The 49,442-nt window shown below is 67.4% G+C and carries 29 protein-coding genes (1 of these 29 cut by a window edge); 13 read left to right on the plus strand and 16 right to left on the minus strand.

Annotated elements, in window-relative coordinates; translation table 11 throughout:
- The 3 genes from AC1RPL_RS21385 to AC1RPL_RS21395 form a co-directional block, all read left to right on the plus strand.
- Nucleotides 1-676: the 3' portion of a hypothetical protein gene (locus AC1RPL_RS21385; RefSeq protein WP_493072352.1), read on the plus strand. 176 nt of this gene lie to the left of the window's left edge; only the last 676 of its 852 coding nucleotides appear in the window; its start codon lies off the left edge, out of view; the stop codon is at nt 674-676.
- A 15-nt stretch (nt 677-691) separates the two neighbouring features.
- Nucleotides 692-1,552, plus strand: coding sequence for a bestrophin-like domain (locus AC1RPL_RS21390; protein WP_493072353.1), 861 nt, complete (start codon nt 692-694; stop codon nt 1,550-1,552).
- Between the two features lie 80 nt (nt 1,553-1,632).
- The gene (locus tag AC1RPL_RS21395) at nt 1,633-3,870 is read left to right on the plus strand and encodes a M20/M25/M40 family metallo-hydrolase (protein WP_493072355.1); all 2,238 of its coding nucleotides are present in this window, start codon (nt 1,633-1,635) and stop codon (nt 3,868-3,870) included.
- On the opposite strand, the gene ocd is transcribed toward AC1RPL_RS21395, so the two are convergent.
- Nucleotides 3,833-4,873, minus strand: coding sequence for an ornithine cyclodeaminase (gene ocd / locus AC1RPL_RS21400; RefSeq protein WP_493072356.1), 1,041 nt, complete (start codon nt 4,871-4,873; stop codon nt 3,833-3,835). The two genes, AC1RPL_RS21395 and ocd, sit on opposite strands and share 38 nt — an antisense overlap.
- A 126-nt stretch (nt 4,874-4,999) precedes the next feature.
- On the opposite strand from ocd, the gene AC1RPL_RS21405 reads away from it, so the two are divergent.
- Nucleotides 5,000-5,428, plus strand: a complete 429-nt coding sequence (locus tag AC1RPL_RS21405) for an Lrp/AsnC family transcriptional regulator (protein ID WP_493072358.1) — start codon at nt 5,000-5,002, stop codon at nt 5,426-5,428.
- Between the two features lie 3 nt (nt 5,429-5,431).
- Here the strand turns inward: AC1RPL_RS21405 and AC1RPL_RS21410 are convergent, their stop codons facing one another.
- The 4 genes from AC1RPL_RS21410 to AC1RPL_RS21425 all read right to left on the minus strand — a co-directional run bounded on the left by AC1RPL_RS21410 (nt 5,432) and on the right by AC1RPL_RS21425 (nt 9,850).
- Complete coding sequence (locus AC1RPL_RS21410) at nt 5,432-6,730, minus strand: MFS transporter (RefSeq protein ID WP_493072359.1); 1,299 nt, start codon at nt 6,728-6,730, stop codon at nt 5,432-5,434.
- Nucleotides 6,731-6,835: 105 nt separating this feature from the next.
- The gene (locus tag AC1RPL_RS21415; RefSeq protein WP_493072361.1) at nt 6,836-7,570 is read right to left on the minus strand and encodes an IclR family transcriptional regulator; all 735 of its coding nucleotides are present in this window, start codon (nt 7,568-7,570) and stop codon (nt 6,836-6,838) included.
- A 39-nt stretch (nt 7,571-7,609) separates the two neighbouring features.
- Nucleotides 7,610-8,374: an SDR family NAD(P)-dependent oxidoreductase gene (locus AC1RPL_RS21420; protein WP_493072363.1), complete on the minus strand. Its 765-nt coding sequence runs from the start codon at nt 8,372-8,374 to the stop codon at nt 7,610-7,612.
- Between the two features lie 12 nt (nt 8,375-8,386).
- A complete protein-coding gene (locus AC1RPL_RS21425) occupies nt 8,387-9,850 on the minus strand; it encodes an aldehyde dehydrogenase (RefSeq protein WP_493072365.1) in 1,464 nt (487 codons plus the stop codon).
- A gap of 81 nt (nt 9,851-9,931) precedes the next feature.
- Between AC1RPL_RS21425 and AC1RPL_RS21430 the strand changes: the two genes are divergently transcribed.
- The gene (locus tag AC1RPL_RS21430) at nt 9,932-11,116 is read left to right on the plus strand and encodes a CaiB/BaiF CoA transferase family protein (RefSeq protein WP_493072367.1); all 1,185 of its coding nucleotides are present in this window, start codon (nt 9,932-9,934) and stop codon (nt 11,114-11,116) included.
- On the opposite strand, the gene AC1RPL_RS21435 is transcribed toward AC1RPL_RS21430, so the two are convergent.
- From AC1RPL_RS21435 to AC1RPL_RS21445, 3 genes are read right to left on the minus strand one after another with little or no spacing between them, the layout of a single operon-like run.
- Nucleotides 11,103-12,356, minus strand: a complete 1,254-nt coding sequence (locus tag AC1RPL_RS21435) for a cytosine permease (protein WP_493072369.1) — start codon at nt 12,354-12,356, stop codon at nt 11,103-11,105. The genes AC1RPL_RS21430 and AC1RPL_RS21435 overlap by 14 nt on opposite strands.
- Nucleotides 12,353-13,456: an S-methyl thiohydantoin desulfurase family protein gene (locus tag AC1RPL_RS21440; protein ID WP_493072371.1), complete on the minus strand. Its 1,104-nt coding sequence runs from the start codon at nt 13,454-13,456 to the stop codon at nt 12,353-12,355. The genes AC1RPL_RS21435 and AC1RPL_RS21440 overlap by 4 nt, the downstream gene beginning before the upstream one ends.
- Complete coding sequence (locus AC1RPL_RS21445) at nt 13,446-15,068, minus strand: hydantoinase/oxoprolinase N-terminal domain-containing protein (protein ID WP_493072373.1); 1,623 nt, start codon at nt 15,066-15,068, stop codon at nt 13,446-13,448. The genes AC1RPL_RS21440 and AC1RPL_RS21445 overlap by 11 nt, the downstream gene beginning before the upstream one ends.
- Nucleotides 15,069-15,225: 157 nt before the next feature.
- Here AC1RPL_RS21445 and AC1RPL_RS21450 point away from each other — a divergent pair, with 157 nt between their 5' ends.
- The 5 genes from AC1RPL_RS21450 to AC1RPL_RS21470 all read left to right on the plus strand — a co-directional run bounded on the left by AC1RPL_RS21450 (nt 15,226) and on the right by AC1RPL_RS21470 (nt 24,389).
- Nucleotides 15,226-17,937 (plus strand): helix-turn-helix transcriptional regulator, encoded by a 2,712-nt coding sequence (locus AC1RPL_RS21450; RefSeq protein ID WP_493072375.1) that lies wholly within the window; start codon nt 15,226-15,228, stop codon nt 17,935-17,937.
- Between the two features lie 177 nt (nt 17,938-18,114).
- Nucleotides 18,115-20,232 (plus strand): TonB-dependent siderophore receptor, encoded by a 2,118-nt coding sequence (locus tag AC1RPL_RS21455; protein WP_493072377.1) that lies wholly within the window; start codon nt 18,115-18,117, stop codon nt 20,230-20,232.
- A gap of 68 nt (nt 20,233-20,300) precedes the next feature.
- Complete coding sequence (locus AC1RPL_RS21460; protein WP_493072379.1) at nt 20,301-22,019, plus strand: amidohydrolase; 1,719 nt, start codon at nt 20,301-20,303, stop codon at nt 22,017-22,019.
- Between the two features lie 72 nt (nt 22,020-22,091).
- Nucleotides 22,092-23,756, plus strand: coding sequence for an amidohydrolase (locus tag AC1RPL_RS21465; RefSeq protein WP_493072380.1), 1,665 nt, complete (start codon nt 22,092-22,094; stop codon nt 23,754-23,756).
- A 51-nt stretch (nt 23,757-23,807) separates the two neighbouring features.
- A complete protein-coding gene (locus tag AC1RPL_RS21470; RefSeq protein ID WP_493072382.1) occupies nt 23,808-24,389 on the plus strand; it encodes an FMN-binding negative transcriptional regulator in 582 nt (193 codons plus the stop codon).
- Nucleotides 24,390-24,441: 52 nt separating this feature from the next.
- On the opposite strand, the gene AC1RPL_RS21475 is transcribed toward AC1RPL_RS21470, so the two are convergent.
- A complete protein-coding gene (locus AC1RPL_RS21475) occupies nt 24,442-27,411 on the minus strand; it encodes a TonB-dependent receptor plug domain-containing protein (protein ID WP_493072384.1) in 2,970 nt (989 codons plus the stop codon).
- A 362-nt stretch (nt 27,412-27,773) separates the two neighbouring features.
- On the opposite strand from AC1RPL_RS21475, the gene AC1RPL_RS21480 reads away from it, so the two are divergent.
- On the plus strand, nt 27,774-30,143 hold the full coding sequence (locus AC1RPL_RS21480) for a penicillin acylase family protein (RefSeq protein WP_493072386.1): 2,370 nt from the start codon (nt 27,774-27,776) through the stop codon (nt 30,141-30,143).
- 31 nt (nt 30,144-30,174) lie between these two features.
- Complete coding sequence (locus tag AC1RPL_RS21485) at nt 30,175-31,443, plus strand: F390 synthetase-related protein (protein ID WP_493072387.1); 1,269 nt, start codon at nt 30,175-30,177, stop codon at nt 31,441-31,443.
- On the opposite strand, the gene AC1RPL_RS21490 is transcribed toward AC1RPL_RS21485, so the two are convergent.
- From AC1RPL_RS21490 to AC1RPL_RS21520, 7 genes are read right to left on the minus strand one after another with little or no spacing between them, the layout of a single operon-like run.
- Nucleotides 31,434-32,432, minus strand: coding sequence for a Rieske 2Fe-2S domain-containing protein (locus tag AC1RPL_RS21490; protein WP_493072389.1), 999 nt, complete (start codon nt 32,430-32,432; stop codon nt 31,434-31,436). The two genes, AC1RPL_RS21485 and AC1RPL_RS21490, sit on opposite strands and share 10 nt — an antisense overlap.
- A complete protein-coding gene (locus AC1RPL_RS21495) occupies nt 32,429-33,577 on the minus strand; it encodes a hypothetical protein (protein ID WP_493072391.1) in 1,149 nt (382 codons plus the stop codon). The genes AC1RPL_RS21490 and AC1RPL_RS21495 overlap by 4 nt, the downstream gene beginning before the upstream one ends.
- On the minus strand, nt 33,553-34,686 hold the full coding sequence (locus AC1RPL_RS21500) for an ATP-grasp domain-containing protein (RefSeq protein ID WP_493072393.1): 1,134 nt from the start codon (nt 34,684-34,686) through the stop codon (nt 33,553-33,555). Before AC1RPL_RS21500 ends, AC1RPL_RS21495 begins: the two co-directional genes overlap by 25 nt.
- Nucleotides 34,683-35,519, minus strand: coding sequence for an MBL fold metallo-hydrolase (locus tag AC1RPL_RS21505; RefSeq protein WP_493072395.1), 837 nt, complete (start codon nt 35,517-35,519; stop codon nt 34,683-34,685). Before AC1RPL_RS21505 ends, AC1RPL_RS21500 begins: the two co-directional genes overlap by 4 nt.
- Nucleotides 35,512-36,492, minus strand: coding sequence for an NAD-dependent epimerase/dehydratase family protein (locus AC1RPL_RS21510; protein WP_493072396.1), 981 nt, complete (start codon nt 36,490-36,492; stop codon nt 35,512-35,514). The genes AC1RPL_RS21505 and AC1RPL_RS21510 overlap by 8 nt, the downstream gene beginning before the upstream one ends.
- Entirely contained in the window at nt 36,489-37,490 is a 1,002-nt protein-coding gene (locus tag AC1RPL_RS21515) for a 3-oxoacyl-[acyl-carrier-protein] synthase III C-terminal domain-containing protein (protein ID WP_493072398.1), read from the minus strand. The genes AC1RPL_RS21510 and AC1RPL_RS21515 overlap by 4 nt, the downstream gene beginning before the upstream one ends.
- 20 nt (nt 37,491-37,510) lie before the next feature.
- Nucleotides 37,511-38,113: a TetR/AcrR family transcriptional regulator gene (locus tag AC1RPL_RS21520; RefSeq protein ID WP_493072400.1), complete on the minus strand. Its 603-nt coding sequence runs from the start codon at nt 38,111-38,113 to the stop codon at nt 37,511-37,513.
- Nucleotides 38,114-38,464: 351 nt separating this feature from the next.
- Between AC1RPL_RS21520 and AC1RPL_RS21525 the strand changes: the two genes are divergently transcribed.
- A partial coding sequence (locus tag AC1RPL_RS21525) for a beta strand repeat-containing protein (protein ID WP_493072402.1) occupies nt 38,465-49,442 on the plus strand: 10,978 nt, incomplete at its 3' end.

The raw sequence follows: 49,442 nt of genomic DNA on the forward strand, positions 1-49,442 counted from the left end.
CGCCCATCCCAATATCGCCACCGATATCGACCTGGAATCGGATCTCGACCTGGCGGACCGCAAGGTGGTGCCGGCGGTACAGGCCGGCGTGCGGCTGGGGCGTTTCGTGATTGGCGCCGAATATTACGCGCTGCATCGCTCGGGCAGTCGCTCGATCACCCGCGACATCACTTTCGACGACGTGACCTACCCGGTCGGCGCGACGGTGGGCAGCGAGTTCAATTCGGACATCTACCGGCTGACCATCGGCTATGACATCGTCAAGAAGAAGAACCTGGAACTCGGCCTGGCGCTGGGCGGCCATATCACCAACTTCGAAGTCGCACTGAGCGGGCAGGGGTTGGTTTCCGGCAGCGCGGTGTTCACCACCGAGGCCCGCAAGAAATCGGTGCTCGCGCCGCTGCCGACCGTCGGCGCCAATGGCGCGCTGGGTCTCGCCCCCCGCCTGATGCTCACCGGCCGGGTCGACTGGCTGCAGCTCAAGATCGACGACTATAAGGGCCGGTTGTGGAACGTGCAGGCCGAGCTCAACTACCGTCTGTTCAAGAATGTCGGGATCGGCGTGATGTACCGCTATGTCGATTATCGGCTCGATGCCACCAAGCCGAAATGGACCGGCAGCATGACCTATCGGTTCAACGGGCCGGCGGCGGTGCTGCGCATCGGCTTCAACTGACGCCCGGCGCCTGCGATGAACACGCTGCTGGCCGAATGGCTCTTTCTCTCGCCAGTGTGGGGTATCGGCGTGGTGCTCTTCCTGGGCATGATCCTCGCCGGCGGGCTGGGATATTGGCTGCGGCGCCGGCGCGAGCGGACACACCCGAAGGCGGACAAGGACGACAAGGAACAGGGCGACAGCCAGGAAGGGCTGATCGTCTCGGCGGTGATGGGCCTGCTCGCCCTGCTGGTCGGCTTCACCTTCTCGCTGGCGCTCGACCGGTTCGACAATCGTCGTGCCGCCGTGCTGGAGGAGGCCAATGCGATCGGCACCACCTATCTGCGCACCCAGATGGTCGATGCGCCCTACCGCGTCCAGATCAGCCGGCTGCTAGCGGATTATACCGACAACCGCATCGTGCTTTCGCACGAAAAGGCCGGGAAGCGGGCCGAGGCGCTGATGACCCGCAACGACCAGCTCGTGACGCAGCTCTGGACGGCGACTGTCGCCGCGTGGCCGACGATGAAGGGCCTGGATTTCTCCAGCGCGTATCTCGATTCGATGAACCACATGATCGACATGGACGCGACGCGACGCGCAGCGCGCCGTGCGCATGTGCCGGCCGAGGTGTTCCTGTTGCTGTTCGTCTACCAGTTTGTCGCGGCCGGGGTGCTCGGCTATGTGCTGGTCGGCACGCGGGGGCGGCAAAGCGGTGCCTTCCTGTTCGTGCTGTTCGGATTGTCGCTGCTGCTGGTGATCGACCTCGACAGGCCGGTGGATGGCGGTGTGACCGTGTCCCAGCAACCGATGTTGGACGTGCGCGAGATGATCCGCGCCAATCCCTCCGCTGCATATGATCGCCCACCCGTGCCGGTGCCGCCGATCGGGCCGTGAGTTGATGCGTTTACCCGCCTGCACTCTTGTTGTGCCGTCGATCGGCTGAAATGATCGGGGCACATCGGGGGAGAAGCAGGATGGGGTTTTCGCGTTTAGCCGGCTGGCGATTGCTGGGCCTGTGCCTCGCGCTTCTCCTGATCTGGACGCTACGCCCGATCGGCGTCGATGCTCCTCGGGGAGGCGGGGGCGCATTCGACGCCGAGCGCGCGGTCGCCCGGCTCACAGCCATCCTCGGGGACCAACGGCCGCATCCGGCCGGCACGCCCGCCAATGAGGCAGTGCTCCAGCGGCTGATGCAGCAGGTCCGGGTGCTCGGCTTCACGCCGGAAATCGATGAGCGCTTCCACTGCAACACGGTGCGCGCCGGTGCGGCGATCTGCGCCCGCCCACGCAACCTGCGCTTCTGGGTGACGGCACCCGGGGACGACGCGATCATGCTCGCCGCCCATTACGATTCGGTGCCCGCCGGCCCGGGCGCGGCCGATGACGGCATGGGCGTGGCGGTGGCACTCGAGGTCGCGCACCTGCTCAAGGCGGGCCCGCCCAGGCGGCCGGTGCTGGTGGCGATCACCGATGCCGAGGAAGCCGGGCTGGTCGGCGCCTCCGCCTTCGCCGCCGAAGACCCGCTGGCGAAGCGCGTGGGCGCCGTCGTCAACCTCGAGGCGCGTGGCACCACCGGCCGCGCCAACATGTTCCAGACTAGCACGCCGAATGGCCGCGACGTCGCCGCGCTCGGCGGCGGCGGGCACGTTCCCGCAGCCAACTCGCTGGCGAGCGACCTCTATTCGATCCTGCCCAATGACACCGACCTGACCATGTTGCTGCCGCTCGGCGTAGATGCGGCCAATTTCGCAGTGATCTCGGGGGGCAAGCGCTATCACACGCCGCTCGACAATCTCGCCAATCTCGACCGGCGCACCGTGCAGCACATGGGCGACAGTGCGCTGGCGGCGGTCAAGGGCTTCGCGACCCAGCCGCGCCAGGGCGCCGAGGGGCAGAAGCTGTTCATCGATCTGGACGGCTGGCTGTTCCTGGTGCTCGCCAAGCCGCTGACGCTCGGCCTGATGCTCCTCGGCTTCGGAGCATCGATCCTGGTTTTCGTGCGGGCGCGTTCCGGTGTGTCGATGCGGACTGCGTTCGCGCCTCTGCTGGCGCTGGTCGCGGGCGTTGGGCTGGCGATCGGAGTGACCGCAGTCATCGCCTTGCTCCGATCCGAGGCCGACTATGCGACTGCCTATCCGGCGGCGCTTCGCCTGTTGCAAGGTGCGGCGGGGCTGGCGGGCGCGACACTGGTGCTCCGGCTCTTCAAGGTGCCGAGCGGGCCGCAGCTGGCCGCCGCTGCCTGGGGTTGGTTCGCCGCGATCGTGCTCGGGCTGTTCGCCTTCGTGCCCGGCCTCTCCGTGCTCGCGGTCTGGCCGCTGCTGTTCGTGATCGCCGCTGCGGCAACCAGCTTCGTCCCGCGCCTGCGCGCCGCCATGCCCTGGCTGATGGGGTTGGGCGGGGTGATCTTCGCGCTGCTCGCCCTGCCGGCGGCAGGCGGGTTCGAGGATGGGCTGTTCCCCGAGCACGCCGCGCCGATCGTGCTGCTGCTCGTCTTCCTGCTGCTCTTCCTTGCCGTTTTCCGCGAGCCTGCCCGCTGGCTGGCACCGGCGGCGAACGCCGTGGTGCTCGCCGGCGCCGGCATCGCGGCGCTGGCCGTGCCTGCCTTCAGCGTCACCGAGCCGCGCCATCTGCCGATCGTCTACCGGCAGATCGACGGCAAGCCGAGCTTCTCGATCGCCGATAACGGCCCGCTGCCCCCGGCAATGCGGCAGGTCGCGCACTTTGGCGACACTGCGAGCGCGCCCGGGAACCCCGTCGAATGGGGCAAGTCCTGGCAGGCGCCCGCGCCGGCGATCGCCGAGGATGGCGGCCTGACCATCCTTTCCGACACCACCGATGCCGCGGGCCGCACGATCCGCATCCGCGCGCTCTCGCCGCTGTCCGACCGGCAGGAGTTCTTCGTCCAGAAGGGCGAAGGCGTCCGCTCGATCAGCGTGCAGGGCGCCGCGCAGAAGACCAGCGGCCCGCTGCGCTATATCGGCTGCACCGGCCAGAGCTGCCGCAGCTTCGAGGTCGTGCTGGTGCTCGACCCCAAGGCGCCGGTGCCCGAACTGACCTGGCTGCGCACGCGCTACGGCTTGGGACCGGCGGGGCAGGCGCTAGTGGCGGCACGCCCCGCCACCGCGCAGCCCGTCCATGTCGGCGACCGTCAGGTCCTCCTGCGGACGATCAGCCTCACGCCGCCTGCTGCTGCGCCGGCTGGCGGCCGCTGACCAGCCCGAACAGGTCGCGCGGATCGCTCGGCTCGACGATCAGGTCGAGCCGGCGCAGGTCCTCGCGGCCCGCGATCAGGTCGTGGACATAGGAAAGCGCGGAGAAGTCCTCGATCCCGAAGCCGACCGAGTCGAAGATGGTGATCTCGTCGGCGGTGCTGCGGCCCGGCAGTTCGCCGGTCATCACGCGCCAGATCTCGGTCACCGGGAAGTCAGCCTGCATCTGCTGGATCTCGCCTTCGATGCGGGTCTGCTCGGGATATTCGACGAACACGGAGCCGCGCGACAGGATCGCGGGGGCGAGCTCGGTCTTGCCCGGGCAATCGCCGCCCACTGCGTTGATGTGGATGCCCGCACCGACCATGTTGTCCGAGAGGATCGTCGCCTTCGCCTTGTCGGCCGTGACCGTGGTGACGATGTCCGCGCCGAGCACCGCCTCGGGCGCCGATGCCGCGGCAGTCACCTGGAAGCCGAGCCCGGCCATGTTGGCGCGGAACTTGGCAGTCGCGGCGGGGTCGATGTCCCACACCTGCAGCTTGTCTATGCCCAGCAGTGCGCGGAAACCCAGCGCCTGGAATTCCGACTGGGCGCCCAGGCCGATCAGCGCCATCGTTCGGCTACCGGGCCGCGCGAGATAACGCGCGACCAGCGCCGAGGTAGCGGCGGTGCGCAGTGCGGTGAGCAGGGTCATCTCGCTCAGCAGCACCGGATAGCCGGTATCGACATCCGCCAGCACGCCGAATGCCGCGACGGTCTGCAACCCGAGCTTGGTGTTCTTCGGGTGGCCGTTGACATATTTGAAGCTGAACCGGCTGCGGTCCGCGGCGGGCATCAGCTCGATCACGCCGTCGGGCGAGTGGCTGGCATAGCGCGGCGCCTTGTCGAATTCCTCCCAGCGGCGGAAATCGCTCTCGATCCGCTCGGCGATGCCCTGGATGAACGGCTCGACACCGATCGATGCCACCAGCCTGCAAAGATCCTCCACGCCGACATAGACCGTCATGCTTGCTCACCCTTCCTGTTCGAATTTCAGGGAAGCTAGCTCGGCAACCTGCTAGGAAAAATTGCAGGATTGCGCGGTAGATGGGTAAGTGCTTGGCAAAATGCTGGGCAATGTTAGGCGATTTGCATGATCCTTCTCGACTCGCTCGATCGCCAGCTCATCTCACTGCTCCGCGCCGATGGCCGCGCGCCGATCTCGCGGCTGGCGACTGCGCTAAAAGTATCGCGCGCAACGGTGCAGGCGCGGCTCGACCGGTTGCTGGAATCGGGTGCGATCCTGGGCTTCACGGTGCGCGCGGAAGAGCGCGGGGCAGGCGAGGGCGTCCGCGCGATCACGCTGATCGAAGTCGCTGGCGCCTCGACCAGCGCGGTGATCCGCGCGCTGCGCGGCCTGCCCGAGATCACCGCGCTCCACACCACCAATGGCGCCTGGGACCTGGTCACGGAAGTGCATGCCGCGTCGCTGGTCGATCTCGATCGTATCCTACGCGAGATGCGCACGGTCGAGGGCGTGCTCAACAGCGAGACGAGCATCCTGCTCCGCTCGGTGCAGTAACCTTCAGTCGGCAGGCCGCAGCAGCGCGATCGCCGCGGCCGCGATGATCCCGCCCAGGCCCATCACCAGCGACACGGTTAGCAGTCCATAGCCGCTCGCGAACAACCCGCCCGCGAGCAACGGCCCCAGCGCCGATCCCCCGCGCCCGATGCCGATCACGAACCCGGTGCCGCTCGCGCGCAGCTCGGTAGGGTAGGTGCGGGCGAGCAGCGGGTAGATGCCCACCACACCCGCATTGACGAAGAATGCCGCCACCGCGACGCTCAGCGAGAGGAGGGTCAGGTCGCGGAAGCCCAGCCCGAACACGCCGATCGCCGCCACGCCGATCAGCATCGCCCCGCCGATCAGCGGGCGTATCGGCAGCTTCTGCGTCGCCAGCCCGATCGCGAGCGCGCCGAGCAGGTTGCCGACATTGGCCGCGACCAGCACATGCCCCGCCTGCGACGCGTCGAAGCCCATGTCGACGACGATCTTCGGCACCCATTTCTGGATGTAGTAGAAGAAGGTGATCTGCGCGAAATAGGCGATGGTCAGCAGGATCGTCGTGGCGCGGTAGCCGGGCGAGAACAGCGCGAGGATCGAGGGGTGGGTGCGTTCGGCTTCGGCTGCGGGCAGCGCTTCGATCGGCGCGCGGCGCAGGCGGGCAAGGGTCTTGTTGATCCCGGCCAGCGCGTTCGCGGGGCGGCGGGCCAGCAGCGACTCGATCGATTCCGGCAGCAGGAACCAGGCAAGCGGCAGCGCGACCAGGGTCATCGTCCCGCCGAACAGGAAGACGCTGCGCCAGTCCCCGCTGCCCGCGAGCAGCGAGGATGCGACCAGCCCGCCCAGGATCGCCCCGGTCGAATAGCCGGCAATATTGAGCACGGTGTTCAGCCCCCGGCGGCGGCTGTTCGAGAACTCCGCCACCATCGCGCTGGTCGCCGAGAGCATGCCGCCGATACCGAGCCCGGTGAGCAGCCGGATCGCGGAGAGCATCTCCACGCCGGTCGCGTGCGAGGCGGCGAACATGCCGATGGCCATCACGCACAGGCAGCCCAGGATCGTCGGGCGCCGCCCGATCCGGTCGGCAAGGTTGCCGAGCAGCACCGATCCGGCAGCCATGCCGATCAGCTCCATCGACAGCACGATGCCCAGCGTCGCCTTGTCGACCCCCCATTCCCTGGCGATGCCAGGCGCTGCAAAGCTGATCGCCAGCACGTCGAAGCCGTCGAGCGCGTTCAGCGCGATGCAGGTCGCGACCACCGCGATCTGCGCCAGGCGCATGGGTTCAGCGGCGATCGCCGCGCGGGGATCGTGGGGCATGGCATTCCTCTCGTTCGAAGGCGCACCCGTGCCTGCATGGGCCGGGCATCGTGATTGGTGTGGCGGGATGTATCGTTCCCCTCCCTTGCAGGGAGGGGAGCGGGTTCAGGCGAGCTTCCCGACATGCCGCTGCAGCATCGCGGCCAGTTCCGGCCGCCGCTCGAGGCAGCGCGAGACCGGGCCGACCACCACGATCGACAGTCGCCGGCCACCGACCGGCAGCGGCAGCGCGACGCCCGCCAGGTCCGGCGTGTATTCGGCATTGCTCTGATGCCAGCCGCGCGCCGCCGCCTCGGCCAGATCGGCCTCGATCCGCTCGGGCGACATCGGCGTGGTCGCCGAATAGCTGCTGAAGTCGATCTTGCGGTAGAGCGCCTCGCGCTCCTCCGCCGGCATCTGGGCGAGCAGCGCGCGGCCGGCCGAGCTGGCGTGGATCGGCACCCGGTCGCCCACCTGCGCGAAATAGCGGACCGCGTGGCGCGATTCCTTCACTGCGACGAACATCGCGAAGGTGCCCGCCGGTGCCGAGATCGCGGTGGTCTCGCCGGTTTCCGCCGCCACGTCTGCCAGCAGCCGTTGCACCTGTTGTGGCAGCGGATCGGCCTGCGCCACCTGCTCCGCCAGCTCCAGCCAGCGCGGGCTCGGATAATAGGCGCCGCGGCCCTGGGGCTCGTAGAGATAGCCCAGCGTCGCCAGCGTCCCCAGCAGCTTGAACGTGCTGGAGCGCGGCCAGCCGAGGTCGTCGGCCACTTCCGCCGCACTCGCCGGCCGCCGCCGCTCGGCGAAATATTCCAGGATCTGAAGCGCGTTCGCCGCTTGCCGCACGATCATGATCGACATCGCCCGCTGGAGAGAAAGAGAGTGGGCGATATGCCACGCTCACCGCGCCGTGAAGCCGCCATCTACCGGCAGCGCCACGCCGGTGACGAAGCTCGCCTCGTCCGACGCCAGCCACAGCGCCGCGTCGGCGACCTCGCCCGGCTTCACGAGGCGCCCCATCGGTACCGCGCCCACCACCTTGGCTTCGTTCGCCGCCGCCTCGGCCGGATCGCCGCTGCGCCCAGTGAAGCCGATCTTCATCGGCGTGTCGGCCAGGCCCGGGCAGACGACATTGACGCGGATATTGTCGCCGGCCAGCGCCAGCGCGAGACTCTTGCCGAGGCCGACCACGCCCCATTTCGCCGCCGAGTAGATCGGGCTCATCATCGAGCCGACCAGGCCCGAGATCGACGAGGTGAAGATGATCGATCCGCCGCCGCGTGCCCGCATGTGCGGCGCGACCTGGCCGGCACCCAGGGCAGCCGAGGTGATGTTGAGGTCGATCGCCTTGCGATAGGCGTCCATGTCGAGATTCTCGACCGAGGCGGGGCCGGGCATGCCGGCATGCGCCCAGAGGATATCGGCGCCGCCCAGCGCCTCTACCGCCTGGTCGATGCTGCCCCGCGCGCCTTCGGGCGTGAGCAGGTCCGCTACGATCGGCGTCACCTTGTCCGGTCCGAACTCGGCGACCAGCGCGTTCAGCGCCTCCGCGCTGATGTCGATCGCGGCGACGCGCGCGCCTTCGCGCACGAAGCGGCGGACGCCTTCGCGGCCCATGCCCGATGCGGCGGCGGTGACGATGGCGAGCTTGCCCTGCAAACGCATGACTTCAGTTCCTCAATTGGCGAAGGGGTCGGCGAACTTGCCGGTGGTGGAAATGACGGTGGTCTTGGTCTCGAGATAGGAATCGAGCGCCTCGATCCCGTTCTCGCGGCCCCAGCCGCTGGCCTTCACGCCGCCATAGGGGGTGGACCAGCGGATGTAGCGATAGGTGTTGACCCAGACGATGCCCGCCTCGATCCGGTTGGCGACCCGGTGGGCGCGGCCGACATCGCCGGTCCATAGCCCCGCGGCGAGACCATAGTCGGTGCCATTGGCGATGGCGATCGCCTCTTCCTCGCCCTCGAACGGGATGATCGCGGCGACGGGTCCGAAGATCTCCTCCTGCGCGATCCGCATTTCGGGCGCGACCCCGGCGAAGACGGTCGGCTCGACGAAATAGCCGTTCTGATCCAGTCGAGCGCCGCCGGTCACCAGTTCGGCGCCTTCGCCTTGGCCGATCGCGACATAGGAGAGCGTCTTGTCGAGCTGCTGCTGGTGCGCCTGCGGGCCCATATGCGTGGCCTGGTCGAGCGGATTGCCCACCCGCACGCGGCCGGCATTGCGGCGGAAGCCCTCGACCACCTGGTCATAGATCGGCCGCTCGACCAAGATGCGGCTGCCGAGCGCGCAGCTCTGGCCGCACAGCGCCCAGGCGGAGCCGGTCGCGGCGTTGAGCGCATTCTCGACGTCGCAATCGGCGAACAGTATGTGCGGCGCCTTGCCGCCCAGCTCGAACGAGAAGCGCTTGAGCGTGTCGGCGCCGGTCTTGAGGATCGTCTTGGCGGTCGCGCCCTCGCCGGTGAAGGCGATCTTGTCGACGCCCGGATGCGAGACGAGGTGCGCGCCGGCGACGGGGCCGTCACCGGGGACGACATTGATCACGCCCGGCGGGAAGCCGGCTTCCTCGAACAACCTGGCCAGCGCCAGCGACGAGGCGGGGGTCTGCTCGGCGGGCTTGAGCACCAATGTGCAGCCCGCGGCGAGCGCCGGGCCGAGCTTCCACGCGGCTGCCATCAGCGGCACGTTCCAGGGCGTGATCGTGCCGACCACACCCACCGCCGAGCGCGTGGTGAAGGCATGGACGCTGTCGTCCATCGGGATCGTCCGGCCGCCCAGCTTGTCGGCCAGCGACGCGAACCAGTGATAATATTGCGCGTGCAGGCCGATATCGCCGCGCGACTCCCGGATGGCGCGGCCATTGTCCTGCGATTCGATGCGGGCGAGCGCATCGACCTGCGTCGCATAGAGATCGGCGAACTTGCGCATCAGCGCCGCACGCTCCCAGGGCGGCATCTTGCGCCACGGGCCTTCGAATGCCGCGCGTGCCGCCGCGACGGCCCGGTCCACGTCCTGCGTGCCGCCATAGGCGACCTGGCCCCAGGGCTTGCCGGATGCCGGGTCGATGCTGTCGCGGACGCCTCCATCGATCGGTTCGACCCATTCGCCGCCGATGAACAAGCGGTCGAAGCGATACTCCATGGCAACCTCTATGATTTCTTATACTGGACTAATTTGTCCCCATATGGAAATCAGAGTCAACGAAATTTGTGGAGAGATGCCGTGCTTCCCCTGCTCGAAGGCGTGCGCGTGATCGAAGTCGGCGCAGTGGTGCTCGGCCCCTATGCGGGCCAGATCCTCGCCGATCTCGGCGCCGAAGTGATCAAGGTCGAGCCGCTCGAGGGCGACATCGCCCGGCACGCGCATCCGCAGGGGGCAGGCGGCGGGGCGCTGTTCGTCAACAACAACCGCAACAAGCGCATGCTCGCGCTCGACCTGAAGAAGCCCGAGGGCCGCGCCGCGCTGGCGAAGCTGGTCGAGGGCGCCGACGTGCTGTTCCACAACATGCGTCTGGACGCTGCGGATCGTCTCGGTCTCGGTTATGCGCAGGTCGCCGCGATCAACCCGCGCATTGTGCATTGCGCGGCGACCGGCTTCGGGCGCGGCGGGCAATATCGCGACCGCCCCGCCTTCGACGACATCATCCAGGCGGCAAGCGGCTTGGCGGGCTTGGCGGCACTCCAGAACGGCACTCCGCAGTTCGCCCCGACCATCGTCGCGGACAAGGTCGCCGCGCTGCATGCGGTCTATGGCATACTTTCGGCTCTGTTTGCGCGCGAAAGGGGACGGAAGGGACCGTTCCGCGTAGAGGTGCCGATGTTCGAGGCGATGGTCGCCTTCCTGATGAACGAGCATCTCTCCCACGCAACTTTCGCCAACGACGGTGTTCCAGGCTATCCGCGGCTGCTCTCCCCCGATCGCCGCCCCTTCCGCACCGCCGATGGCTGGATCGCGGTGCTCCCCTATACCGAGGCGCAGTGGCGCCGCTTCCTCGGCGCGATCGGCCGGGGCGAGGTCTGCGAGGCGCCCTGGTTCCAGTCGCCCGCCGAGCGCCAGGCCCATATCGGCGAACTCTACGCGATCGTCGCCGCCAGCCTCGAAGCCCGGGGCACTGATGCCTGGATCGAGGCGCTGGAGGCGATCGACATACCCTGCTCGCGGGTGGCTACCCCGTTGGAAATCCTCGACGATCCGCACTTGAAGGAGATCGGCTTCTTCGATGTGTCGGAGGGCTTCCCCGTCGCGCGCGTCATCCCCCAGCCGGTCCAGTTCACCGGCATCGCCCAGTCCCCGGACGTTCCCCCGCACGCGCTGGGGCAGGACAGCCGGTCGGTCCTGCGCGACGCCGGCTATGACGACGCGGCGATCGACGCACTCATCGCGACGGGCGTGGTCAGCGCTTCCTGAGCACCGCGTAGATCAGCCCCGCGACGATCGTCGCATCGAGCGCGGGCACGGTGGTGATCGTCCAGCCCTTGTATGTACCCAGCACCGCTACCACGACCGAGATCGCCCAGGTCGCGATCGCCCGCCAGTCGAAGCGCGGCAGGCCGAGCAGCGACTGCGCGGCGTCGGCGGTGCGGTAGCGGGTCCAGGCGTCGATCACGTAGATCGCGGCGATCGGCGGAATGATCAGGCCGAGGAACAGCACGAAGGGAATGAACGCTTCCAGGATGCCCATCAGCGCCAGGATCGTGCCGATCGTGCCGCCGGCCACGGTGAACACCCATTGCCGCACCTTGGGGAAGGTGCTGCCCAGCGACAGGCTCGACGAATAGAGGTTGAGCGCGTTGACCGTCCAGGTCGGCAGCACGAGCAGGAACAGCACTGGGGTGCCGAAGCCATAGGCAGTGACCAGCTTCATCACGCTGGTGTCGTGCGTCGCCAGCGCGGGGATCGCCGCGGCGGTCATCATCAGCGGGGTCGCGATCGGGAAGGACAGCGCCATGCTGGCGATCGCACCACGAGGCGTGCTGGTATAGCGCGACAGGTCGGGCATCGTGGCCACCGCGAGCATGTACGCCCCGATCAGCGCCGAGACTGCGACGCCCAAAGTCATCGGCTCGGGCGGATGGGGATCGGGCGCCGTGACGAAGCCGTGCGTGCGCAGCGTCACCACCACCACCGCGAGCAGGATCGCGGCGAGCACCGGCACCGCGACCAGCGCCAGCCGGTCGAGCGCGCGGAAGCCGATCACGGTGGAGGCCATCATCAGCACGCTGCCTAATATGACGAACGCAGCGAAATTGCCGGGCAGCCCGTTCGCCTTCGCCGCCTCGACCATCGCTTCGCCGAAGAAGGACGCGTTCACCCCGAACCAGCAGAAATGGATCAGCGCGATCACCGTGTTGATCAGCGCCGCCCCGCCGGTGCCGAACGAGCGGCGGACGAGGAGATAGGTCGAAAGCCGCGTGCGAACGCTGACGATTGCCGTCATCGATCCGCCGGCGCACAGGATCAGTCCTGCAAGCAGCGCGGCGATCACCGCGCCGGAAAAGCCCAGCGCCAGCGCATTATGCGATCCGTTGAGGAAATCGGGCAGCCCGATCGAGAAGCTCGCGACGATCAGTCCGACGCGCCAGCCAGGGACGGTGACCCCTTCGGGCACGGGCGAATGGGCATACGCGTCGTCGGCTTCGTTGCTCATCCGCGGTTCCAGGCGTTGAGGTCCTCGATCGGACGATAGGGTTCGGTAAAGCCGAAAGCGGCGGGACCGACAAAGGTCAGCGCCCGCTCGACGCGCAGCATCGCGGGGGCGGCGGCGCCGACGACCTTGACGCGCTGGCCGAACTTCAGCCGCTCGGTGGTGATGCTGTCGGCGGTCTCGCGGTCCATCACGGTGATCAGGTCGGGAACCATCGCGCGGACCTGCCCATCGACACGAGCGATGAGGTTCTCGTTCTGGAACTCCAGATCCATCCGCCCTTCGCCCCCAAAGCCTTCGATCACCACACGACCGACCGAGAAGCCGCCGCGGGTCTCGCGCTCGACATCGACGACCTTGCCGTCGAACAGCGTGCCGGCAAAGGGATAGAGCCCGCTGGCCCGCAGTGCTGCATGGAGCGCCTCGAAAGGGTCCTCGCCGGCCGCGCGGGCGATGCGCACCGCCGCGCCGATCGCAATCGCCGCCGAGACGCTGCCGCCGATCGCATGGCGCTTCGCCTGCGCGCCGGTCAGCGGGTACTCGACCATGTGCGCGTTGCCGCCGAATTCGATCGAGAGCGCGCGCGCGACGCGCTCATGCTCCAGATTGTCTTCGGTCTCGATCAGCCGCAGCTCGCCATTCGCCGAAGTGACGACCGAAGGACAGGCGGAGAGCCCGTCGATACTGAACACGGTCATCTGCGATTCGGGAAAGGCGCGGCCCATGCCGTCGGCATCGACCACCGGGATGCCGAGTTCGGCCGCGGCGAGCAGGGGCGCCAGGCCGTTGCCCCCGCCGATCTCGATTGCCATCACCGCGTCGATCGGGCGCCCGGAGATACGTTCCAGCTCGCGCAGGCCCAGCAGGGCCTCCTGACCATTGGGCAGCTTCTCGGCCGAGACGGTCGGCGCGCCGATCCAGCCGCACGGGGCGATCAGCGCATCGTCGGCGAGCGCATCGAGCGTGATCAGCTCGAATGCGCCGCGCCGCGCGATCTCGGCCTCGCCGAGCAGCTGCGAATAATAGGGATCGCCGCCGCCGCCCGAGCCGAGAAAGGCGGCGCCTGTGGCGAGGTCGAGCAGCGCCTGGCGATCAATGCGCATGGGCGACCAGGGCAGGGGTGCCGGCAAGGTCCGCAACCGCGCGGACGCGGACCTGCGCGGCGCGGCCGGGCAGATAACTGAGATACACTTCGTCCATCTCCACGATTTCGACGCTTTCGGGAATGCCACCGGCAGCGATGGCTTGAGCGCGCGCCTCGGTACGCAGGCGATCGAGCGCCTCTTCTCGCGGCTCGCGGTCGAACGACACGACCTGGTCGATCTGTGCGCCGACCTGGGCGATTGCCGCGCCCACGGCATTGGCGACGGCGGCATGCGGCGGGCGCACCACCCTTGCGGCACCGCGCAGCGTGTCCGGAACCAGGAAATTGCCGCCGCCCACGGCAAGCAGCACGACATCGCCGCGGCTGGTCTTCATCCGGTCGACCGCCTCTTCCAGCATCGCCTGCATCCGCGCCCACACCGCATCGCGCACGGCTTCGGAAAGCGCCGGCAGCTTGGTCGGGTCGCCGAAGCGCACCTTGCCGGCGGCCACGGCGACATCGCTCGCAGTGAGGGTGATGCCGCCGAACAGCCGCGCCTGCTCGGTGATGCGGAAGCCTACCGAGTCCGGGCCGACGCGCAGTTCGTCCTCGCCGACCCCGTCTGCCCCGTAGCGCGCGGGATCGAGATGGATGCGGGTGCCGCCGCCCAGGCCGAGCGCCAGGATGTCCGGCATGCGGAAGTTGATCCGCACGCCGCCGATATCGACCGCGACCGAGGATTCGCGCGGGAAGCCATTGGCCAGCACGCCGAGATCGGTGGTGGTGCCGCCGACATCGAGCACGATTGCGTCGCGCACCCCGGTGAGGAAGGCGGCGCCACGCATCGAGTTGGTCGGGCCCGATCCGATCGTCAGTACTGGATAGGCCGCGGCGCGCGCGGCGGAGATCAGCGTGCCGTCATTCTGCGAGAGATAGAGCGGCGCATCGACGCCGATCTCCTCCAGCGCCCGCTCGAACGAAGCGACGACATGGGCGGCCAGGCTGCCCAAGGCGGCATTGAGGATCGCGGCATTCTCGCGCTCGATGAAGCCGATCCGGCCGAGCGTGTGCGACACGGTGATCCGCGCGCCCGGATGCTCCTCGGCAACCAGCGCGGCGGCGCGTTCCTCCATCGACGGATTCACCGGCGCGAATACGCTGCTGATCGCGATCGAGTCGATCCCGGCCTCGCGCATCTCGCGTGCCGCGGCGCGGATCGCCGACTTGTCGAGCGGGGCGATCTCGCGCCCGTCGAACTCGAAGCCGCCGGGGAGGAGATAGGTGATGGCGTCGATCTGCCCGGCCAGCGCTTCCGGCCAGCCGGTCATCGGCGGCAGCGCTTCGCCCGAGGGGCTGGCGAGCCGCAATATGCCGACCCGGTCGAGCCGGCTGCGCTCGACCAGCGCGTTGGTGAAATGCGTGGTGCCGATCATCACCGAGGCGACCGCTTCGGGCGCCACCCGCGCATCGGCAAGCACCGCGCGGATCGCGGCGGCAACGCCCGAGCCCACGTCTGCCGTCGTCGGCTGCTTGGTCCAGGCGACCACCTCAGCCCCGTTCATCAGCACGGCGTCGGTATTCGTTCCCCCGACATCGACCCCAATTCGCACGCTATCGCAATCCTTTGGCACGCCCCTCAAGTCGCATGAGCTACGGGCCGGGAGCTTCGCGGCGCAATGCGGGAAACGGGTGCCGGGCGTCGACGAACGGGTAATCGGGGCGCCCGAACGGGTAAGCAACTCCCGTCCTTGCCATCTTCTTGTACCGTCTTCGGTCTAGCGACTCGAAATGGACGGAGTAGCCGCGATCGACGAAATGATCCCGACCAAGGTCGCGCCACCGCTATGGATGGGCAACCAGATCCGCCGCGACGCGCTGCTCGATCGGCTGGACGGCGCGCTTGGGCGCCGGCTGACGCTCATCCATGCGCCGGCAGGCTACGGCAAGACCAGCCTGCTCGCCCAGTGGCGGCGGCGCTTCGCCGATGCCAAGCTGCTCGTCGCCTGGCTCACGCTCGAACGCGACGATGCCGATGCCAAGCGGCTGGCCCAGTACATCGCCTATGCGATCAGCGGCGAAGGGGAGGAGGAGGGTGAACCTGTCTCCGCCGCCATGCCAGCGCGCGCCGCGCTTTCGGCGATCATCAATCGGCTGGCCCGCGATCCGCGCCAGGCCGTGCTGATCCTCGACGATCTCCACTGCGCCGAGAGCCCGGAGGCGCTCGACTTCCTCCAGTCGCTGATCCGCCTCGCGCCGCGCAACTGCCACTTCATCATCGCCTCGCGCGATTATCCCCGGCTAGGCCAGACCATGCTCGCCGCGGAAGGTCAGCTGCTCGAGCTCTCCGCCGAGGACCTGAAATTTTCCAGTCCGGAGGCGGAGGAGATGCTGGCCCGCGCCGATGGCCTGCCGCTCGGCGAAGAGGATGTCCGCAGCCTGATCGAGCGCACCGAAGGCTGGCCGATCGCGTTGCAGCTCACCCTGTTCTCCCTGAGGCGCGGCGTCGACCGGCGCAGCTTTGTCGGCGGGGCAGGGGGCTCGGGCTCGGAACTGGCCGGCTATCTCTCCGAACAGGTGCTGATGTCGCTGCCCGAGGATGTGCAGGAAGTGGTGCTGCGCACGTCGCTGCTCGGCCGGGTGACCGGCGAGGCGCTCAACCTGATCTGCGACCGCCAGGATGGCGGGCTGCTGCTCGAGCGGCTGGAGCAGCAGGGCGTGCTGCTGACTCCGCTTTCGCCCGAGCGCGACGCCTATCGCTACCACCAGCTCTTCGCAGAATATCTGCGCGAGCGGCTCGCCCGGCGCGACATCGGCCAATATCGCGCGCTCCACCAGCGGCTGGCCCTGTGGTTCGACGCGCGCGGCGAGACTGCCGAGGCGATCAGTCATGCGATCGAGGCGGAGGATAGCGCGCTGCTTGCCGGCGTGCTGGAAGACGCGGGTGGCTGGCGGCTGATCCCACAGGGGCAACTCGGGCTGGTCGAACGCGGCCTCGCCAAGCTCAGCGCTGCCGAGATCGACGCCAGTCCGGCGCTGGTGCTCGCCAAGCTCTATCTCGACATGAAGTGCGGGCGGATGGACGCGGCGCGGCTCGCCTATGACCGGCAGGTCGCGCGCTCCGAACAGGAGGAGACTTCGCCCGATCTGTGGACCGAGATCCGCGTCGTCGGCGACATCCTCGCCGAATATGAGAACGAGCCGATGGCGCTCGAGGATCTGCTCGCCCGCGAGGCACTGCTGCGCACCCTGCCGGCGGACGATCACCTGGTGCTTGCCAATGTCAGCGAGTCGCTGGCTTCCAAATATTATGAAGGCGGCTGGCTGGAGCGCGCGATGGAGCCGACGCTGGCGGCGCGCGGCCATTACCAGGCGATGGGATCGCCCTATAGCGAGCTGTTCACGCGCTTCCACGAAGCGCGCATCCGCGAGGCCCAGGGACGGCTCAAGGACGCGGTGGCGGTTCTCGCCGTGGCGCGCGGCGAGATCGAGGCGCATTTCGGCGCGCGCTCGGACCTAGCCGCCAATTGCGCCGCGTTCGAAGCGGAGCTGCTCTACGAACAGGACCGTGCCGGCGAAGCGAACGCGCTGCTCGAATGGGCGCTGCCGCACATGGAGCAGTCGGACGGCTGGGTGGATGTTTACGCCGCCGCCTATTTCACTGCGGCGCATGCTTTGGTGGATGATGGCGCGATCGACGCGGCCCGCGCCTTGCTCGCGCGGGCGCGCAGCGTTGCGCAGCGCCGCCGTCTGCGCCAGCTCGAGCTGCTCGCCGAGCTGTGCGAGCTCGAGCTGTTGCTGCGCGACGAATCCTCGTTGGGCGAGGCACGCGTGTTCGCCAATACGATTGGCCTCGATACGCTGGCCGATGCAATGGCAGAGGAATCGCCGCTCTATCGCCCGGTCGCCGTTGCTGCAGCGCTGTGCCGGGTGCGGCTGGCGCTGCTTTCCGGCGCGCACCACACTGCGCTCGACGAATTGAGCGCGATGGCGCGATGGGCACGCCAGCATGGCGCGGGCCGGCTGCTGATCGATCTCAACCTGCTCAAGGCGCATGGCTATCGCGCGATTGGCGAGCCCGGCAAGGCGCAGGCCTGTTTTGATGAAGCGGTGGGCACGGCGATGTTCCAGGGGATCGTCCGCCCGTTCCTCAACGCCCGCGCCTTCGTGCAGGCATCGCTGGAGGAGGCGCTGGCGGGCTCTTCGGACCGGTTTCGTGCCCAGTTCCTCAAGAACCTCTCGCGTGCGCTGGGCAGCTTCCGCGCACCGGCGCCTGCGCCCGATGCGCTCAACGATGCCGAGGCGGCGATCCTGCGGCACTTGAGCCAGGGCTATTCGAACAAGGAGATCGCCCGGCTGATCGGGATGTCGCCCGACACGGTGAAATACCGGTTGAAGGCAGTGTTCCGGAAGATCGGCGTCAACAAGCGGCGCGATGCGGTGCGCGTGTCGCACGAGCGCGGGCTGATCGATGGCGAGGGCGCGCGCCCGGCGGCGCTCTGAGGCAGTGTTCCCCCAAAATGGGGTCAAGGCTTACCCGTCTTGCTCTCCTATTTACCCTGAAAATCGCGTGACGGTTTCGCGACGCTGCCTGTTCAATGCCCTTGCTGAAAAACAGCCGGCTGTCGTCAAGGGAGGCGACATCCAGAGCCGGCGCAGATAGCAAGAAGGTGGGCGGCCATGACACACAAGACTTCGGGCGAGACTTCAGGAAAACTGGTAAAGCAGACGCGGTTGGCGCTGCTTTCGGCATGCGCGGTGATCGGCTGGTCCGGAACGGCCATGGCGCAGGACAGCGCCGATCCGGCAAAGGCGGACGAGACGATCGTCGTCAACGGCACGCGGGCGCTTTCGGGCACCAAGACGGACACGCCGGTGACGGAAATCCCGCAGTCGATCAGCGTGATCACTTCGGAGCAGTTCCAGGACCGCGCCGCGGTCAACCTCCAGGATGTCATCCGCTACAGCGCGGGTGCCACGCCCGAGCTCAACGGCGTCGATACCCGCGGCGACTTCCTCGCGGTGCGCGGCACGGGTGCCGAGCAGTATCTCGACGGCCTCAACCGCATGCCCGGCTTCATCTATGGCGGACGGCTCGAGATATTCACCGTCGAGCGCGCCGAGTTGCTACGCGGCCCTTCGTCGACGCTGTACGGCGGCGGCGGCGCGGGCGGCATCCTGAACTCGATCAGCAAGCGCCCGCAGGAAGTGTTCGGCGGCGAGATCGGCATCACCTATGGCACCGACGACTATAAGCAGATCCAGGCCGACATCACCGGCCCGATCGTCGACGGCGTCTCGGCGCGCCTGGTCGGCCTGTACCGTGACGCGGAACTGCAGCAGAAGGGGCAGAAGAACGATCGCATCGTCGTCATGCCGTCGGTCACGCTCAAGCCGGGGCCGGATACCGAAGTGACCTTCATCGGCCTGTATCAGCGCGATCATCTGGGCAGCCAGACCTATCTGCCGACCAGCAAGACGGTCGACGGCAGCGGCGCCACGAAGATATCTGACGACTTCTACCTGGGCGAGCCGGACTTCAACCATACGCTTGCCAGCCACTATGCGCTGTCGGTGCTGGTGACGCACCGTTTCGGGGACCATCTTACCTTCAGCAGCCGCAACCGTGCGTTCGAGCAGGATACGGATTACCAGGAAGTGTTCGGCTTTACCGGCTTCGGCGGCGCCTATGCCGATGCGGGCCGCACGATCGCCAACCGCGCCTGGTATCTGAACCGCGCGAAATACTCCGGGTTCAACAGCGACAACAACCTCGTGCTGGACTTCGCCACCGGGCCGCTGGAGCACCAGATCCTCGCTGGCTTCGACTATACCGCGTTTCGCGAGGACAAGCAGGAAGGATTTGGTGCGGCGCCCGGGCTCAACCTCTATGCGCCGGTCTACGGCGTGCCGTTCGCCTATGGCGTGGGCTGGACGACCGACACCAAGAATTCGCAGACCGGCTTCTATTTCCAGGACCAGATCCGCGCCTGGGACCGCGTCTCGCTCGTGTTCGGCGCGCGGCACGACAATGTGCAGTCGAACGTGAACAATACGCAGCTGGCACCCAACCAAGCGTGGACGTTCCGCGCCGGCATCATCGCCGATGTGGTCAAGGGCGTGTCGCCCTATTTCAACTATTCGGAATCGTTCCTGCCGGTGTTCGGTTCCAACTTCTTCGGCGTGGCCTATGTCCCGCGGACCGGCCGCCAGTACGAGGCGGGCATCAAGTTCCAGCCTATGAAGCGCATGCTGTTCACGGTTGCGGCCTATGACATCAAGGAACAGAATGTCCTGATCGCCGATCCGAACGAGCTGCAGAACTTCATCCAGGGCGGCTCGACCGGTTCGCGCGGCGTCGAGGCCGAAGCCAATATCAACCTGCCGGGCAATTTCGACCTGACGGCGTCGTACAGCTACACCCGCGCCCAGTATCTGAAGGTCGATGGCCGCCAGCGTGGCGATCGTCGCGAGAACCTGCCCGAGCACCAGGCATCGGTCTGGGCATCGAAGCGCTTCGACCTGGGCGGCGACCTCGGCTTCAAGCTCGGCGGCGGCGTGCGCTATCAGAGCGACAAGGTCAGCTTCGACCAGCTCTATCGGATCGATCCAGTGACGCTGGTCGATGCGATGGCCGAGCTGAGCTATGGCAAATGGTCGCTGTCGGTGAACGGGTCCAACATCTTCAACGAGCGAGTCTACACCAACTGCAGCTATGAGGCCGGCACCGTCAACGAGGGCTATTGCTACCTCGGCAAGGACCGCACGGTCCTCGCCACGCTGCGCCGCCGCTTCTAACGTCCCTGCGGGGCCGGGGGACTGTCCTCCGGCCCCCGGTTCTCATGCTTTCACAGGATTGAACGCCCATGCTCGCCCTCCGTCTCGCGACCGCCGGGTTGCTCCTCGCCGCCACTGCCAACAGCGCGCCGCCGCTGGCGGCGCCCGAGGCAGCTGACCTGATCCTCACCAATGGCCGGGTCTACACGGTCGAGGACGGCAAGCCCTGGGCCGAGGCAGTGGCGATCAAGGATGGGCGCATCCTCGCCGTCGGCACCAAAGCCGAAATCGCGCGGCGCAAGGGCGCGAAGACTGAGGTGGTGGACCTGCACGGCCGTTTCCTGATGCCCGCGTTCGGCGACGCGCACGCGCATCCGATCTTCGGCGGGATGAGCCATGCCCGCTGCTCGCTCCACGCCGGCAAGACGCTGGACGATTACCGCAAGATCATCGCCGATTGCGTCGCCAAGACGCCGGGCACCGGCACGATCTTCGGCTCGGGCTTCAACCAGACCCTGTTCCCGCCCAACGGCATCCCCAACAAGCAGCTGCTCGACGAGATCTCGAAGGATCGTCCGCTGATCTTCGAGTCCGACGGGCACACGCTCTGGGTGAATTCCAAGGCGCTCGAACTCGCCAAGATCACCAAGGACACGCCCGATCCCAAGAACGGGACGATCGACCGCGATCCCAAGACGGGCGAGCCGGTCGGCGGGCTTGAGGAATCGGCGATGGCACTGGTGGACTCGCTGGTCCCGCCGCCCACCGACAAGGATCTGCAGGGCGCGATCAGCTACACCGTGAAGTTCTTCAACTCGATGGGCATCACCTCGTGGCACGATGCCGCGGTCGAGTGGGACAACGGCGGCACCAGCCGTGCGATCGAAGCGTACAAGGCCGTCAAGGATCGTGGCGAACTGACCATGCACACTGCGATGGACCTGCGCTGGAACAATGATCGCGGGTTCGAGCAGATGGCCGACATCCTCAAGCTATCCGCCCGCGCGAAGGAGATCGGCCTCACTGCGAACGGCGTGAAGTTCTTCATCGATGGCGTCATCCCGCAGCAGACCGCTGCGATGCTCGCGCCGTATGAAGGCACGGACGTGAAGGGCGCGACCCAGATCAAGCTGGAGACGCTCTCCGAGGCAGTCACCGCGCTCGATGCCAAGGGCATGCAATCGCATTTCCACACGATCGGCGACGCGGCGGTGCGCGAGGCGCTCGACGCCGTCGCCGCGGCGCGGGCCAAGGACGGCACGACCGACACGCGGCCGATGATGTCGCACATGAACGTGATCGATCCCGCAGACCAGCCGCGCTTCGCCAAGCTTGGCGTCACGGCGGTCTTCCAGCCGCTCTGGGCCTGCAACGAGGCCTATATGGCACTGACCATCGAGCGGATCGGACCGGTGCGCTCGACCTATATCTACCCCTCGGGCAGCATCCTTCGCGCCGGCGGGCGGCTTGCGTATGGCGCCGATTGGTCTGTCGCGTCGGCGAATCCGTTCGAAGGCATCGAAGTCGCGCTCACCCGCGTCGCGCCGGAGGGCAATTTGCCGCCGCTGGAGCCGAACGAAGCGATCACGCTGGCGCAGGCCCTGCGCGCCTACACGCTCAACGTCGCCTATGTGAACCATCTCGACAAGCAGACCGGCTCGATAGCGGCCGGCAAGAGCGCCGACCTGATCGTTCTCGACCAGGACTTGTTCAAGATCCCCGCACGGCGAATCCACGCGACCAAGGTGTTGCTCACGCTGTTCCAGGGGCGCGCTGTGCACGGTAACCTGGCGGGCGTCGGCAGGTAGTCACCTGATTCTGGCACGTACGGCCGGCCCTGTGGCATGGCATGAGCTTGAGAAGATGTGGGGGAGAGGCGCATGCTGAGCCGCAGGGATTTCATCGGCCAGAGCGCCGCACTGGCGCTGGCGGGACCGGCGCTCGCCGGCGAACGCGGGCTCGATCTGGCTTATATCAACGCCAGGCTGTGGAGCGGCGAGGGCGGCGGCGCGCCGCTTTCCTCGGTCGGGATCGCCGGTGATCGCATTGCCGCAATCGGCCAGGCGGCGGTGAAGGCACGCACTACCCGCGCAACGCGGATCGTCGATCTCCAGGGCGCCTTCCTGATGCCTGCCTTCACCGATAACCACACCCATTTCCTGAAAGGTGCGCGCCAGCTCAGCCAGCCGGTGCTGCTGGATTCGAAGGATCGCGCCGACTTCGCCGCCCGCCTTGGCGCCGCGGCAAAGGCCCGGCCCGGCAGATGGATCCTGGGCGGTGCCTGGGACGAGCAGCGCCTGGGCGGCGCGCTGCCCACGCGGGAATGGATCGACGCGACGACCGGCGACACTCCCGTCGCGATACCGCGCACCGATCTCCACATGTTCCTGCTCAACACTGCTGCGATCCGCGCCGCGGGGATCACCCGCGATACGCCCGATCCCGCCGGTGGCGTGATCGGCCGCGATGCCAGGGGCGAGCCCAACGGCATCTTCAAGGACAATGCCAACGCGCTGTGGCAGCGCGCCGTGCCGCCGGCGACCGATGCCGAGAATGAGGAAGCGCTGCGTGCCGGCATCGTCCACGCGCACCGCAACGGCTTCGCCCAGGTCCATATCCCGGAGATCGAATGGGAGACGCATGGCAGCCTGAAGCGCCTGCGCGCCAAGGGTGAGCCGGGCCTGCGCTTCTATTCCTTCGTGCCGATCCAGGATTGGGAGAAGATGGCCGCGATCGTCCGCGAGGAGGGACGCGGCGACGATTGGCTGCGCTGGGGCGGGGTAAAGGGGCTGGCCGACGGCTCGCTAGGCTCACGTACGGCGCTGTTTTGGGAACCCTACACCGATGCGCCAGGCCAGCGCGGCGTGCGCGTCATCAACCTGGACGACCTGCGCCGCTTCATCCTCGGCGCGGACAAGGCCGGGCTCCATGTCGCCTGCCATGCCATCGGCGACGAGGCGAATGACGATGTGCTGGACATCATGGCCGATGTCGCGCGAATCAACGGCCCGCGCGACCGGCGCTTCCGGATCGAACACGCCCAGCATTGCCGCCCGGCCACGATCTCGCGCTTCGCCAGGCAAAAGGTGATCGCCTCGGTGCAGCCCTTCCACGCGATCGACGACGGCCGCTGGGCGGTCCAGCGGATCGGGGAGAAGCGCCTGAACGGCACCTATGCCTTCAAGTCCTTCTTCGACAGCGGCGCGACAGTCACCTTCGGATCGGACTATCCGGTGGGCCCGCTCGATGCGCTGGAGGGCATCTATGCGGCGCTCACCCGCGAGACGATCGACGGCGCCAATCCGAGTGGCTGGCTGCCCGATCAGAAGGTCACGTTGCTCCAGTCGCTCCGCGCCTATACCCGCGCCAATGCCTATGCCGGGTTCCAGGAAGACCGGCTGGGGCTGATCCGCCCGGGCTTCCTCGCCGATCTGACCATTCTCGACGCGGATTTGTTCGCGACGAAGCCCGACGACATTCCCAAGGTGAAGGTGCTCCGCACGATCGTCGGCGGCCGCGAACGGTTCGGCCCCGATGCTGCCTGACCTGGACAACCCGGCGGCCGGTGCCGCGCAGAACTCGCCGGAGGCAACACGATGAGCCGCTTCGCGCCCCGCCAGCCTGGCGATGTCGCCGAGATGATCCACGAGGAGGTGCTCGGCCTGGTCACCACGCATGACGCACAGGGCTTCATCACCACTCCGCTGCCTTTGCTCCCCGAGTTGGACGCGGCGGGCGAGGTCGTCGCGCTGATCGGACATTTCGCCACCGCCAATCCGCATGTCGCGCGCGTTCGAGCGACGCCGCGTGCGCAGATCAGCTTCTTCGGCCCGCACGGCTATATCTCGCCCGCGATGGTGTCCAAGCCCGATTGGGCGCCGACCTGGAACTATCGCCTGGCGCAGTTCGAGGTGGATATCGATTTCCGGCCGGGCACCGAGGATGCGGCGATCCGTGCGCTGGCCGAAGCGCTCGAGGGCGATAGCTGGACGGTCGAGCGAATGGGGCCGCGCTACACGCAGCTGGCCGCACATGTCGTCGCTTTCCGGGCCGCGGTGGTGCGCTCGAGCGCGCGCTTCAAGCTTGGCCAGGACGAGAGTGATACATCGTTCGGCGAGATAATCGACGCGCTAGGGGATACCCCGCTGACCCGGGCGATGCGCGCGCAGCGCGGCTGAACGGGCGGCGGGAAGAAATGGGGGAGCGGCCAGGGCCACTCCCCCCTATGCATCACTTCAGGTTGATGCGGAAGCCGACGCGGAACTGGCGTCCAAGCATGTCCGAATAGGTGCTGTTCGCGGCGAGGCCGGTCTCCGGCACCAGCAGCGGCCAGCGGTTGAACAGGTTGGTCACGTTGACGAAGAACTGCGCCTGGTTGTTACCGAAGGGCACCGTCTGGGTCAGGTTGAGATCGACGTAGAACAGCCCCGAGACATGGTTGTTGTCATAGGTCTGATAGACCGACGTCGTGCTCGTCGCAGGGCAGCTGGTGGTGCACTCGATGCCGTTGGCGACATATTTGCCCGAGCTGATGCCGCGGCCAGTGACCGTGGCCGAGAAGGTCTGGGTCTCATAGGTCGCGCTGCCGCGGAAGATCCAGGTCGGCGTGCTGCCCTGGCCGCCATTCGCACCGACGGTGTTGATCGCGACGGTGCCGGCGATGCCGGTGTCGGACAGGTTCTCGATATAGCGCGTCGCGATGCCCTTCAGCGTGAAGCTGTCCGAGCCGATCGGCAGGCGATAGGCCATGTCGAAATCGATGCCGCGCACCAGCTTGCGCACGAAATTGAACGGCTGGCTGCGGATCAGCAGGTACGGCGCGCCCGGCGTGGAGCGGGCCGGATCATTGGTGATCGCGGCGCAATATTCCGTCACGCCATCGGCGCAGCGGTTGACGATCTCCTGGGCGCTGATCGAGTCGATCGCATCGTCGAGGTTGATGCGGAAATAGTCGGCCGACGCGGAGAAGCCCGGCAGGAAGCGCGGCGAGACCACGGCGCCGATATTCCACGAATTGGCGATTTCCGGCCGCAGGTTGGGGTTGCCCGTGGTCAGGCCCGAATAGCCATAGGTCTGCGGGCCGTTCGCGGGATTGGTTGCCGAATAGTTCGGGTTACGCACCGAGTCGCTGTTGGCGGTACCGGCCTGGTAGAGCTCGTTGAGGTTGGGCGCCCGGATATCGCGCGAGCGCGTCACGCGGAAGCGGATATCCGGGATCGGCGCCCAGGTCGCACCCAGCTTCCAGGTGGTGACATAGCCCGCATTGGAATAGTCGGTGGCGCGGACCGCACCGTTGAACTCCAGGCCGAAGCCCAGCGGCACCACGGTTTCGAGATAGGCTTCCTTGACGCTGTACTCGCCGGTGAAGGGCAGATAGTTGCCGACCGACCAGGCATTGGAAGTGGTACCGTTGGGATTGATGGTCGGCTGGTACTGCTTCGGCACGGTGCCGCGGATCTTCTCCTTGCGGACCTCGCCGCCAAAGGCGACGCTGACATCACCCGCCCAGGTGGCGAACGGCGTGACCGACCAGTTGGTGCCGGCGACGAACTGCTCCATCACCTGGTCGCGATACGGATCGCCCAGCACATATTTGATCGCGTCCGCGCTGGCGACGCCCACGCCCATGCGATTCAGCGGCACGCAGGCCGCATCGTCGTTGGTCGTGCTCGCATCGACATTGATCAGGCACTGGATCGAGCCGACCGCATAGCCGCGCGCATTGCCTGCCGGGGCATAGGCCGCGGCGGTGGCATTGTTCATGCGGGCGGTGTTCATGATGTTGCGGAGCTGCTCGCGCAGGTCCGAGCGGCCATATTGGGCATAGACGTCCCAGTGGCCGGGCTTGCCGAATGCGTCGAAATTGCCCTCGGCGCCGACGACGTAGCGCTGCACCTTGCGCTCATTGTCGATGCCGCGGAACGGCAGGTCGGCAGCGGTGGTCGCCAGCGTGACGCTGGTGACGCCGGCAAGCCGCGCCGCGCCGAGCGACTGCAGCGCGAAGGCGTTGCAGGTGATCGGAACGGGGACGGTGGTGCAGCCAGTGGTGTTGTAGGTGATGCCGGTCGACAGGTTCGGGCCGGCGTTGAAGAAGACCTTCTGCTTGTTGTACGATCCCTCGGCGAAGAGCTCGACACCGTCGGCGACTTCGAAGCTCAGCCGGCCGAAGACGCCCCAGCGGTCGTCCTTCGGCATCAGGCCGATACGGGTGCCGGAATCATTGACCTGCCACGACCCGTTCTGGGTGAGGCTCGGCGCGGAAGACCCGGCCGCCCGGGTGAACGCCGGCGAGGCGAACGTGCCATAGTCGAAGGTGTTCACCGCGCCGCCCTGGCCGAAATACAGGCCGCGCAGCGCGTTGACGGTGCCGCCGGCCGAAGCGGTGATCAGGCCGCCCGGCGTCGAGTTGGAGGCGCCGACATTGCGCAGCGAAGTGATGTAGCGGTTGTTCGTGGTGCCGGTCGTCGTGGCCGTGCTGCCCACCCAGGCCGGATTCTCGACCCGGACATAGCCGGTGTGGTTCCATTCGCGCTCGTTGCCGACCTCGTAGATGCCGTCCTGGTGCGCGATATTGGCGCTCAACAGGATGTGGCCGCGGCCGCCGGCGAACGACTTGCCGCCCGCGATGCTGCCCGAATAATTGCCGCCATCGCCGTAGTTGGTGATCCCGGAGTCCGCCTCGATCTTCAGCCCTTCGAGCTTCTTGTTGAGGACGAAGTTGACCACGCCAGCGACCGCGTCCGAACCATAGGCCGACGACGCGCCGCCGGTGACGATCTCGACACGTTCGACCAGCGCCTGCGGGATCGTGTTGATGTCGACCCAGCCATAGATGGTCGAGCCGACCGAGCGGCGGCCGTCGAGCAGGATCAGCGTGCGGCCCTCACCGAGGTTGCGCAGGCTGAGCGCGTTGATGCCGGCCGAGCCGTTCGACAGGTTGAGGCGCGAATTGGCCGGCTTGGTCGAACCGGCGAGCTGCGGCATCTGGTTGACGAAGTCCGCGATGTTGTTCGTAGGCGACGTGTTCTGGATGTCTTCCTGGGTCAGCACCGTGAGCGGCGTCGGGTTCTGGAAACCATCGCGGCGGATGCGCGAGCCGGTGACCAGGATCTGACCATCATCTGCGCTGGCGGCGGGCGGCTCCTGCGCCGGTGCGGCGGGCGCGGTCTGCGCCGATGCGGCGCTGGCGATCGCCAACATGCTGATGCTGGAGAGAAATGCGACTACGCGCTCGCGTCGACCAAGCTTCAACCGAACTGTCATAAGAATCCCCTAAGCACTAGACGAGCCGCCATTGGCGGAACTGGGCGTTCGTTTTTCCTGCGTCCCGGCCGCATGCGCATCTTGTGTGCGATGTCGTTCACGGAGCTGGTGCGAAGGTGCCGGTCGGCGACGAACAGCGTCAAGGCTTTAGGTGGGTCTATTGCTTGGGCAAGCCATAAGCGCAGCCTATGGGCCGAATTCCATAGCCCGGCCCTATGGACGGACCAGCGCTTGTCATAGGACGCGGTGCGCGGCCCGCCATTAGCCTGTATCCAATCGTTTTTCGGGAGACAGGTTCGATGTTCAACCGCCGCTCATTCTTGCTCGGCTCGGTTGCAGCGATCGCCCTGGCGCCGGTCGCCGGCCATGCGGCGCTGCTATCGGTGGTGCGTGATCTGGGCGCCGCGGGACCAAAGGCGCCGATCGAGATCCTCGACGATCCCTATGGCGTACCGCACATCCGCGCCGCCTCGATCCCCGACGCCTTTTTCGGCCAGGGTTATGTCGTCGCGCGCGACCGGCTGTTCCAGATCGACTTCGCGCACCGGCGCGAGATGGGGCGCATGGCGGAGGCGTTCGGCGCCGCGTTCGTGCCCCATGATGCGGCAGCGCGGCTGTTCCACTATCGCGGCGATCTCGAGAAGGAACTGGCGGACACGCCCGCGGATGTGGTGGCCTGCGCGCAGGCCTATGTGGCGGGTATCAACGCCCGGATCGACGAAGTGCTCGCCGACCGAACGCTGCTCCCGCTCGAATATCGCATCCTCGGCGTGACACCGCTGAAATGGGACCTGCGCGACATGATGCGCGCGCGCGAGGTCTCGGCGGGCAATGTCGGCGACGAGATCCGCCGCGCCCGGCTGGCGGCGTTGGGGTTGCTCGATCTCGATGCGGTCGTCGCGCCGTTGCGCCCGGCCTGGACGATGCACGTGCCCGAGGGTCTGGACGCAGCGTCGGTTTCAGACGCCGATCTTGGCGTGCTCAACCTCGGATCGCTGCCGTTCGGGTCGATCGTCCCGGATCCGCAGGGCGGCATCGCAGCGACTGCGATCGAGCGCGCCAATGCCGGCAGCAATGCCTGGACCGTCGGCCCGCAGCGGAGTGCCACGGGGCGGCCGATCCTCGCGAACGATCCGCATCTCGGCATCGGCGGCTTCGGACCGCGCCATGTCGCCCACCTCACCGCGCCTGGGCTCGACCTGATCGGGGGAGGGGCTCCGGGGCTGCCCGGGATCATGCAGGGCCATACCGACCGCTTCGCCTTTGGCCGCACCAACTTCCATATCGACCAGGAGGATTTGTTCATCCTCGAGCTCGATCCGGCGGACCCCGAGCGCTATCGCCATGAGGGTGGCTGGAAGCGGTTCGACCGGATCGATGTCGGCATCCCGGTGAAGGGCGGCACGACCGCAGCCGCGACGCTGCGCCATGCGGTGCAAGGCGCAGTGGTCTCGCACGATCCGGCCCGCCGTCGCGCCACCGTGCTAGCTTCGGTCGGTATGCAGCCTGGTGCGAGCGGTGTCTTCGCGATGATCGCCATCAACCTCGCCCGAGACTGGGCGGGGCTGCAACGCGATGCCTTCCGGCTCCACCCGTCGCCAACCAACCTCCATTATGCCGATATCGACGGCAATCATGGCTGGCAGGCGATCGGCTATGTGCCGGTCCGAAAAAAGGGCGACGGCCTGTTGCCCGTGCCCGGCGACGGTCGCTATGACTGGACCGGGATACGCGACTTTCGCGCACTTCCCAGTGCGTTCAATCCGGCCAAGGGCTGGTTCGCCTCGGCCAACCAGAACAACCTTCCCGCCGGCTGGCCGCGCAACAAGATCCCGGCCTTCTCGTTCCGCGATCCCTATCGCTATGAACGCATCGCCGATGTGCTTTCCACGCAGCCGAAGCACAGCCTGGCGGACAGCGTCGCGCTCCAGCACGACACGCTGTCCACGCCCGCGAAGCAGCTGCTGGGACTGCTTCCCACACACGGCTCGCCCGATGCCGAGCGCGCGCTGGGCCTGTTGCGGAGCTGGGATGCTCGGATCGCGCCCGATAGCGGCGCGGCGGCGCTGTACGAGATGCTGTGGCGCGAACTGGGCACGCGGATGCGCGCAGCGATCGTGCCCGATCGGGCGCGCGGGCTCGTCGACGGCATCGCGCCGTCGGTGCTGCTCGACCTCCTCGCCAAGCCCGACACACGCCTTGGCGCCAACCCCCAGGCTGCACGCGACGCATTGTTCGGCGCCGCACTCGCCGCCGCCTGGAAGACCGCACAGGAGCTGATGGGACCGGAGCCCGCCGCCTGGCGCTGGGCGACGTTGCACAAGGTGCGTATCGCGCACCCGCTCGCGCGCATCCCCGCGATCGCGGCTGCCTTTCCCGCGATCGAAGGCGAAGGCTCTGGCGGCGATTCCTACACCGTGATGGCGCGCTGGCTACGCGGCTGGGCGGTGAGCGGCGGGGCGAGCTATCTTCAGGTGATCGATGTCGGCGCCTGGGACAATTCGCTGATGCTGAACTTCCCCGGCCAGTCGAACGACCCGCGCTCGCCGCATTATCGCGATGGCTATGGCCCGTGGATCGCGGGCAGGATGCAGCCGATGCTGTTCAGCCGCGCCGCGGTCGATGCCCATGTCGTGAGCAAGACCACGCTTCGCCCGCACGGGGATTGAGCTTCCGGACGGGCGCCCATAGTCTGTCGGCATGTCCGCTATACTCAGTGCCGCCACGGCCTTCCTGCGGACGCGCTGGCTCGCCGGCCGGCTCAAGACACCTGACGATGTCCGACGCTGGCAGGCCAAGGGACTCGACGCCTGGCTGGCAACCGCCGTCCCGGCGGTCGGCGCGTTCGCCGGATCGGCGGCCTCGCGCCTGGAAGACTTGCCGCCGATCGACAAGGCGACCCTGATCGCCAATTTCGCCGCGTATAATCGCCCCGGCATCACCGCTGCGGAAGTACGCGCGGCGATCGATGCCGGGGAAGATCGTGTGCGCGGCTATCCGATCGGGCAGAGCACCGGGACCAGTGGCAACCGCGGTTACTACGTCATAAGTGACACCGAGCGCTTCGTCTGGCTGGGCACGATCCTCGCCAAGGCGCTGCCGGATGCCCTGTGGCGTCGTCACCGTGTCGCGCTCGCCTTGCCCGGCTTCTCGACGCTCTATCGCTCGGCGGAGCGCGGGCGGCGGATCGCGCTGCGCTTCTTCAATCTCGGGCTCGGTGTTGACGCCTGGGCCGACGAGCTCGCCGCCTTCGCGCCCGATACGATCGTCGCGCCGCCCAAGGTGCTGCGCCGACTGGCCGAGAGCGGCAGGCTGCCTGCGCGGCATATCTTCAGCGGTGCCGAAGTCCTCGACCCGCTGGATCGTGCGGTGATCGAGGCCGCGACGGGCGCCAGAGTGCGCGAGATCTACATGGCGACCGAAGGCCTGTTCGGCGTCTCCTGCCCGCACGGTACGCTGCATCTGGCGGAGGATGCAGTGAAGTTCGAATGGCAGCCATCGGGCGATAGCGGGCTGGTGATGCCATTGATCACCGATTTCACCCGCCGCACCCAGATCATGGCGCGCTATCGGATGAACGACCTGCTCGCCCTGTCGGATCAGAACTGCCGTTGCGGATCGCCGCTGCAGGCGGTCGCACGGATCGAAGGGCGGCAGGACGATGTGTTCGAACTGCGCGACGCCGGCGGCCAGTGGCGCATGATCACGCCTGATGTGCTGCGCAATGCGGTCATCGATGCCGATCGGGCGATTACCGATTTTCGTATCGTGCAGACGGGAGCGGGCGAGATCACCATCGCGATCGACCCGGCACTGCCGCCGGAAAGCGACGTGCGGGTGGTCGCGTCGATGGAAGCGCTGTTCGATCGCGTCGGCGTGGTGCCGCCCACCGTCGGCGTCACGCGCGGGCTGACGGTCGATTTCGACCGCAAGCTGCGCCGCGTCCGTCGCGAATGGCGTCAGAGGTAGAGGGTCGTCACGCGCTGTTCGACCGGCTGGGGCCTCCCATTTGCCAGCCGCCACACGGTCGGCCCGATCAGGTCCGCCGGGCCGATCGCGAAATCGACTGCGCCCCAATCCTTCAGTGCCTCGACCTGGTCGGCCAGCACCCGCTGGTCCTGGCGCAGCAGCGGCAGGTTGAATGCCTTGAGTACCCAGCGCTTGAGCCAGGCGGGCGAGATGCCCTTGCGGGTGGCGAACAGTGCATAGGGGCGCACCAGGTCCTTGTCCTCGGGCACGAAGATCGCGGTCAGCGATACGGTCAGGCCGCGTTCGGTGTGAAACTCCAGCTGGCCGGTGGTCGGTGGGAAATAGCGCCCGATCGACATCGTCCGCTTGCCTTCAAGCAGGCGCGGCATGATTCCTTGGGCGCGAGCATTCTCGTGATAGATCGCCTCGGCGCCATCGGGACCCAGCGACACCTCGACCCGCATCGCCCGGCGCGCCCTGCCGCGCAGGAACCAGGGGTGGACGTAATGCGGATGCGAGGCATCGAGCATGTTCTCGAGCCCGTCGAGCAACCGCATCCGGCTGGGCGCCACCAGCCAGCGGAAATGATCGAGCGTCGGATCGTCGAGCAGGGCGGGCAGGCGGGGGAAGGGGGGAGGCGTCTCGGCGAGGCAGGTCCAGACCAGCCCGGCACGGACTTCGACCGGCAGCGCGCGCACGGCGACTGCAGGAACCTCGTCCGATCCGGGCACCTCGACGCAGCGGCCGTCCGCATCGAAGCGCCAGCCATGATAAGGGCAGGTAATCGTCCCGGCGCGCACGCAGCCATCGGACAACCTGAGGGCGCGATGCGGGCAGCGGTCGAGCATCGCGACCGGCCTGCCGTCGCTCAGGAACAGCACGATCGGCGTTCCCATCAGGCGCCGCGCCACCGGCTTCCTGCCTATCGCATCGAGCGCCGCCAGCGGGTGCCAGCCTTGCGCGATCGCGATCGGCCATGCGTCGCTCATAACCCGCGCCTCTTCATCATCGGGACTGCCAGCCGGTCGAGCACCAAGGCCATTAAGCCGAGGACGACGCGCCTGCGCCAGGGCAAGTGGCCGGCGGCAATCGCCATATATTCGATCACGCCGGTCGCGCCGCGGTTTCGCTTGAACTGCGCCGCGCCGGCCGAGCCGTTGAGCCGCACGCCGCGCTTTTCCGCCATCGTCGTGAACAGCAAAGTGGCGATGCGATACAGGCCCTCGGCCTGAGGACGCGTGGTGTCGTAGCCGACCACCGGCGGCGTCAGCACATCGCCGCGGATCAGCGAACCCGCCACGGCCAGCAACTTGCCGTCCGCATCGCGCGCGCCGCGATAATGCAATGCGCCGGTGCGCTGGGTCATCAGCACATATTGGGGAGAGAAAACCGGGTTGAGCGGCGAATATTTGCCGACATAGAGCTGATGGTAGAGTTCGGCGATCCGCGCTGTGTCAGCCTCGGTCATCATGGCGAATTCGTCAATCTCCAGGCCGCTGCGGGCGAGCAGCTTCATGTCGTCGCGGGTGTCGCGCCTCCGCCGCCAGTCCTTTTCCAGGTCGCCGGTAACCCAGATTTGTCGGCTCGCGAGCAATCGCCACCCATCGTTTCGCGCCGCATCGAGCAGGGCCGGTGACGACCAGGAATCGACCGAGCGGATCGCGATAGCGTGGTCGGGAAATTGATTGGCTAGGAATATGCGGATCGCGGGGAGATCCTCGCCCCGCCAATCGCCGTGGAGATTGGTCGATAGCAGCCAGTTATCGACATGGACGACGCGGTTGATCTGGCTCCGGCGCAGCATGCCGTCCGCGGCGGCGATCAGCACGCGCAGTACCGGTCGCAACCAGCCGGTATCGACGAGGTCGAGCTCGGCGCGGGCGTAGAGAATATAGGCACTGTGCGGCAGGCAGACATAGCTGCCACCCAACTCGCCATCATTGACCGTCACCGGATAGACGCGATCGCCGGACCTGAGCGCCAGCCAGCGTGTCGTCACATTTGGTATCATTGCAGTTGCGCCGGCGTTGGCGATGCCCTCGATATAGCCACGGCAATCGCAAGTGTCCGGCCAAGCACCGGCTGGCGGATCGCGCGGATCGAACAGCATCATGCGATCGGCTCGCCATTCCATTCAATGTCGTCGGTGGTCGCGCCGGCCGCGCTGCGTCGCGACGCCAGCGCGCGCGCTGCGAAGCGCCCCGCGTCGAGCATCGCGCCGATGGTCGGACGGCGGTCGCCCTGCCGTCCGACCACATCGCGCCCGCGCCCGATGTCGCGGACCAGCTCGCCGAGCCGCCCGCCCGCGAGCGCCGCGGGCACGCCCAGCATCGCCATCGCGGGGCCGAGATAGCGCAGGCCCTGGAATGCGTGCGTCTCGCCGTCGCCGAGTATCGCGCGGGCGAGTTCGGGCTGCGCGTCGAACAGGTGCAGCCCGCTGACGGCGCGGGGGTTGCACTCGATCGGCACCACCGCGCCGCCCGGCGTGACGATCAGGTCGAACGACAAATGCCCGGTGATCCCGTCCGCCGCGGCGATGGTGCATGCGATATCGATCGCGGCCGGGCAATCGACTGCCTCGAACGCATAGGCGGCCGCCTTGCCGTGGCGCCAAGTCGGGCGATACACGACCGAAGCGACCAGCCTCCCGGCGCGTGCGAACGACCATAGGCATAGTTCCTCGCCGGCGACAAAGCGCTGCGCCGCCCAGGCCTGGGCCGTTGTCGGTTCGATCGCGGCGAGCTGCGCCTCGGTCGGGCGGATCAGCGTGTGGGTTGCGAAGCGCGAGAATTCGGGCTTGAGCACCAGCTCGACCGCTGTGACCGGCAAGGCGTCGAGCGCGGCAAGGCTTTCGATCCGCCAGGTCTCGGGAGCGGCGATTCCCAAGGCCCGGGCATGATCGGCGAACGCGATCTTCGAATGCAGAGTGCGGAGCGTACCAAGAGATGGCGCCAGCACGCGGTCGCCAAAGCCGGCTGCAGCGACATAGAATACTTCCTCGCAGGTCGGGATGATCGCGATCGGATCGAGCCTGGCGACCAGCTCGCGCAAGCCCGCTTCGAAGCCTGGGAAATCGCTTCGAGGTGACGGCAACTTGTGCGTCGCTGCCACGGTGCGCGACAGCTTCGCCGCCCAGCCAGGCACGGAGTCAGCCATATGGACGCCATGCCCCGCCGCTGCGAAGGATCGCGCCAGGTCGACCGCGACCGGCGCGCGCGCACCGGTGATGAGCACATCGCTCATACCTCAGCTTCGGCGGCGCGTTCGGGGCAGTGCGCCGGGGTCAGCCGGATCGCGGGGTTGCGCCGCCAAAGCGCGTGCAATTTTGCCAGGGTGCCTTCAACGCGCTTGGCGTGGCCGAGCAGGCTGCTCGTGAGCCGGGGTGGCGGCATGTTGCGACGGATCGCGTCGCTCGACCACGCTGCGTCCGCGACGAGGAAATGCTCGCCGTGCGCGGCATCTGCGACGACCATACCCCAATGGCCGGGGCAATGGCCGGGCAGCTCCACGGCGAGCAGGCTGCCGTCTCCCAGAATGTCGGCGCCTTCGATAAAGGGCTGCATTGCGTTCGGCAGGGTGCTGCGCGGCGCATCCTCGAAGAAGCGTGCGCGCACCGCGATGTCGGCAGGGAGCAGTGCGGGCAGCACGCCACCGAGCAACGCCTTGATCCGCCCGCTCGAACAAGCCGCGTCCAGCCCGGCCCGCGCGCAATGGATCGCCGCGTTCGGAAAGGCATGCGCCCCAGCGATGTGGTCGGCGTGGAAATGCGACAGGATCAGGTGGCGGATGTCGGCGGGCGCAAAACCGAAGCGCTGCAGCTGGCTCGCGACGTCGGCACCCGGCGCCAGCGTCGCCGGGGTCAGCCAGCGGTAGAAGCGTTCGGGGAAGGGGCGGGTCGCGGCGAAGAACGCCGGGTCGTAGCCCGTATCGAACAGAATCGGGCCTTCGACCGGATGGACGATCAACACGGAAAGTGCAGGAAAGATCGCCGGGCGCCAGCTGCCGTCGCGGATCGTCGCGCGCTGCGGGTGGACGCAGTGCCCGGCGCGGATCAGGTTGACGGCAACTTCACGCATCGATCCGCTCCCGCAAGGCATGCGCGATCATGTCCTCGATGCGATGGCGCGGCGCCCAGTCGAGCAGATTGCGCGCGCGTTCGAGCCGCATGGTCTGCGAGAAGCCGAAGGTCATGACGCTGTAGCGCGTTACCGGCGGCTCGGGTCTGCCAGGAAGGAGTGCGGCAACCCGCTCCATCGCGCTTGCCATCGCCATGGCGAGCGCGGTCGGCACCGCGACGAACCTGGGAGCCCGTCCGATCCGCGCGAACAGCAGGCCGAGCAGTTCGCGTACCGGGCGCGGATCCCCGCCCGATATGTTGATCGCCTGGCCACCTGCCGCTGCAAGGTGTCGGTCGGCGGCAACGAACGCGGCCGCGGCGTCGCGCACATCGGTCGGCTCGATCAACGCGCCGCCACCGCCCGGCAGCGGAAACCGGCCGCCCCGGGCCGCACGCAGGACGCGCGGCAGGAGCACGCTGTCGTTCGGTCCGACGATCGCACGCGGCCGGATCGCTACGGTGCGGAAACCCGGTCCGTCGGCGGCGAGAACCCGTTGTTCGGCGGCATATTTGGTCGAGGCATAGGCGTTGGCGAAACGCGTCGCGACGGGGCTGTGTTCGGTCAATCCAATGCGATCGCGCGGTTCGGCATAGATCGAGGGTGTGGAGGCATAGACTAGCCCCTCGCACCCCGCCGCGCGCGCCGTTGCCAGCAGGCGTTCGGTCGCATCGATGTTGATCGCCGTGAAAGCGGCGGCCGATCCCCAGGGCGAGGACAGGGCCGCAAGATGGAACACGACATCCACGCCAGAGACCAACGGGCCGAGCATATCGGTGGTCAGGTCGGCTGAGACAAATTCGGTCTGTAATTCCGCCCCGATTGCGGCATCGCGCCCGCTTGCCCGCACTCGATATCCGGCGGCGAGCAACTGCGCGACCAGTTCGCGTCCCAATCCTCCGGTCGCGCCGGTCACGAGCGCCAGGCGGGTCACCAGCGGATCACCGCGCCGCCCAGTGAAACGCCTGCCGAGGTGCCGATCAGCAGGGTGTGGCTGTCCGGCGTGATCAGGCCGCGCTCCCGTGCCACATGGAGCGCGTGCGGCATGCCCGCCGCGATCTGGTTGCCATGGTCGCGAAAGATGTCGAGCGTCTTGGCATGGCCGTCTGGCACCGAGCGCTTGAGGTGCTCGATCGCGGCCGCGCTTGCCTGGTGCGGTACGATCGTGTCGATCATGTCCATCGCGACGCCGCTTTCCGCGAGCAGGTCACGCAGGAAGCGCGGAAACCGCTTGGCGGTCGCCGCGAACAGGGCAGGGCCGTCCATTCGGAACTTCGCCACCGCCAGAAAGGCATCGATATCCTCCTCGGGGCGCATCCGGGTGCCACCCGATTCCAGCCGGCACAGCCCCGCATCGTCGCCATAGGTGGCGAGCCGACACGCGAGCAGTCGGCTGGGGCCATCTGCTTCGATCGCCACTGCGGCGGCTCCGTCACCGAAGATCGCCGAGGATTCAGGTACATTGAAATCGAGTGCGGCGGAGGCGAGGTCTACCGATACGATCAGGCCGCGACGCCATTTGCCGACTGCCATGCCCGTCAAGAGCGTATCGAGCGCGACGACAAACGAAAGGCACGTCGCGTTGACGTCGAATGCGGAGATACCGCTGTTGCCGATGCCAAGCCGGCGCTGGATCAAGGGTGCGTTGCCGGGGATCGGTTGTTCCATCACGCCGCATGCGGAGATGATCACATCGAGATCGCCGCCATCCCAGTTCGCCGCGGCCAGCGCAGCCGATCCCGCAGCCGCGCCGAGCGACGAACTGGTTTCATCACCGCGCGCCCAATAGCGAGTCGCGATGGCGAAATTCGACTCGGTCCAGCCTGCATCGCGACCGACCCGCCGGTCGATCTCCGTCGATGGAACGGCGGTGCGGGGCAGGGCGATGCCGCTGCCCGCCAGTCGAAATCCGATGCCGCGAGTCGGGTTCATAGCATGATATTGAACACCGTTCATTTACTTGTAAAGGCCGGTCGCCCGATCGCTTCGAGTATGCGGGTGTAGGCAGTGTCAAGCGGCGTGGTTTCGCCAAGCAGCGCGAAGGTGCCGTTGAGCGTGAAGAAGCAATGCCCATGCACCGTTGCAAGCAGGGAGCGGCTCAATGCATCCGCTTCATGCACACGTTCGGACGGTAGCGCGGCGGCGATCTCGTCACGCACGATACCGGTCAGCGAGCGGATATGGTCGAGATAATATTCGGGGGCTGCGACATCGTCGGGAAGGCGGTGATCGTACAGCGCCGTCCAGGCGTGGCGGTGGAGGATGGCGAATTCGAAATAGGCCTCTATCAGCATGCGCAGCCGATTCTCGGACACGCCTTTCAGCCGTGCTTCGACATGTGCCTGCCACTGCGCCAGCGTGCGCGCGTTGATCGCGACGATCAGCATGTCGTGGCTGCCGAACACATTGTAGACCGTGCCGATCGAATAGCCGATCCGCTTCGCCACCTCGCGCGCCGAAAACCGGGCAAAGCCGACTTCGGAGATTTGACGATGCCCCTCATGGACGATCATCGTCCGGAGCTCGTCCCGGGTATGATCGGACCGGCGCGCCACTGGCGCGGACCCTGCCATCCAGCTTTACACTGTTCAATAGAGTCGCGTCTCGCGCCGTCCCCGACCGACCGCGAAGCGCAAGGGCGCGAGAGTCCCGCAATGACGCGGTGAATGGTTAAGATTTACGTAGATTCCTGGGGTCGTGACACGCGGAGACAAGTTTCTGAAACGTCCATTCAAACAGGGATGTTGAATCCGGAGTAGAGGAAAATCGTTTACGGCCAGCGGCTTGCGTTCGCGAGATATTGGCCAGGGTAGAACGATATTTTTCCGGGGACTTCCAAGGTCATGGTTAATCGCAGCAAGGGCGCGCGCGCGTCCAAAATGGTGTCGGCGCGTGCGGGACGCGAGATGCTGCTGCGAAAGGCGTTGCTCGCCTCGACCGCGCTGATCGGGATCGCGCTGGCCGGAACGCCTGCCTTCGCCCAGAACTGCGTCTTCCTGCCCACCGAAGGAACGCCCACGCCGGATCCGTGCGAAGGCGGTGGCGGCGGTAGCGGAAGCCCGACGCCGACGCCGCCGCCCGCGCCATCGCCTTCGCCTTCGCCGAGCACCTATACGGTCAACACCGAGGCCGAGCTCACCGCGGCGATCAATGCAGCGAACGGCAATCCCGGCTCGACGATCGTCGTCGGATCGAACATCACGATCTTCAACCTGCTGCCCGTCGTCCTGGCCGCGACGAACTTCCAGAGCGCCGCGGGCAACACCTTCACGATCAGCGGCAACAACCAGTACCGGCTGTTCTTCGTCGATGCCGGCGTGGGCGCGGTGAACTTCACCGGGCTCGTGCTTGCCAATGGCAAGGCGCAGGGCGGCAATGGCGGCGTGGGCGGCGGCGCCGGCGGCATGGGCGCCGGCGGTGCGATCTTCGTCAACAGCGGCAACGTCACTGCGACCGACGTCTCGTTCAGCGGCAATGCGGCGGCGGGCGGCAACGGCGCCGCCCTGAACAGCAACGGCAGCGGTGGCGGCGGTGGTGGCGGCCTGGGCGGCTCGGGCGGCCAGGGCGGCAACGCGGGCGGCGGCGGCGGCGGCTATAGCGGCGGCGGCGGTGGCGGCGGCTCTCAGCTTTTCAACGGCAATCCCAACGGAACGCCTGCCGGCGCCGGCGGCAGCGGGCCCGGCGGCGGCGGTGGTTCTGGTAGTGCGAACGCCAATGGCACTGCCGGCACCAATGGCGGCCTTGGCGGCGCGCTCGAAACGCAAACCGGGGGCGCCACCGTCAACTATGGCGGCGGCGGCGGCGGCGGCGGTATACGTGGCGGAGCAGGCGGCAGCCATCAGGGCGGCGGCGGCGGCGGCGCGGGCTATACCGGCTTCGGCGGTACGGGCGGCAGCAACAACGCCGGCGGCACCAGTGGCGGCGTTGGCGGCGGCGGCGGCGGCAGCGCCGGCGCCGGCACAGGCGGCAATGGCGGCGACTTCGGCGGCGGCTACTACGCCTATAATGCCGGCAGCGGCGGCTATGGCGGCGGCGGCGCGGGCGGCTATGGCTACACCATCAGCGGCACTGGCACCGGAAATGGTGGCAATGGCGGCTTCGGCGGCGGCGGCGGTGCCGGCGGCGGCGCGACTGCGGGCGCCGGCGGCACGGGCGCGGGTTCGGGCAGCAGCACCATCGGCGGCGGCGGCCTGGGTGCCGGCGGTGCGGTGTTCGTGCGCAGCGGTTCCTTCACCATTTCGGGCAATACCAGCTTCAGCGGCGGATCGGCGACCGGCGGCACCGGCGGCGCCACCGGCGCGGTCGGCGACGGCGCGGCTGTCGGCACGGCGATGTTCCTGACCTCGGGCACCACCACCGGTTTCAACGTCACCGGCACCACGACGATCAGCGACACGATCGTCGATGATTCGTCGACCAGCTTGGTTGGCGTCGGCTATACCGCCGGCACCGGCGCCGGGGCGGCAGTTTCGCTGACGGGTGGCGGCACGCTCGTGCTTGCCGGTACCAACACCTATGCCGGTGGCACCACCGTCACCGGCAGCACGCTGCAGCTCGGCAACGGCGGAGCGACCGGCTCGGTCGCAGGCGCGATCAGCCTTGTCGGCGGCAGCCAGGTCCGCGTCAACCGCACCGGCACCGTCTCCAGCGCGATCACCGGCAGCGGCACGGTTCGTGTATCGTCGAACGCCACGTTGACCGGCGCGCTTTCGGTTTCGGGCGGCGTCGATGTCGATGCCGGCACCACCGCCAGCCTCGGCAGCGTCACTGCCGACGACACGACTTATGCCGCAGTGCGAATGGGCGCGGGCGCGACGCTGAATACCCAGGCGGGCGCCAGGGTCTATGGCCGCTGGGGGGCGTATAACAACGTAGGCGGCGCGGCGACGATCACCAACCTGGGCACGCTGTCCGGCCTGGTCGATGGCGTGAACCAGCAATCGGGCCTTCTCACGCTGACCAATTCGGGCGTAATCAGCGGGACTAACGCGACCGGCATCTTTATCGGCAGCGGCAGCGGCAGCGCCCAGACCGTAACCAACAATAGCGGCGGCGTGATCGCCGGTGCGGCGAACGGCATCCTTTCGGCCTCGGCCATCACCAACATCACCAATGCCGGCACGATCGGCAATGGGTCGGTCAGCGGCACGGCCTTCACCACCGGCGGCACGGGCTATGGCATCTGGATTTCCGGCACGGGCACGGGCACGATTATCAATAGTGGCTCGATCTATGCCGGATCCGCGGGCACCGGCGTGTACCTGGACAACGGCGGCACGGTAACCAACAGTGCCGGCGGGACGATCAGCAGCGGTGGTGCGGGCGTGGACGTGCGCGGCGCGGCCGGCACGGTCAGCAATTCCGGCACGATCACCGCGGGCAACGCCGCGGGAATCCTGCTCGCGACCGGCGGCACCGCGACCAATTATTCGACGATCAACGCTTCGGGCGCTGACAGCACTGGCCTGCGCAGTACCAATGGCGGCTCGACGCTCGACAATCGCGGTACGATCACCGCAAATATCGGCATCCGTAGCGACGCGGGCGGCAGCACGTTGAGCAACGCCGGCACGATCACCGCGACCAGCGTCGGCATCTATGCCGTCACCGGCACCACGACCCTCGTCAATTCGGGCACCGTCAATGGCTCCGTCGGCATTACGGTCAACGGCGGCGGCAGCATCACCAACACCGGTTCGCTGATCGGCGTCTCCTACGGCATCGCCTCTTCGGGCGCTGCGACGACGGTGACAAACAGCGGCACGATCTCGGGCAACTCGGGGGCGATCTCGCTTTCGATCTTCGACGACGTCGTCACGCTCAACAGCGGCTCGACCACGACCGGCTCGGTCAACCTGAGCAGCGGCAGCGACACGCTGAACGTGATGACCGGGGCGACCTTCGGGACGCTCAACGGCGGCTCCGGCACCGATACGCTGGCGCTTGGCGGCAGCACTGCGGGCACGATGAGTCTCGCGAACGTCACGGCGTTCGAGATCCTCAACAAGACCGGCACCGGCACCTGGACGCTGAGCGGCGCGTCCGCGAGCCCGACGATGGCGATCGCTGCCGGCAACGGCACCCCGAGCGGCACCTTGGTGTTCAGCGGCAGCGGGCTCACCGGCGCGATCAGCGTCAACGGCGCGATCATCCGCGCGACCAGCGCGGGCGCGTTTGGCACCGGCACGATCACTGCGATCGATCCGACGATCCAATATGGCGCGACCGGCACCTATTCGAACGCGATCGTCCTCGCCTCGGTCGATCCGGCCGGCGATCCCACGCGCATCCAGACCGATGCCGGCGTCACCGCGACGCTGACCGGCGCGATCACCCAGAGCGGCGTGCCTGCGCAGCCGCTGGTGTTCGACGGGCTCGGCACCACGATCCTGACCAACGGCGCCAACAATTATGCCGGGCTGACGACGATCAGCAACGGCACGGTGGTCCAGTACAACACGGCCTCCGCGCTAGGCAGCGGCGGTGCCCTGATCAATTCGGGCGCCGTGCTGCAACTCGACAACCAGACGGGCGGGGTGCTCTACACGGAAGGCGGCACCATCTCGGGCGCAGGCACGCTGCGCTTCACCGGTGCCGCGGGTTCTGTTTCCGCGATCGGCTTTGGCGGCAATGGCAACACCATTATCTCGATGGCCGCAGGTGGCTTGATCGACGTTCAGAGCGGCAGGGTGAACGGCAGTTCCTCCGCGCAGGGCTTCTGGACGGGCAACCTGGCGAGCCTGAATATCGCCAGCGGCGCGATCTTCGACACGGTCGAGGGCACTGTCCAGATCGATGCGCTCACTGGCTCGGGCACCCTCATGGGCGGCTTCTCCGGCACCCGGACGCTGACGCTTGGTGCCGCCAATGGCTCGGGCACTTTCAGCGGGTCGATCATCGACAGCACGGTCACCGCCGGTCGCATCCTCGCGATCACCAAGACCGGCACTGGCACGCAGACGCTGACGGGGACCAACACCTATACCGGCGCCACGACCATTTCGGGCGGCACGCTGGCCCTGAGCGGCACCGGCACGCTCGCATCGAGCGCGATCACCAACAACGCGACCTTCAGCATCGCCGGCCACACCGGCGCTGCCACGCTCCTCAGCATCGACGGCACCGGCGCGACCACGCTCGGCACGAACACGCTGATCGTGACCAATGCCAGCGGCACCTATGGCGGCAACATCACCGGCACCGGCGGCCTCACCAAGCAGGGCTCCGGCCTCTGGACGTTGACCGGGACCGGCAGCAGCTGGACCGGCGTTACGACTATCTCCGGCGGCACGCTGGCCGGTACGACCAGCTCGATCAGCGGCAGCTCGATCGTCGACAATGCGGCGCTGACCTACAACCAGAGCTTTGCCGGTACCTATAACGGCAACATCAGCGGCACGGGCCAGGTCAACATCAGCGGCACCGGCCGGGTGACGCTGGGCGGCAGCATCACCAACTCCGGGATAGTCCAGGTCAACGGCACCAATGCCGCGCTGACGTTCACCGGCTCGCGCGTGCCCACTCTCGGGATTGTCGGCGTTGGCGTAACCGGCGCTGGCGCGAATCTGACGGTCGCCTCGGGCGGATCGATCCAGGCCAGCAGCACCTATGGCGTCCTGCTTTCGGGCGCGGGCGCGTCGCTCGACAATCTCGGCACGATCTCCGGCACGGGCGCCGGCACCGGCAACGCGGTCTATGCCGCTGCATCGACCGGGGCACTGACGATCAACAACGGGTCGGTGTCGAACCACACCGCTTCGATCCTCGGCAGCAACGACGGCATATACCGCGCGGTGAACTCGACCGGCGCGCTCGCCGTCAACAACTATGCCTCGATCACCGGCGACCTTCGCAACGGCATCGAGAATCTGGCCGGCGCGGGTGCGCTGACCGTCAACAACTATGCCGGCGGCGTGATCGACGGGCAGGGCAACGTCACGCCCGGCACCGGCAGCGGCATCGCCAATACCGATGCGGCGCTGACTGTCGTCAACGCCGGCACGATCATGGGCCTCGATCAGGGCATCTATACCGGCGGTGCGCTCACCCTTACCAACAGCGGCATCATCGCCGGCCAGACCAATGGCATCTGGGCGCAGGCCGGAGCCACGATCACCAACAGCGGCACGATCGGCACCGGTACCGTATCGGGCGGCGTGTTCGGCACGATCGCCACGGGCGGCGCGGGCATCGCGCTGACCTTCGGCACGGTCACCAACAATAGCGGCGGGCTGATCACTTCGAACGCCAATGCCGGCGTCCGCTTCACCAACACCAACAACGGCATCGTCCAGCTGACCAACGCCAGCGGCGCGACGATCCGCGGCAACTCCGGCGTGGTCGCCACCGGGGGCATCACCTTCCCGGCCTCTATCACCAACAGCGGCACGATCGAGACGACCGGCACGGCTACGGGCCACGCCATCCAGCTCGCCAGCGGTGCAGTGACCAACAATGTCGGTGGTATCATCCGCCAGCAGAGCGGCTCGGGTCAGTACGCCGTCTATTCGACCGGCGCGTCGGCGCTCTACAATGACGGCATCATCTCGAGCGCATCGGCCGGCTCCAGCGCCGTCCGCTTCGATGGCAGCGCGTATGTGGTCAACACCGGCTCGATCACTACGACGGCCGGCTCCGCGATCGTCTTCAACGGCACCGGCAACACCGTCTTCAACTCGGGCGCGCTCAATGGCGCCACGATCGGCATCAACGCCAATTCCGGCCCGACCACGATCACCAACAGCGGCACGATCAGCGGCGGCGCCGCGGCGATCAACCTTGCCGGTAGCTTTGACAACACCGTCACGCTGAACACCGGCTCGGTGATCAACGGCGCAATCTATTTCGGCGGTGGTGCCGACACGCTCAACTGGAACGGCGGCACTGTCTCCGGCGCGCTCGACGGCGGCGCGGGCACCGATGTGTTCAACGTCAACCGCGGCACGGCAACTACGCTGGCACTGGGCACAGTCACCGGCTTCGAGACGCAGAATCTGCTGTCGAGCAGCCTGACGCTGACCGGCACGCAGTCCGGCCAGGCGGGCTGGACGCTGGGCGCCGGCACCACGCTCAACATCGGCACGGCGGGCCAGGCGGCGACCTGGACGACCATCGGCAACAGCGCCACGCTCGACAACGCCAACGTCACGGTCAACATCGCTACGGGCAGCAGTGTCACCGGCGCGGCCTGGACCCTGTCCGGCACGGGCACCGGTGCGACCGTCACCAACGCCGGTACGCTCAATTCGGGCACGACGGGTGCGGTGTCGCTCCAGGGCGCCAACAGCATCGTCACCAATCAGGCTGGCGGCATGATCGCCGGCCAGTCCGGCATCCTGATGGGCGGCACGAACGCCGCCATCACCAATGCCGGCACGATCACCGCGACCGTCGACACGGGCGCGACGCTCGACCAGGGCGGCACCCTCACCAACAGCGGCACGATCAGCGGCGGCAGCGATGCCGTCAACGGCTGGGGCGTCGTGATCGGCAACGGCACGGCGGCGATCATCAACAGCGGCACGATCACCGGCGGCGGCGCGGGCGCGATCGCGCTCGGTGGCGCCTCCGCGATCACGGTCGACCTGCAGGCGGGCTCGACCACGACCGGCAATGTGGTCTCGACCGGCGCAGGCACCCGCAATGTCGATATCGCCGGCACGCTGAACGGCAGCTATGTCTCGACCGGTACCGGCATCGACAATGTCGTGCTGCGCGACGGCGGCTCGATCCTCTCAGCTAATCTCGGCGACGGCGACGACGTGTTCACCTATCTCGGCGGCACGATCGCCGGCCTGGTGGACGGCGGCAACGGCACCGACACGCTGAACGGCAATTTCGGCGCAGGCACCAGCACCACCGTTACGCTGGCCAATTTCACCGGGTTCGAGAAGTTCGGGTTCACCTCCGGTGACGTGACCGTCTCCGGGCCAAGCTCGTCGCCCGACGCCGATATCTATGCGGAGAATGGCGGCACCGTCACCTTCAGCGGCACCCAGGGCAATACCGGCGACATCTATGTCGACGGCGGCGACATCCGTGCGAACACGGCGGGCGCGTTCGGCACCGGTACGATCCACATGATCGACCCGACCGCGATCTTCGGCGCTACCGGCAGCTATGCCAACAACATCTCGCTCGAGGTGGCCACTCCGTCCTCGGCCGACCCAGCCACGTTCAATGCGGATAGCGGTGTCGTCGCGACACTGACCGGTGCGATCACCACCAGCGCGAACCCCGGCGTCGACTCGGTCCAGCAGCTGGTGATCGGCGGGCAGGGGACGGTCGTCCTCACCAACGCCATGAACAGCTGGACGGGCACGACCACGATCAACACGGGCGCCACCCTCCAGGGCGCCAGCGACACCATCTCGGGCAGCAATATCGTCGCCAACGGCACGCTGGCCTATGTCCAGCCTTTCGGCGGCACGGTGACGCAGAACATCACCGGCAGCGGCCGGGTGAACGTTTTGGGCCTCGCTTCGACCGAGGCGCTGACCTTTACCGGCAACAACAGCGTTGCGGGCGGCATCGCCATCCTCGACGGCTCGGCGGTGATCAACACCGGCACGCTGAATGCCTCCAACGGCACCAGCGTCACGCTGTCGGGCGGCGGCTCGTTCGGCAATAGCGGTAACGTAACCGGCTCGGTCATCGGTACCGGTGCCGCCGCGAACAGCGTCACCAACAGCGGCACGATCAACGGCACCGTCTTCAACAACGGCTCCGGGACGATAATGGTGTCCAACCAGACCGGCGGCTCGATCTCAGGCACTTTCGTCAATCCAGGGATCAACGCGACCGGTGCGCTGGCGCTCAACAATGCTGCAGGCGCGACGATCCAAGGTAAGAGCGCAATCCTCGCAAGTGGCGGCGCGAACATCATCAATGCCGGCACAATCTCGGGTAGCTTCGATTACGGCATTCGTCTCGACGCAGGTGGTACCATTGCCAACTCGGGCAGCATCCAGGGTGGCAACAACCTGAACACCGGCTGGGGCGTCAGCTCCACTGGCGCGCTGAGCTTCACCAACCTGGCCGGGGGCACGATCGGTGCCGGGGCGGGTGCGATCACCAGCAACGGCGCCACGACGATCGACCTGCAGGCAGGCTCGACCACCAATGGTGCGATCCTGGTGAGCGGCAGCGCCGCATCGATGGTAACCGTGGCGGGCAGCTATACCGGCTCGGTCACCCTTGGTGGCGGCAACGACACGCTGGTGCTGGATAGCGGCGCGACGATCGGCGCGGGCTCGACCTTCAATGGCGGCGCCGGCACCGACGGGCTGGTGCTCGCGGGCACCGGCAATGCCAGCCTCGATATCGGTACCACGGCCAATTTCGAGAGCCGCGCGATGAATGGCACGGGCGTCTGGACGCTCGCCGGCATCGACGGCACGAATGCTGGCTGGCAGATCAATTCGGGCACGCTCGTCGCTTCGGCTGACAGCAGTATCAGCAATGGCGTGCTGGTGAACATCGCCGCGCCGGGCAGCTTCCAGATCCTTGCCGATACGACGATCGGCAACCTTGCCGGCACCGGCGCCGTCCAGATCGGCGCGAACACGCTGGTCCTGGCCGGCGCGGGCAGCAGCAGCTTCGGTGGCACGATCGCGGGCAGCGGCAATCTCGGCATCGCCAGCGGCACCGGCGTTACCCTGTCGGGCGCCAATGCCTATACCGGCCAGACCCTGGTGGCGGGTACGCTCACCCTCGGCGCGTCGAACGTGCTGGCGGACGCTTCGACCCTAGTCGTCCTCGCCGGTGGCGCGGTCGACCTGGGCGCCAACGACGACACCGTCGCGACGGTGGCGCTTAACGGCACCGCCAACACCGTCACGCTCGCAGGCAGCGGTATGCTCAGCGCAGCCAGCTATGCCCTGAACGACGCGACGGTGAACGCCAACCTCGGCACCGGCACTCTCGTCCAGTCCGGCGGCGTCTCGACGCTGAACGGCACAGCGGCTGCGAACACGGTCACCATCAATGCCGGTACGCTGGCGCTCGGTGCCTCGAATCGCCTGGCGGACAATGCCGCGCTTTCCGTCGCGAGCGACGCGACGCTCGACCTTGGTACGTTCGACGACACGGTCGGCATCGCCGCGATCGCCGGTACGCTTGCCGGTGCCGGCACGCTTGGGGCCAGCTTCGTCCAGCTCGACGGGGCGATCGTGAATGCCAACCTCGCCGGCGTGGTGGTCAATGCCAGCGGTCTCTCGCTGCTGAACGGTACGATCACTGGCAGCAACGTAGCGATCAATGCGGGCACGCTGCAGCTCGGCGCGGCCGACCGCATCGCCGACACCGCGACCCTGGGCATCGTCCAGGGCGCGACCTTCGATCTACAGGGCTTTGACGAGACGGTTGGCCTTGTCGGCGTCGCCGGCACGCTGGCGGGCTCGGGTACGCTTACCGCAGGCGAATATGATCTCGCCGGCGCGGCGGTGAACGCCAATCTGGGCAGCGGGAACTTGTTCCAGGTTGGCGGCATCTCGGTGCTGAACGGCACGTCCGCAGCGCAGAGCGTCCGCGTCCAGGCCGACACGCTCCAGCTTGGCGGCGCTGACCGCCTCGCAGATGGGGCGACGGTCCAGGTCGATGGCGGCGCGATCCTTGATCTCGGCGCGAACAGCGACACGATCGGAGTGCTGGCGCTGAACGGCACGCTAGCCGGTTCGGGCACGCTCGCCGCGGGCCAGTACCAGCTGACCGGCGCGACCGTGGATGCCAATCTGGGCACGGGCACGCTCTTCAACCTGGGCGGCATCTCGATGCTGAACGGCACGGCTGGCGGCGATGTCTCGGTGCAGGCGGGCACGCTGGTGCTGGGCGCCGCGGACCGTCTTGCCGACGCTGCCACGGTGGCGGTCTCGTCGGGCGCCACGCTCGACCTGGGCGCATTCAACGACACGGTCGGCGGCATCGCGCTGTCCGGCACGCTGACCGGCACCGGTACGCTCACGGCGGTCGAATATGACCTGAACGGCGCCACCGTGAACGCCAACCTCGGCACCGGCACGCTGATCAATGTTGCTGGTATCTCGATCTTGAACGGCACCTCGGCGGCATCGGCGGCAGGCATCAATGGCGGCACGCTGACACTGGGCGCATCGGATCGTCTGGCGGACGCTGCCATTGTGGCGGTCGCTTCGGGTGCTGCGCTCGACCTCGGCGTGTTCAACGACACGGTCGGCGGCTTTGCGCTGTTCGGCACGTTGGCCGGCACCGGGACGCTCATCACGGCCGAATATGACCTGAGCGGCGCCACCGTGAACGCCAATCTGGGTACGGGCACGCTGTTCAATGTTGCCGGCATCTCGACGCTGAACGGCGCTTCGGCGGCATCGGTAGTGGGCGTCAATGGCGGTACGCTGGCACTGGGCGCTTCGAACCGTCTGGCGGATGCTGCCGCGGTGGCGGTGGCTTCGGGCGCGACGCTCGATCTTGGAGTGTTCAACGATACGGTCGGCAGCATCGCGATTAACGGTACGCTGGCCGGCTCAGGCACGCTGAGCGCGGGGCAGTATCAGCTCAACGGTGCGATGGTGTACGCCAATCTGGGTGCGGGCACGCTGTTCCAGCTGGGCGGCACCTCGACGCTCAACGGCACTGCTGCCGGCAATGTCTCGGTGCAGGCCGGTAGGCTGGCGCTGGGCACTTCGAACCGCCTCGCCGATGCTGCTATCGTGTCGGTCCTGGCTGGTGCGACGCTGGATATCGGTGCGAACAGCGACACGGTCGCGGGGCTTGCGCTGAACGGCACGCTTGCCGGCACGGGCACGCTCACCGCTACCGAATATGATCTGACCGGCGCGGTGGTGAACGCCAATCTCGGCAGCGGCACGCTGACCAACGCCAGCGGCACCTCGGTGCTGAACGGCATTT

The sequence above is a fragment of the Sphingomonas sp. GW821-FHT12D09 genome (genome assembly GCF_058807215.1).

Coding starts and splice junctions, on each gene's coding strand:
- AC1RPL_RS21390 (WP_493072353.1), top strand. CDS start 692: ATGAACACGCTGCTGGCCGAATGGCTCTTTCTCTCGCCAGTGTGGGGT.
- AC1RPL_RS21395 (WP_493072355.1), top strand. CDS start 1,633: ATGGGGTTTTCGCGTTTAGCCGGCTGGCGATTGCTGGGCCTGTGCCTC.
- ocd (WP_493072356.1), bottom strand. CDS start 4,873: ATGACGGTCTATGTCGGCGTGGAGGATCTTTGCAGGCTGGTGGCATCG.
- AC1RPL_RS21405 (WP_493072358.1), top strand. CDS start 5,000: ATGATCCTTCTCGACTCGCTCGATCGCCAGCTCATCTCACTGCTCCGC.
- AC1RPL_RS21410 (WP_493072359.1), bottom strand. CDS start 6,730: ATGCCCCACGATCCCCGCGCGGCGATCGCCGCTGAACCCATGCGCCTG.
- AC1RPL_RS21415 (WP_493072361.1), bottom strand. CDS start 7,570: ATGTCGATCATGATCGTGCGGCAAGCGGCGAACGCGCTTCAGATCCTG.
- AC1RPL_RS21420 (WP_493072363.1), bottom strand. CDS start 8,374: ATGCGTTTGCAGGGCAAGCTCGCCATCGTCACCGCCGCCGCATCGGGC.
- AC1RPL_RS21425 (WP_493072365.1), bottom strand. CDS start 9,850: ATGGAGTATCGCTTCGACCGCTTGTTCATCGGCGGCGAATGGGTCGAA.
- AC1RPL_RS21435 (WP_493072369.1), bottom strand. CDS start 12,356: ATGAGCAACGAAGCCGACGACGCGTATGCCCATTCGCCCGTGCCCGAA.
- AC1RPL_RS21440 (WP_493072371.1), bottom strand. CDS start 13,456: ATGCGCATTGATCGCCAGGCGCTGCTCGACCTCGCCACAGGCGCCGCC.
- AC1RPL_RS21450 (WP_493072375.1), top strand. CDS start 15,226: ATGGACGGAGTAGCCGCGATCGACGAAATGATCCCGACCAAGGTCGCG.
- AC1RPL_RS21455 (WP_493072377.1), top strand. CDS start 18,115: ATGACACACAAGACTTCGGGCGAGACTTCAGGAAAACTGGTAAAGCAG.
- AC1RPL_RS21460 (WP_493072379.1), top strand. CDS start 20,301: ATGCTCGCCCTCCGTCTCGCGACCGCCGGGTTGCTCCTCGCCGCCACT.
- AC1RPL_RS21465 (WP_493072380.1), top strand. CDS start 22,092: ATGCTGAGCCGCAGGGATTTCATCGGCCAGAGCGCCGCACTGGCGCTG.
- AC1RPL_RS21470 (WP_493072382.1), top strand. CDS start 23,808: ATGAGCCGCTTCGCGCCCCGCCAGCCTGGCGATGTCGCCGAGATGATC.
- AC1RPL_RS21475 (WP_493072384.1), bottom strand. CDS start 27,411: ATGTTGGCGATCGCCAGCGCCGCATCGGCGCAGACCGCGCCCGCCGCA.
- AC1RPL_RS21480 (WP_493072386.1), top strand. CDS start 27,774: ATGTTCAACCGCCGCTCATTCTTGCTCGGCTCGGTTGCAGCGATCGCC.
- AC1RPL_RS21485 (WP_493072387.1), top strand. CDS start 30,175: ATGTCCGCTATACTCAGTGCCGCCACGGCCTTCCTGCGGACGCGCTGG.
- AC1RPL_RS21490 (WP_493072389.1), bottom strand. CDS start 32,432: ATGAGCGACGCATGGCCGATCGCGATCGCGCAAGGCTGGCACCCGCTG.
- AC1RPL_RS21495 (WP_493072391.1), bottom strand. CDS start 33,577: ATGGAATGGCGAGCCGATCGCATGATGCTGTTCGATCCGCGCGATCCG.
- AC1RPL_RS21500 (WP_493072393.1), bottom strand. CDS start 34,686: ATGAGCGATGTGCTCATCACCGGTGCGCGCGCGCCGGTCGCGGTCGAC.
- AC1RPL_RS21505 (WP_493072395.1), bottom strand. CDS start 35,519: ATGCGTGAAGTTGCCGTCAACCTGATCCGCGCCGGGCACTGCGTCCAC.
- AC1RPL_RS21515 (WP_493072398.1), bottom strand. CDS start 37,490: ATGAACCCGACTCGCGGCATCGGATTTCGACTGGCGGGCAGCGGCATC.